58 protein-coding genes and 1 pseudogene (1 of these 59 cut by a window edge) are annotated in these 55,541 nt (G+C 75.4%); 22 read left to right on the forward strand and 37 right to left on the reverse strand.

What is annotated here, in order from left to right:
- Window positions 1–169 precede the first annotated feature (169 nt).
- A complete protein-coding gene (locus GV155_RS15380) occupies window positions 170–1,300 on the forward strand; it encodes a glutamate--cysteine ligase (RefSeq protein ID WP_201300191.1) in 1,131 nt (376 codons plus the stop codon).
- Window positions 1,301–1,316: 16 nt separating this feature from the next.
- Here GV155_RS15380 and GV155_RS15385 read toward each other — a convergent pair whose 3' ends face one another.
- Genes GV155_RS15385 through GV155_RS15395 form a run of 3 tightly spaced genes read right to left on the reverse strand, consistent with a single transcriptional unit; the run spans window position 1,317 to window position 4,017 of the window.
- On the reverse strand, window positions 1,317–2,402 hold the full coding sequence (locus GV155_RS15385) for a DNA polymerase IV (protein ID WP_160009359.1): 1,086 nt from the start codon (window positions 2,400–2,402) through the stop codon (window positions 1,317–1,319).
- 13 nt (window positions 2,403–2,415) lie between these two features.
- A complete protein-coding gene (locus tag GV155_RS15390) occupies window positions 2,416–3,516 on the reverse strand; it encodes an FUSC family protein (protein WP_160009361.1) in 1,101 nt (366 codons plus the stop codon).
- Between the two features lie 54 nt (window positions 3,517–3,570).
- On the reverse strand, window positions 3,571–4,017 hold the full coding sequence (locus GV155_RS15395; protein ID WP_201300192.1) for a hypothetical protein: 447 nt from the start codon (window positions 4,015–4,017) through the stop codon (window positions 3,571–3,573).
- A gap of 236 nt (window positions 4,018–4,253) precedes the next feature.
- Between GV155_RS15395 and GV155_RS15400 the strand changes: the two genes are divergently transcribed.
- Window positions 4,254–4,916, forward strand: a complete 663-nt coding sequence (locus GV155_RS15400) for a hypothetical protein (RefSeq protein ID WP_160009363.1) — start codon at window positions 4,254–4,256, stop codon at window positions 4,914–4,916.
- Here the strand turns inward: GV155_RS15400 and GV155_RS15405 are convergent.
- The 6 genes from GV155_RS15405 to GV155_RS15430 all read right to left on the reverse strand — a co-directional run bounded on the left by GV155_RS15405 (window position 4,843) and on the right by GV155_RS15430 (window position 11,016).
- Window positions 4,843–6,027, reverse strand: coding sequence for a glycerate kinase family protein (locus GV155_RS15405; RefSeq protein ID WP_236554351.1), 1,185 nt, complete (start codon window positions 6,025–6,027; stop codon window positions 4,843–4,845). The two genes, GV155_RS15400 and GV155_RS15405, sit on opposite strands and share 74 nt — an antisense overlap.
- Before the next feature lie 41 nt (window positions 6,028–6,068).
- Window positions 6,069–7,613 (reverse strand): SLC13 family permease, encoded by a 1,545-nt coding sequence (locus GV155_RS15410; protein WP_201300193.1) that lies wholly within the window; start codon window positions 7,611–7,613, stop codon window positions 6,069–6,071.
- Window positions 7,610–9,127 carry a sensor histidine kinase gene (locus GV155_RS15415; protein WP_160009367.1) on the reverse strand — a complete coding sequence of 506 codons (1,518 nt, stop codon included), beginning with the start codon at window positions 9,125–9,127 and terminating at the stop codon, window positions 7,610–7,612. Before GV155_RS15415 ends, GV155_RS15410 begins: the two co-directional genes overlap by 4 nt.
- On the reverse strand, window positions 9,120–9,416 hold the full coding sequence (locus GV155_RS15420; protein ID WP_160009369.1) for a small secreted hydrophilic protein: 297 nt from the start codon (window positions 9,414–9,416) through the stop codon (window positions 9,120–9,122). Before GV155_RS15420 ends, GV155_RS15415 begins: the two co-directional genes overlap by 8 nt.
- Window positions 9,417–9,527: 111 nt before the next feature.
- Complete coding sequence (locus GV155_RS15425) at window positions 9,528–10,226, reverse strand: HNH endonuclease family protein (protein WP_160009371.1); 699 nt, start codon at window positions 10,224–10,226, stop codon at window positions 9,528–9,530.
- 91 nt (window positions 10,227–10,317) lie between these two features.
- Window positions 10,318–11,016 (reverse strand): HNH endonuclease family protein, encoded by a 699-nt coding sequence (locus tag GV155_RS15430; protein ID WP_236554352.1) that lies wholly within the window; start codon window positions 11,014–11,016, stop codon window positions 10,318–10,320.
- A 90-nt stretch (window positions 11,017–11,106) separates the two neighbouring features.
- Here GV155_RS15430 and GV155_RS15435 point away from each other — a divergent pair, with 90 nt between their 5' ends.
- Window positions 11,107–12,573: a WS/DGAT/MGAT family O-acyltransferase gene (locus GV155_RS15435; protein ID WP_160009373.1), complete on the forward strand. Its 1,467-nt coding sequence runs from the start codon at window positions 11,107–11,109 to the stop codon at window positions 12,571–12,573.
- A 2-nt stretch (window positions 12,574–12,575) separates the two neighbouring features.
- On the opposite strand, the gene GV155_RS15440 is transcribed toward GV155_RS15435, so the two are convergent.
- Window positions 12,576–13,784, reverse strand: coding sequence for a site-specific DNA-methyltransferase (locus GV155_RS15440; protein ID WP_160009375.1), 1,209 nt, complete (start codon window positions 13,782–13,784; stop codon window positions 12,576–12,578).
- Between the two features lie 46 nt (window positions 13,785–13,830).
- On the opposite strand from GV155_RS15440, the gene GV155_RS15445 reads away from it, so the two are divergent.
- Window positions 13,831–14,559, forward strand: a complete 729-nt coding sequence (locus GV155_RS15445) for a matrixin family metalloprotease (RefSeq protein WP_160009377.1) — start codon at window positions 13,831–13,833, stop codon at window positions 14,557–14,559.
- Window positions 14,560–14,652: 93 nt separating this feature from the next.
- Here GV155_RS15445 and GV155_RS15450 read toward each other — a convergent pair whose 3' ends face one another.
- Both GV155_RS15450 and GV155_RS15455 read right to left on the reverse strand, forming a co-directional pair.
- Entirely contained in the window at window positions 14,653–15,087 is a 435-nt protein-coding gene (locus GV155_RS15450; RefSeq protein WP_160009379.1) for a PKD domain-containing protein, read from the reverse strand.
- 434 nt (window positions 15,088–15,521) lie between these two features.
- Window positions 15,522–16,058 (reverse strand): hypothetical protein, encoded by a 537-nt coding sequence (locus tag GV155_RS15455; protein WP_160009381.1) that lies wholly within the window; start codon window positions 16,056–16,058, stop codon window positions 15,522–15,524.
- Between the two features lie 450 nt (window positions 16,059–16,508).
- Here GV155_RS15455 and GV155_RS15465 point away from each other — a divergent pair, with 450 nt between their 5' ends.
- A complete protein-coding gene (locus GV155_RS15465) occupies window positions 16,509–17,954 on the forward strand; it encodes an alpha/beta fold hydrolase (RefSeq protein ID WP_201300195.1) in 1,446 nt (481 codons plus the stop codon).
- 18 nt (window positions 17,955–17,972) lie between these two features.
- On the forward strand, window positions 17,973–19,229 hold the full coding sequence (locus tag GV155_RS20815; protein WP_160009385.1) for a phosphodiester glycosidase family protein: 1,257 nt from the start codon (window positions 17,973–17,975) through the stop codon (window positions 19,227–19,229).
- Here GV155_RS20815 and GV155_RS15475 read toward each other — a convergent pair.
- Window positions 19,226–19,741 (reverse strand): hypothetical protein, encoded by a 516-nt coding sequence (locus tag GV155_RS15475; RefSeq protein WP_160009387.1) that lies wholly within the window; start codon window positions 19,739–19,741, stop codon window positions 19,226–19,228. The two genes, GV155_RS20815 and GV155_RS15475, sit on opposite strands and share 4 nt — an antisense overlap.
- A gap of 79 nt (window positions 19,742–19,820) precedes the next feature.
- Between GV155_RS15475 and GV155_RS15480 the strand changes: the two genes are divergently transcribed.
- Together GV155_RS15480 and GV155_RS15485 are read left to right on the forward strand one after the other, a co-directional pair.
- A complete protein-coding gene (locus GV155_RS15480) occupies window positions 19,821–20,402 on the forward strand; it encodes a mismatch-specific DNA-glycosylase (RefSeq protein WP_160009389.1) in 582 nt (193 codons plus the stop codon).
- Between the two features lie 99 nt (window positions 20,403–20,501).
- Window positions 20,502–20,981 (forward strand): hypothetical protein, encoded by a 480-nt coding sequence (locus GV155_RS15485; RefSeq protein WP_160009391.1) that lies wholly within the window; start codon window positions 20,502–20,504, stop codon window positions 20,979–20,981.
- 23 nt (window positions 20,982–21,004) lie between these two features.
- Here the strand turns inward: GV155_RS15485 and GV155_RS15490 are convergent, their stop codons facing one another.
- Window positions 21,005–21,589, reverse strand: coding sequence for a protein-tyrosine phosphatase family protein (locus tag GV155_RS15490; RefSeq protein ID WP_160009393.1), 585 nt, complete (start codon window positions 21,587–21,589; stop codon window positions 21,005–21,007).
- Window positions 21,590–21,682: 93 nt separating this feature from the next.
- Here GV155_RS15490 and GV155_RS15495 point away from each other — a divergent pair, with 93 nt between their 5' ends.
- The gene (locus GV155_RS15495) at window positions 21,683–22,636 is read left to right on the forward strand and encodes an NADP-dependent oxidoreductase (RefSeq protein ID WP_160009395.1); all 954 of its coding nucleotides are present in this window, start codon (window positions 21,683–21,685) and stop codon (window positions 22,634–22,636) included.
- Window positions 22,637–22,707: 71 nt separating this feature from the next.
- Here the strand turns inward: GV155_RS15495 and GV155_RS15500 are convergent, their stop codons facing one another.
- Genes GV155_RS15500 through GV155_RS15510 form a run of 3 tightly spaced genes read right to left on the reverse strand, consistent with a single transcriptional unit; the run spans window position 22,708 to window position 24,715 of the window.
- Window positions 22,708–23,139: a hypothetical protein gene (locus GV155_RS15500; protein ID WP_160009397.1), complete on the reverse strand. Its 432-nt coding sequence runs from the start codon at window positions 23,137–23,139 to the stop codon at window positions 22,708–22,710.
- Window positions 23,140–23,165: 26 nt separating this feature from the next.
- On the reverse strand, window positions 23,166–24,179 hold the full coding sequence (locus GV155_RS15505; protein WP_236554353.1) for an aldo/keto reductase: 1,014 nt from the start codon (window positions 24,177–24,179) through the stop codon (window positions 23,166–23,168).
- 38 nt (window positions 24,180–24,217) lie between these two features.
- Window positions 24,218–24,715 carry a MarR family winged helix-turn-helix transcriptional regulator gene (locus GV155_RS15510; protein WP_160009399.1) on the reverse strand — a complete coding sequence of 166 codons (498 nt, stop codon included), beginning with the start codon at window positions 24,713–24,715 and terminating at the stop codon, window positions 24,218–24,220.
- A gap of 73 nt (window positions 24,716–24,788) precedes the next feature.
- Here GV155_RS15510 and GV155_RS15515 point away from each other — a divergent pair, with 73 nt between their 5' ends.
- Together GV155_RS15515 and GV155_RS15520 are read left to right on the forward strand one after the other, a co-directional pair.
- The gene (locus GV155_RS15515; protein WP_160009401.1) at window positions 24,789–25,955 is read left to right on the forward strand and encodes a hypothetical protein; all 1,167 of its coding nucleotides are present in this window, start codon (window positions 24,789–24,791) and stop codon (window positions 25,953–25,955) included.
- A 26-nt stretch (window positions 25,956–25,981) separates the two neighbouring features.
- The gene (locus GV155_RS15520) at window positions 25,982–26,380 is read left to right on the forward strand and encodes a hypothetical protein (protein WP_160009403.1); all 399 of its coding nucleotides are present in this window, start codon (window positions 25,982–25,984) and stop codon (window positions 26,378–26,380) included.
- A 263-nt stretch (window positions 26,381–26,643) separates the two neighbouring features.
- Here the strand turns inward: GV155_RS15520 and rlmC are convergent, their stop codons facing one another.
- Complete coding sequence (gene rlmC, locus GV155_RS15525) at window positions 26,644–27,771, reverse strand: 23S rRNA (uracil(747)-C(5))-methyltransferase RlmC (protein ID WP_160009405.1); 1,128 nt, start codon at window positions 27,769–27,771, stop codon at window positions 26,644–26,646.
- 47 nt (window positions 27,772–27,818) lie between these two features.
- Here rlmC and GV155_RS15530 point away from each other — a divergent pair, with 47 nt between their 5' ends.
- A complete protein-coding gene (locus tag GV155_RS15530; protein ID WP_201300196.1) occupies window positions 27,819–28,583 on the forward strand; it encodes an MBL fold metallo-hydrolase in 765 nt (254 codons plus the stop codon).
- Between the two features lie 66 nt (window positions 28,584–28,649).
- Window positions 28,650–29,066, forward strand: a complete 417-nt coding sequence (locus tag GV155_RS15535) for a VOC family protein (protein ID WP_160009407.1) — start codon at window positions 28,650–28,652, stop codon at window positions 29,064–29,066.
- A 19-nt stretch (window positions 29,067–29,085) separates the two neighbouring features.
- Here GV155_RS15535 and GV155_RS15540 read toward each other — a convergent pair whose 3' ends face one another.
- Genes GV155_RS15540 through GV155_RS15550 form a run of 3 tightly spaced genes read right to left on the reverse strand, consistent with a single transcriptional unit; the run spans window position 29,086 to window position 31,223 of the window.
- Window positions 29,086–29,436 carry a TraR/DksA family transcriptional regulator gene (locus GV155_RS15540; protein WP_160009409.1) on the reverse strand — a complete coding sequence of 117 codons (351 nt, stop codon included), beginning with the start codon at window positions 29,434–29,436 and terminating at the stop codon, window positions 29,086–29,088.
- 9 nt (window positions 29,437–29,445) lie between these two features.
- A complete protein-coding gene (locus GV155_RS15545) occupies window positions 29,446–30,357 on the reverse strand; it encodes a serine hydrolase (protein WP_160009411.1) in 912 nt (303 codons plus the stop codon).
- Window positions 30,354–31,223, reverse strand: a complete 870-nt coding sequence (locus tag GV155_RS15550; protein WP_160009413.1) for a helix-turn-helix domain-containing protein — start codon at window positions 31,221–31,223, stop codon at window positions 30,354–30,356. Before GV155_RS15550 ends, GV155_RS15545 begins: the two co-directional genes overlap by 4 nt.
- 81 nt (window positions 31,224–31,304) lie before the next feature.
- On the opposite strand from GV155_RS15550, the gene bla reads away from it, so the two are divergent.
- A complete protein-coding gene (gene bla, locus GV155_RS15555) occupies window positions 31,305–32,300 on the forward strand; it encodes a class A beta-lactamase (RefSeq protein WP_160009415.1) in 996 nt (331 codons plus the stop codon).
- 11 nt (window positions 32,301–32,311) lie between these two features.
- Here the strand turns inward: bla and GV155_RS15560 are convergent, their stop codons facing one another.
- Genes GV155_RS15560 through GV155_RS15570 form a run of 3 tightly spaced genes read right to left on the reverse strand, consistent with a single transcriptional unit; the run spans window position 32,312 to window position 34,660 of the window.
- Window positions 32,312–32,842 carry a metallophosphoesterase family protein gene (locus tag GV155_RS15560; RefSeq protein WP_236554354.1) on the reverse strand — a complete coding sequence of 177 codons (531 nt, stop codon included), beginning with the start codon at window positions 32,840–32,842 and terminating at the stop codon, window positions 32,312–32,314.
- Between the two features lie 19 nt (window positions 32,843–32,861).
- Entirely contained in the window at window positions 32,862–33,332 is a 471-nt protein-coding gene (locus GV155_RS15565) for a hypothetical protein (RefSeq protein WP_160009418.1), read from the reverse strand.
- 11 nt (window positions 33,333–33,343) lie between these two features.
- On the reverse strand, window positions 33,344–34,660 hold the full coding sequence (locus GV155_RS15570; protein WP_160009420.1) for a T3SS (YopN, CesT) and YbjN peptide-binding chaperone 1: 1,317 nt from the start codon (window positions 34,658–34,660) through the stop codon (window positions 33,344–33,346).
- Between the two features lie 107 nt (window positions 34,661–34,767).
- Here GV155_RS15570 and GV155_RS15575 point away from each other — a divergent pair, with 107 nt between their 5' ends.
- On the forward strand, window positions 34,768–35,103 hold the full coding sequence (locus GV155_RS15575) for a TfoX/Sxy family protein (RefSeq protein WP_160009422.1): 336 nt from the start codon (window positions 34,768–34,770) through the stop codon (window positions 35,101–35,103).
- Between the two features lie 6 nt (window positions 35,104–35,109).
- On the opposite strand, the gene GV155_RS15580 is transcribed toward GV155_RS15575, so the two are convergent.
- Window positions 35,110–35,928, reverse strand: coding sequence for an alpha/beta fold hydrolase (locus tag GV155_RS15580; RefSeq protein WP_160009424.1), 819 nt, complete (start codon window positions 35,926–35,928; stop codon window positions 35,110–35,112).
- A 90-nt stretch (window positions 35,929–36,018) separates the two neighbouring features.
- Here GV155_RS15580 and GV155_RS15585 point away from each other — a divergent pair, with 90 nt between their 5' ends.
- Window positions 36,019–36,996 carry a hypothetical protein gene (locus GV155_RS15585; protein ID WP_160009426.1) on the forward strand — a complete coding sequence of 326 codons (978 nt, stop codon included), beginning with the start codon at window positions 36,019–36,021 and terminating at the stop codon, window positions 36,994–36,996.
- A 157-nt stretch (window positions 36,997–37,153) separates the two neighbouring features.
- On the opposite strand, the gene GV155_RS15590 is transcribed toward GV155_RS15585, so the two are convergent.
- Both GV155_RS15590 and GV155_RS15595 read right to left on the reverse strand, forming a co-directional pair.
- A complete protein-coding gene (locus tag GV155_RS15590; RefSeq protein ID WP_236554355.1) occupies window positions 37,154–37,921 on the reverse strand; it encodes a sulfite exporter TauE/SafE family protein in 768 nt (255 codons plus the stop codon).
- 13 nt (window positions 37,922–37,934) lie between these two features.
- Window positions 37,935–38,720 (reverse strand): FadR/GntR family transcriptional regulator, encoded by a 786-nt coding sequence (locus GV155_RS15595; RefSeq protein WP_160009428.1) that lies wholly within the window; start codon window positions 38,718–38,720, stop codon window positions 37,935–37,937.
- Between the two features lie 157 nt (window positions 38,721–38,877).
- Between GV155_RS15595 and GV155_RS15600 the strand changes: the two genes are divergently transcribed.
- The 3 genes from GV155_RS15600 to GV155_RS15610 are packed head-to-tail and all read left to right on the forward strand — an operon-like array spanning window position 38,878 to window position 42,949.
- A complete protein-coding gene (locus tag GV155_RS15600; RefSeq protein WP_160009430.1) occupies window positions 38,878–40,266 on the forward strand; it encodes an SLC13 family permease in 1,389 nt (462 codons plus the stop codon).
- Window positions 40,267–40,271: 5 nt separating this feature from the next.
- Window positions 40,272–41,507: a CaiB/BaiF CoA transferase family protein gene (locus tag GV155_RS15605; RefSeq protein WP_160009432.1), complete on the forward strand. Its 1,236-nt coding sequence runs from the start codon at window positions 40,272–40,274 to the stop codon at window positions 41,505–41,507.
- On the forward strand, window positions 41,504–42,949 hold the full coding sequence (locus GV155_RS15610) for a carboxyl transferase domain-containing protein (protein ID WP_160009434.1): 1,446 nt from the start codon (window positions 41,504–41,506) through the stop codon (window positions 42,947–42,949). Before GV155_RS15605 ends, GV155_RS15610 begins: the two co-directional genes overlap by 4 nt.
- Before the next feature lie 77 nt (window positions 42,950–43,026).
- Here the strand turns inward: GV155_RS15610 and GV155_RS15615 are convergent, their stop codons facing one another.
- From GV155_RS15615 to GV155_RS15660, 10 genes are all read right to left on the reverse strand, one after another.
- Window positions 43,027–44,067: an SGNH/GDSL hydrolase family protein gene (locus GV155_RS15615; protein WP_236554356.1), complete on the reverse strand. Its 1,041-nt coding sequence runs from the start codon at window positions 44,065–44,067 to the stop codon at window positions 43,027–43,029.
- Between the two features lie 81 nt (window positions 44,068–44,148).
- Window positions 44,149–45,171: an ADP-ribosylglycohydrolase family protein gene (locus GV155_RS15620; RefSeq protein WP_160009436.1), complete on the reverse strand. Its 1,023-nt coding sequence runs from the start codon at window positions 45,169–45,171 to the stop codon at window positions 44,149–44,151.
- Window positions 45,172–45,262: 91 nt separating this feature from the next.
- Window positions 45,263–46,888, reverse strand: coding sequence for a hypothetical protein (locus GV155_RS15625; RefSeq protein WP_160009438.1), 1,626 nt, complete (start codon window positions 46,886–46,888; stop codon window positions 45,263–45,265).
- Window positions 46,889–47,011: 123 nt separating this feature from the next.
- Entirely contained in the window at window positions 47,012–47,395 is a 384-nt protein-coding gene (locus GV155_RS15630; protein ID WP_160009440.1) for a type II toxin-antitoxin system VapC family toxin, read from the reverse strand.
- Window positions 47,392–47,613, reverse strand: a complete 222-nt coding sequence (locus tag GV155_RS15635) for an antitoxin (protein WP_160009442.1) — start codon at window positions 47,611–47,613, stop codon at window positions 47,392–47,394. The genes GV155_RS15630 and GV155_RS15635 overlap by 4 nt, the downstream gene beginning before the upstream one ends.
- Window positions 47,614–47,632: 19 nt before the next feature.
- Window positions 47,633–48,997: a hypothetical protein gene (locus GV155_RS15640; RefSeq protein ID WP_160009444.1), complete on the reverse strand. Its 1,365-nt coding sequence runs from the start codon at window positions 48,995–48,997 to the stop codon at window positions 47,633–47,635.
- 107 nt (window positions 48,998–49,104) lie between these two features.
- Window positions 49,105–49,284 (reverse strand): hypothetical protein, encoded by a 180-nt coding sequence (locus GV155_RS15645; RefSeq protein WP_160009446.1) that lies wholly within the window; start codon window positions 49,282–49,284, stop codon window positions 49,105–49,107.
- Between the two features lie 267 nt (window positions 49,285–49,551).
- A complete protein-coding gene (locus tag GV155_RS15650) occupies window positions 49,552–51,012 on the reverse strand; it encodes a hypothetical protein (RefSeq protein WP_160009448.1) in 1,461 nt (486 codons plus the stop codon).
- Between the two features lie 55 nt (window positions 51,013–51,067).
- On the reverse strand, window positions 51,068–51,811 hold the full coding sequence (locus GV155_RS20505) for a DUF3824 domain-containing protein (protein WP_201300197.1): 744 nt from the start codon (window positions 51,809–51,811) through the stop codon (window positions 51,068–51,070).
- A gap of 106 nt (window positions 51,812–51,917) precedes the next feature.
- Window positions 51,918–52,886, reverse strand: a complete 969-nt coding sequence (locus GV155_RS15660; protein WP_160009450.1) for a LysR family transcriptional regulator — start codon at window positions 52,884–52,886, stop codon at window positions 51,918–51,920.
- A gap of 119 nt (window positions 52,887–53,005) precedes the next feature.
- On the opposite strand from GV155_RS15660, the pseudogene GV155_RS21150 reads away from it, so the two are divergent.
- The 3 genes and pseudogenes from GV155_RS21150 to GV155_RS15675 form a co-directional block, all read left to right on the forward strand.
- Window positions 53,006–53,935, forward strand: a pseudogene (locus GV155_RS21150) (maleylacetate reductase); the annotation flags it as partial.
- 100 nt (window positions 53,936–54,035) lie between these two features.
- Window positions 54,036–54,917 carry a S26 family signal peptidase gene (locus GV155_RS15670; RefSeq protein WP_160009452.1) on the forward strand — a complete coding sequence of 294 codons (882 nt, stop codon included), beginning with the start codon at window positions 54,036–54,038 and terminating at the stop codon, window positions 54,915–54,917.
- Window positions 54,914–55,541 carry the 5' portion of a LamG domain-containing protein gene (locus GV155_RS15675; RefSeq protein ID WP_236554358.1) on the forward strand. 254 nt of this gene lie beyond the right edge of the window, so 628 of the gene's 882 nt are visible here — the first part of the coding sequence; its start codon is at window positions 54,914–54,916; its stop codon lies off the right edge, out of view. The genes GV155_RS15670 and GV155_RS15675 overlap by 4 nt, the downstream gene beginning before the upstream one ends.

Raw genomic sequence — 55,541 nt, forward strand, 5'->3', positions numbered from 1 at the left:
GGGCAGGGGTGCGGGGGCGTGCGGCCTGGTGGCCGGACGCCCGAGAACGGACGTCTCTCATCTCCTCGATGGTCCCAACCCTGACGGTCGTGACCAAACCGTGACGCGGCGCGGGCCGGTGATGTCCGCCACCTCGCCTCGTCGCGGTGCGTTGTGGTCCGATGACGGGGTGCGCATCGACTTCCACGCCTCGCCCGAGCCGACCCTCGGGGTGGAGTGGGAGCTGGCCCTGGTCGACAAGCACACGCGCGACCTCGACAACCGCGCCGCCGACCTGTTCGCCGCCGCACGCCCCGTGCTCCCGGACCCCGGGCGCGTCCACGAGGAGCTGCTCCGCAACACCGTGGAGGTCGTCACGGGCGTCTGCCGCACCACGGCGGAGGCCGTCGACGACCTCCGCGGGACCCTCGGCGCGCTGCTCCCGGTCGCCGACGAGCTCGGCCTGGACCTGTACGGCGGGGGCACCCATCCGTTCGCCCGCTGGACGGAGCAGCAGCTGACCGAGGGCCACCGCTACGCCGAGCTGATCAACCGCACCCAGTGGTGGGGCCGCCAGATGCTGATCTGGGGCGTCCACGTCCACGTCGGGCTGCCCGCGCAGGAGCGGGTGATGCCCGTGCTCTCGGCCCTGCTGACCTTCTACCCGCACCTGCAGGCGCTCTCGGCGTCCTCCCCGATCTGGGCCGGCACCGACACCGGGTACGCCTCCAACCGCGCCCTGATGTTCCAGCAGCTGCCGACGGCCGGGCTGCCCTTCCAGTTCCAGCGGTGGGAGGAGTTCGAGTCCTTCGTCGACGACCAGCTGACCACCGGCGTCGTCGACGGGCTCGGCGAGATCCGGTGGGACGTGCGGCCGGCCGCCCACCTCGGGACGCTGGAGAACCGGGTCTGCGACGGCGTGTCCCGCGTGGACGACCTGAGCGCCCTGGTCGCGCTGATGCACTGCCTCGTGGTCGACCTCGACCAGCGGGCCGCGGCCGGCGAGCGGCTCACCGTGCTGCCGCCGTGGCACGTGCAGGAGAACAAGTGGCGTGCCGCCCGCTACGGCCTGGACGCGATCATCGTGGTCGACGAGCGCTCGACCGAGCGCCTGGTCACCGACGACCTCGCCGACCTGCTCGACCGGCTGGCGCCGACTGCGGCGCGGCTGGGCTGCGTCGACGAGCTGGCCTCGGTGGAGGACCTGGTCGCGCGAGGGGCCTCCTACCAGCGGCAGCGCCGCGTCGCGGCCGCGCACGACGGGGACCTGGTCGCGGTCGTCGACTCCGTGGTGCGCGAGCTGCGGGACGGGCTCGGCTGAGGCGGGTCAGGTCAGGTCAGGTGTCGTAGCCGCCGGGGGGCGGCACCATCTCCAGGCGCACCCCGAGCAGCCGCACCGGCCGGGCCCGCTCGTCGGCGTCGAGACGGTCCAGCAGCGCGACGGCGGCGTCGGCGACGACGCCCGTGTCGTGGGAGGCCTCCGGCAGCGTCCGGCTCCGGGTCAGGGTGGTGAAGGGGCGCAGCCGGACCTTCAGCACGACCCGGGCCACCGGCCGGCCCTCGGCCCGGACGTCCTCCAGCGCCAGGGCGGCCAGGCGGCGTACGGCGGCCGCCACCTCGGCGGCGTCCTCCAGGTCGACCTGGAACGTCTCCTCGCGGCCGCGGGCGCGTGGCACCCAGGGCGTGTCGTCGACCGGGCTGGTGTCGACGCCGCGGGCCCGGCATCGCACCCAGGGACCGGTCCGCTCCCCCAGCCGCTCGGCGAGCAGGTGGGGGTCGGTGCGGGCGAGGTCGGCGACCGTGCGGACGCCGAGCTCGGCCAGCCGGCGGGCGGTCGTGCTGCCCACCCCGGGCAGCACCCGCACCTCCCGCTCCCCCACGACCGCGAACCACGTGTCGTCGTCGAGGTGGAAGACGCCGTCCGGCTTGGCCAGGTCGGTGGCGACCTTGGCCTGGAGCTTGTTCTCCCCGATCCCGACCGAGCAGCGCAGCCCGGTGCCCGCGTGCACCGCGGCGCGGACCCGTTCGGCGACGGCGTGCGGCTCCTCGGGCTCGGCGAGCACCGGGGCGTGGGGTGAGCGGGCCAGGAAGTCCTCGTCCCAGCCGACCACCTCCACCACGAGCGGGGCACCGTCCCAGGTCTGCGCGCGCAGCACCGCGACCACCTCGGCGGACGCGGCCTCGTAGGCCGGCTTGTCGACCGGCAGGAAGACCGCCTCGGGGCACCGGCGCGCCGCGACCCGCAGCGGCGTGCCGGAGCCCACGCCGAGCGCCCGCGCCTCGTACGACGCGGTCGCGACCACGCCCCGCTCGGTGGGGTCCCCGCGCCCGCCGACCACGACCGGCCGCCCGGCCAGCTCCGGGCGCCGCCGCACCTCGACGGCCGCGATGAACTGGTCGAGGTCGACGTGCAGGACGCTCACCCGCTCGTGCCGCTCAGGAGCCGCGCGGGGGCGGGATGGCGTCGGTGGCCTCGAGCTGCTCGAGCCCGGTGACCATCAGCAGGTCGACCACCAGGGACCGGAGCTGGGCCAGGATCGCGTCGGCCACCAGCAGGTCGCTGCGCTCCAGGGACCCGCTGTCCTCCGCGACCCGGAGCAGCGGCACCCGCGCCGCGACCGCGAGGTGGTTCTCGGTGAGCTCGGCGGCGATCAGCTCGACGGCGTCGGCCAGGTCCGCGGTGAGCCGGGCGTAGCTGTCCGGCACCGGCAGCCGGTGGTAGGCCGCGACCGAGGTCTGCCGCACCAGCACGCGGGTGGTGCGCAGGGACCGGTCGAGCGGCTCGACGAGCTCGGCGACCCGGCGGACGCCCGGCTTGTGCCGTCGTCGGAACGGCGACACCGCCACCATCGACATCCCCTCGTCGGCGGCGTCGCGCAGCTCGCGGATGAGGTGGTCGGTCGAGCGCGCGTCGGCCAGCAGCTCCAGCGCCTCGTCGGACTCGCCGTCCTGCATCACCTCCGAGGCCGCCCGCAGCAGCCGCGCCACCTTGCGGACCACCGCTGCCGCGTTCTCCCGCGGTCGCCGCAGCGCCGCGGCCGGCACCAGGGTCGCCGCGAGCAGGGCCACCCCGCCACCGACCAGGGCGTCGAGCCACCGGGTGAATGCCGTCGCCGGCTCGGCGACGAGCGCCACGATGATGATCGACTGCACCGCGGACTGGGTCACGAACAGCTGGGTGCCGGAGAGCCAGATCCCGGCCGACATCGCCAGGCCGATGACCAGCGACATCTGCCACCAGCCCGAGCCGAGCCCCAGCACCAGCAGGTCGGCCAGGAAGATGCCCACCGCCACGCCGAAGGTGATCTCGGCGACCCGCCGGAGCCGCTGGCCGTAGGAGGTCCCCAGCCCGACGACCGCGGCGATCGGGGCGAAGAACGGGGTGGGGTGCTGGAGCAGCTCGGCGGAGATGAACCAGGCCGCGCCCCCGGCCAGCGCGCACTGCGCGACCAGGAACCGCTTGCTGCGCAGCCGCGCGCGACGCGCCCGCAACGAGGTGCGCCCGCGCTGCCACGCACGGTCGAGCGGGGGCTCCATGCCCCCGATCGTGCCAGAGGCGCGACCGGGGGCGCCCGCGGTGCCGGGCTGCGGCTACTGCTGCCGGGCCCAGCGCAGGGAGAGCTTGAGGTCCCCGAGGTCGCGATACCAGGTGGCGACCTCGACGCGGCAGCGCACCCGGGCCACGCGCCGGTCGTACTCGCCGCACTCGGCGCGCGCCTCGGAGTCGGTCGGCGGGGACAGCGTGCTGCCGTCGTAGCGGGAGATGGTGAACCCGTCGAGGGCGCTGCCGCTGACGCCGACGACCGTGTCGGCCGGCGGAGTCCACTGCTGCCGGGCGGTGCGGGCCGGGACGGTCCGGCCGGTCGCGGTGACCGGGCCGGACGCGCTGGTCGTCGGGACGAGGACGCCGGTGGAGTCGGCCACGGCCGGTCCCCCGGTGGCCGCGGTGGCGCCGGTGCCGACCAGGACGAGCCCGGCCAGGAGCAGCGCCACGGCGCGGGTGCGGGAACGGGCGGTGGTGACGGGGGACGAGAGCACGGGGCCTCCAGGTCTGGGGGTCGACCGGCCCGGGTGGGCGGGTCGTGGCGACCGGTCGGTCCGGTCTGCCCCGGACGCTAGGGAGATCCGGTGGCCCGGCGACGGCCGTCGTACGACGTCGGTGGAGGAGGTGCCCGCAGGCGCCGCTGTGGACGACACCCGGCCGGTCCGCGAAGGGGTGAGGAGGCGCGGAGGAGGGTTCCGCGGGTCCCCCGTCACCGCCCGAAGGAGAACCCGTGCAGCTCTACGCCGCCTCCGGACCCCGTCGCACCCGCCAGGTCGTCCTCGACGGTCTCCTCCTCTGCTGGGTCCTGGTGGCGGTGTGGCTGGGCGCGCAGGTGCAGGACGCCGCCGGGGCCGTGGCCGACCAGGTCTCGCGCGTCGACTCCGCCGGCTCCAGCCTGGCCGGCGGCCTCACGCAGGCCGGCGACGTCCTCGACGGGACCCCCCTGGTCGGGGACGAGGTGGCGGCCCCCTTCGACAGCGCGGCCGGCTCCTCGGCCGACCTCGCGCAGGCGGGCGCCGACACCGCGGCGTCGATCGAGACCGCCGGCCGGTGGGCCGGGGTCGGCACCGCGGTGGTGCTCGTGCTGCTGGTCGCACCCTGGTACGTCCCCGGGCGGCTGCGTTTCGTGCTGACCGCGAGCCTGGTCTCGCGCTACCTGGCCCGCGAGGGCGACCCGGACCTGCTGGCGCTGCGGGCACTGGCCCGCCAGCCCGTGGGCCGTGTCGTGCGCCGGGTGCCGGACGCCGCCGCCCGCTGGCGGGCCGGCGACCCGGAGGCGATCAGCGCGCTCGCGGCGATGGAGCTGCGCGAGCTGGGCGTCAGACCGCCGCCACCGCGCAGCCGACCAGGACCAGGCGCATCATCCGTTCCGCCGCGTCGGCCAGGAGGTTAGCCCCGTCGGCGACGGCGTCCTCGAGCGGCATCGGGACCGTCAGGATCGAGGCCAGGGCGTCGATCCCCACGTCGTGGACGTCGCGCGAGCCGTCCCCGATGCTGCCGGCCAGGGCGACCACCGGCCGGCCGTGCAGCTTGGCCCGGCGGGCCACCTCGGCCGGGATCTTGCCGCGCGGGGTCTGGAAGTCCACCGCGCCCTCCGCGGTGACGACCAGGTCGGCGGCGCGGACCATCGTGTCGAGGTCGACGTGGTCGAGCAGCACCTCGAAGCGCGGCAGCAGCCGGGCGCCCAGCCCGGCGGCGAGGCCCGCACCGAGCCCGCCGGACGCCCCGGTGCCCGCCCCGAGGCGCAGGTCGGTCGTCCCCGCGTCGGCGTGCCCGCCGTGCTCCTCGAGCAGGTCGGCCCACCGGTTCAGGCCGGCCTCGAGCTCCTCGACCTGGGCCGCGGTGGCCCCCTTCTGCGGCCCGAAGACGCGGGCCACGCCGCGGGGGCCGAGCAGCACGTTGTGCGGGTTGCAGGCCACCCGCACCTCGACGCCGGCCAGGCGCGGGTCCAGCCCGTCGAGGTCGAGACGGGTCGCGTGCCGCAGCGCGGAGCCTCCCCGCTCGACCGCGTGGCCCTCGGCGTCGAGGACCCGGGCACCCAGCGCCTGGAGCGCCCCGGCGCCGCCGTCGCAGGTGCCCGAGTCGCCGCACCCGACGAGGATCCGCTCGGCACCGGCGTCCAGGGCGGCGCGGACCAGCTCCCCGACGCCGTAGGTCGTCGTCGCGCCCGGGTCGCGCTGGTCGCGCGGGACCAGCCGCAGCCCGGCGGCCGCGGCCATCTCGACCACCGCCGTCACCGGGCCGGGACCGCCGAGGACCGCGACGTGGCTCTCGACCGGTCGGCCGACCGGGCCCGTCACCTGGACCGGCACCAGGCGGCCGCCGGTCGCGGCCGCCATGGTGGCCGCGGTGCCCTCACCCCCGTCGACGAGCGGGACGACGTCGAGGTGCGCCCCGGGCAGCACCCGGCGGATGCCGCCGGCGATGGCCTCGGCCACCTCCTCGGCGCTCAGCGACTCCTTGAAGCCCGAGGGGGCGATCAGCACGCGGTGGGGGACGGTCATGGACATGGTGGCTCCTGGGTGGTGGGGGCGGGACGGGTGGCTCAGCCGCGCAGCGGCAGCCCGAGCAGCGGCCACACGACGAGGGAGAAGAGCAGGACGAGGGCGACGGAGACGGGGCCGAGCACGGCGGAGAGACGCAGCAGGTCGCGCGGGGAGTAGGTCCCGACCTCCTCGACCTTCGCGAACAGCGCGACCGGCTTGGCCGACGCCGGGAGCGTGTGGCAGAAGCCGGCCGCCGCGGTCGAGGCGAACGCGGCCGCCGCCGGGTCGATGCCGGCGGCCGGCGACAGGGCGACCACGATCGGCACCAGGACCGAGGACCGGGCCGAACGGGACTGCACCACGAGGTGGAGCAGCGTCGACACGACGACGACCACGACCAGGAACGCGATCCCGGCACCGCCGCCGGCGACGCTGCCCAGGGTGCCCTCGGCCAGCCACTGCGCGGCTCCCGAGGACGTCAGCGCGGAGCCGAGGGCCAGGGTCGCGGCCAGGAAGAGCAGCAGCGACCACGGCGCCGACCTCAGCGCCTCGCCGAGCCCGACGGCGCCGAAGCGGGGCGAGGTGGCGACCAGCGCGCCGAGCAGGGCGACGATCGCGGGGTGCACCCCGTGCAGCGGCTCGGTGCACCAGAGCCCGACCGCGGTGGCCACCAGCAGCGCGGCGCGCGACTCGGCGACGCTGAGGGGTCCGGTCACCGGCGGCCCGTCCGGGCGCTGGAAGTCGGTGACGGCGACCGAGACCCGCGTACGCCGGGTGGCGCGGTCGGTGAACAGCACCAGCACGACCTCGGCGGCGACGTGGGAGGAGACGACCGCCAGCGGGAGGCCGAGGACCAGCCAGTCGACGAAGGTGAAGCCCTCGCCGGTCGCGGTGAGCAGCACCTGGCTGGTCACCAGGTGCGCCCCGGCACCGAGCAGGGACCCGACGGCGCTGAGCAGGATCACGGTCGGGAAGAGCAGCGCGAGCGCCCGGACCAGTCGGGGCACGTCGCGCAGGACCCGGGCCAGGGCCAGGAACACCGGCAGCGCCAGCGCGGCGCGCCCCGACGTCGAGGGCACCGCGAAGGTGGTCACGACCAGGGCGGCGGTGGTCAGGTGCACCAGCTGGCGCGGCGTACGGGCGGGGGCGACCATGAAGGCCGCCGCACGGTCGGCGAGCCCGGAGCGGGTCACGCCGGCGGCGATGACGAACGCCCCCAGCAGCAGCCACACCGTCTCGTCGCCCAGCGTGGCGAAGAAGGCATCCGTGCTGAGCACCCCGGTCAGCACCAGCACCACGGCGGCACCGAGCGCGACGTAGGTGTCGTCCAGGGCCGTGAAGACCCACAGCCACACCGCGAGGACGAACACCACCAGGGTGGTGCTCCCGTCCCGGCCCAGTCCCGCGTCGCGGTCGCCGACCGCGGCGACCAGGCCGACCAGCAGGACCAGGCCGGCGACGGCCAGGAGCAGCCGGCGCAGGGTGCGGGAGCGGAGCACGGCGGCGACGGTCACGACCTGGGGCGCGGACGCCCGGGCCTCGGCGGCCGGCGGGCGGGTCGCCAGGCGTACGGGCGTGGGGACGTCGTCCTCGGGGGCGCTCACGAGGCGCCTCCGGTCGCAGGACCGTCGTCGACGGGCCCGTCGGCGGGCAGGCGGAGCCCGAAGGTCGCACCCTGCCCCGGCGCGGTCTCCAGCCACAGCGAGCCGTCGTGGGCGTCGGCGACCGCCCGGACCACGGCCAGGCCGAGGCCGGGTCCGGCGGTGCTGTCGTCGTCCTCGTCGGGGGCGGGCCGCCCGTCGCGGGTGGTCTCGCCGGGGCCGACCGAGGGCCGGTCCAGCGCCCGGCGCGCCTGGGCCGGGGTGAGCCCGGGGCCCTGGTCGCGCAGCGCCAGCTCCAGCTGGTCGGCTGAGGCGTCGGCGGTCCGCACGGCGGCGTCCAGGGTCACGGTCGTGCCGGCCGGCGACTCCTGCGCCGCGTTGCGGGCCAGGCGTACGAGCGCCTGCGTCACTCGCCCGGGGTCGACGACCACGAGCCGGTCGGGGTCGGCGACCGGGGTGGCGACGACCTCGTGGGTCGCACCGACCTCGCGGCGCACGCGCTCGCGGAGGTCGTCGACCAGGGAGCCAAGACGCACCGGGCGCGGGGCGACGAAACCAGCCTGCTCGGCGACGGCGAGCACGCCGAGGTCGTCGAGGATGGTCTCCATCCGCGCCACCGCCTCCAGGGCCTCCGGGTCGCCACCGCTGCGCTCGCGGACCGTCGCCAGCGCGGGTCGCAGGTGCTCCCCTGCGGAGGCGGCGAACCTGCTCTGGGCGGTGAAGGCCTGCTCGAGGCGGTCGAGCATCCCGTTGAAGGTGGAGGCCAGGGCCGAGACGTCGTCCCGGCCGGTGACCGGGATACGCTCACCGAGCTCGGCGCGGGTGACCCGGGACGCGGCCCGCCGCACGTCGCGGACCGGACGCAGGATGGCGCCGGCGGCGACCCAGGCGATCGCGGCGGTGACCAGCAGCCCGCCGAGGCACACCGCGAGGACCACCAGCATCTGACGGTCCACCTCGGCTCGGTCCTCGGTGGTGCTCACCGCGACCAGGAACACGCCGTCGGGGTCCGCGGGGTCGCCGATGCGGACGGTGCCCCAGCGGTAGGGCACCCCGTTCTCCTCGTCGATGCCCGACACCTCCTCGGACGTCGCGTGCTCGAGGGTGTCCTCGGGGTCCTCGACGAGCCCGACCGGGTCGGGGACGTCCTGGACCAGCAGCGCGGCGGACCCCGTACGCCGGGGGTCGATGCCCAGCAGCACCTCGTCGCTGCCGGGGAACTGCCGGCGCAGGTGCAGCTCGAGCAGCCGCTGTGCGTCGTCGACGGGCTGCCCCGTCTCCGGGTCCACCCCCTCGGCGGCGAAGGTCCGGAACTCGTCGGCCTCCTGCAGGACGTCGTCGTTGGCGTCGCGCTCCACCTCGGCGAGGGCGGCGCTGCGCAGGGTGAGGACGACGGCGACCAGGCCGAGCGTGGTCGCCAGCAGGATCCAGGCCACGATCCGGATCCGGCCCGGGACCACGGAGGTGTCGGGACCGGCCGCCGTGGGTCGCTCGGGTCTGCTGCGCCGCTCAGTCATCGCCGTCCCCGGCGGTCTCGTCGTCGTCCGCGTCGTCCGCGTCGTCGTCCGCGTCGTCGTCGAGCGGGACCGACGGCGACGGCGTCACGACCCGGGGGCCGCCGTCGTCAGCCGGGGCGGACAGCTGCTCCGACGGCTGGCCGGTCGGGTCGGTCCCGACGAGCTCGACCGGCTGGTCGGGCATCGCGGGCGCGCCCGGCCGGTCGGCGAGCGCCTGGCTCCCGACGGCCAGGGCGAGCGGCAGCACCAGCAGCGCCACCACGGCACCCACCCGGCTCCAGATCCCCACGGGCGTCCCCCTCGTCGTCGTCCCTCCCGCGCGGTGCGGGAGGGACGATTCGACCGGGACCGGATGAGGGGTCGGTGAGAGGGACGTGAGGGAAGATGAGAAGCAGGTCGGTCAGCGGGCGCGGGTGACGGTCACCGTCACGTCGCTGCAGCCCCCGGCCACGTCGCGCAGGGTCTGCTTCTCGGCCGTGTCGACGCTCAACCGCCAGCGCAGCTTCACCGCCACCCACTCGCGGACGTAGCGGCAGCGGTCGTAGGTCGGCTGCCAGGTGGTGGGGTCCTGGTCTCCCTTGGCCTGGTTGACGTCGTCCGTCACCGCGACCAACGAGCGGCCGTCGCCGAGGTCGTTGGCGAAGGACTGCCGCACCGACGTCGTCCACGAGCGGGCCCCGGAGTCCCAGGCCTCGGCCAGCGGGACGAGGTGGTCGATGTCGAGGTCGGCGGGGTCGGTCCACGACACGCGGTCGTAGTAGGAGAACCAGCGACCGCCGCTCAACGAGCAGCCGGACCCGACGGTCACCGGGTCGTCGGCCTCGGCCACGAGGACCTCGCGGCGGGTGTCGCACCCGTCGCCGTCCGCATCGACCCAGTGCTGGAACAGCCCGCGGTCGTAGCCGGTGCGGACCTCGGTGGCGACCGGGAGGTCGGTGACGGCCTGGCTGAGGGGAGCGGAGTAGTCCTCGGCCTGCGCGGGCGGGCCGAGGAGGACCAGCGACCCGGCGAGCAGCGGTGCCAGCAGCGCTGTCGCCGCGGTGCGGAGCAGGGAGCGTCGGGGAGAGGGCAGGCGTGAGCGGGTGACCCGAGATGTCATGGCAGCACCCTGGGGCGGGGCGCGGGCGACCCGCAAGAGCCGGCACCGGACCGTCACGCGGAGTTCACCGCCCCACGCCCGGGTCGGGGCGTCAGCGGGCGCGGGTCACGCGTACCCGTGGGTCCCCGCAGTCGCCGGCCAGCCCCCGCAGGGCGCGGACCTCCCTCCGGTCGACGCTCAGCCGCCAGCGCAGCTTCACCGCGACCCAGTCGCGGACGTAGCGGCACGGCCTCAGGTCGGGCCGCCACTCGCGGACGTCCTGGTCGCCCTTGCTCGCGTTGACCTCGTCGGTCACCGCGACCAGCGCCCGGCGGTCGCCGAGGTCGTTGGCGAAGCGCTCGCGCCTCGCGTCGCTCCACCGGCGGGCGCCGGAGTCCCACGACTCGGCGAGCGGGACGAGGTGGTCGATGTCGAGGTCGCCGGTCTCGGTCCAGCTCGCCCCGTCGTACGGGGACCGCCACCGGCCGCCGCTCAGCGCGCACCCGTCCCCCACCGTCGGGTCCTCGACGGCCTCGGCGAGGAGCACCTCGTCGCGGGTGTCGCACCCGTCGCCGTCGGCGTCGACCCAGTGCGTGTAGAGGTCCCGGTCGTAGCCCTCGCGACGCTCCCGGCGCACCACGAGGTCGCCGACCGCCTCGCCGAGCCGCGCGTCGTACACCGCGCCCGCTGCGCCCGTCTGACGGCCGGCGGGGGCGGGTGCGCCCGGCGCCGCCGCCGAGGGGACCAGCGGCGCCGCCAGGCCCGCGACGAGGACCAGCACGGACAGCGGGAAGGAAGGGCGTCGACTCACCCGGGTGATGCTGCCAGTCGCCACCGACAGGGGAGGGGTTGTGGCGCCGGTCACGCACAGGCAAGGATCCACACGACGAAAGGTGGTCTCGTGGTGCTCCCCCTCGACCCGACGGCGTCCGCGTTCCTGTTCGCGGAGAACCGCCACATGCCGATGCACGTCGGCGCCCTGCAGCTGTTCGAGCGGCCCGAGGGAGCCGGCGACGACTTCGTACGACGCCTCTACGAGGACGCCCGCGACGTCAGCGAGCTCAACCCGCTGTTCCTGCGCCGCCCCCGCCGCTCGAAGCGGCTGGGCGGGCAGTGGATCTGGGAGCCCGACGACCAGTACGACCCCGAGCACCACGTCCGCCACAGCGCGCTGCCCCAGCCGGGCCGGATCCGTGAGCTGCTCGAGCTGTGCGGCCGGCTGCACAGCACCCGCCTGGCCCGGGAGCGGCCGCTGTGGGAGGCGCACGTGATCGAGGGCCTCGACGACGGCCGCGTGGCGCTCTACACGAAGGTCCACCACAGCCTGATGGACGGCATCTCGGCGGTCCGCCTGATCGGTGGCGTGCTCTCCGAGGACCCGGCCGAGCGCGGGATGGAGGCCGCGTGGGCGGCCTCGTCGCTGGCGAGGATCGAGGCCCGCCGCGCCGCGGCCCGGGACGACGCCGACGACGGGTCCGACGGCGAGGGGTCCGACGGGGACGGCGGCCGTGGGCTGCTCGACCTCCCGGTCTCGGTGGTCCGCTCCGCCCTCGGCATCTCCGCCGAGGCCGCCGGCATGCCGGCGGCGCTGCTGCGGACGCTGACCAAGGGCGTGCTCGACCAGACGTCGTCGATCTCCCTGCACGCCCCCCGCACGATGTTCAACGCCGAGATCACCGGCGCCCGCCGCTTCGCCGCGGAGGACTGGCCGGTCGAGCGGCTCAAGGCCGTCGCGCACGCCTCCGGCACCACGCTCAACGACGTCGTCCTGGCCATGTGCAGCGGCGCGATGCGGACCTACCTGAACGACCTCGGGGAGCTCCCCGACAGCTCCCTGGTGGCGATGGTCCCGGTCGGGCTCAAGGCCAAGCAGTCGCACCTGGCGTCCGGCGACGGCGGCAACGCGGTCGGTGCGGTGATGGTGCGGCTGGCCACCGACCTCGACGACGCCGGCGACCGGCTCTCCACCATCCACGCCTCGATGCAGGACGGCAAGGACGCCCTGGCCTCGATGACGCCCGCGCAGATCGTGGCGATGAGCGCGCTCGGACAGACCCCCGCGATCCTCACGCCGATGCTCAAGCTGCAGGGAGTGGTGCGCCCGCCGTACAACCTGATCATCAGCAACGTGCCCGGTCCGCGGGACACGCTCTACTGGAACGGCGCCCGGCTGACCGGCAGCTACCCGCTGTCGATCCCGATCAACGGCATGGCGCTCAACATCACCTGCACCTCCTACGACGGCAACCTGGCCTTCGGGCTCACCGGCTGCCGGCGCACCGTCCCCCACCTGCAGCGGCTGCTGGTGCACCTCGAGGACGAGGTCGCGGCGCTCGAGAAGGCGGTCGGGGTGCCCGGGGCCGCCTGAGGTCAGCGCGGATCGGGGCGTGATCCACAGATGGTTGAAAAACCTGTGGAAAAGGCCCTCTCGTGGTACCCGCCGCCCACGGCGTCCGCCACCGCCGCCAGGCGCGCCCGCGTCACGTCGGCGACCGTGGCGTACCCCGCGTCGTAGGCCTTGGACCCCGGCCGGGTCGCGACGTCCTGGTCCACGCTGAGGCACGTACGGGTGCCCCCGTCGGCCGCGTTGGCCAGCGCGACGGCGTGGCCGGTGCTGCCGCTGCCGGCGCAGAAGTCCAGCACCCGCGCGTCGGCGGGCATGGTGTCGAGGACCCGTCGCACCAGCCCGGTCGGCTTGGGCGACTCGAAGACCGGCCCGAGGAGCTCCTTGAGCTCGGCGACCGCGGTGTCGGTGGAGCCGACCTCCTCGGCGAGCCAGACCGTACGCAGCTTCTTGCGGCGGCCCTCGTGCAGCCAGTCCCGCTGGAAGACGTCGACGCGGGTCCCGAGGACGCCGCGGATCTCGCGGCAGACCAGGTCGTCGGAGCGCTCGTCCATCCGTGGACGGCTCCACCGCCAGACCGCCGGGGTGCCGTCGCCGAAGACCGGCAGCAGCTCCACCGCCCCGTCGAACGGCGTCGTGGCCACGCGACCCGAGGCGGGGTCGCCCCACACCGGGAAGTGCAGCGTGCGTGCGGTGCGGGGGTTGAACTTCTTGTTCGTGTTGCGCAGCGGCAGGTGCCGGAAGCGGCGCCCGTCGGCGTGGTGCTGCGGGAAGTCGGCGGCCTCGACGGTGTCCGGCGTGCTCGCGTCGAGCACGCACCGCCGGGCGTCGCGGGCGTAGGCCAGCAGGTACTCGTGGCTGGTCGCGAAGCCCCGTCCCAGCTGGCGGCCCTTCGGGTTCAGGTTCACCACGACCTGCGCCAGCAGGTTCGCCTCCCCCAGCACCTCGTCCATCAGCAGCCGCAGGTGGGCGACCTCCCGGTCGTCGATGCTCACGAAGAGCGCCCCGGTCGGGTGCAGCGCCTCCCGCGCCGCCTCCAGGCGGGGACGCATCCACCCCGTCCACGCGGCGTGGTCCCCGAGGTCGTCGGCGTAGCTGAACGCGTGCCCGGTGTTGTAGGGCGGGTCGACGTAGACCAGGTCGAGCGACGCCGGCGGCAGCGCGCGCAGGACCTCCAGGTTGTCGCCGGCGACGAAGGTGTTCGTCACCGGCCCTGCGGCCCCCGCCTGCGTCATGCGCGAAACCCTAGGGGCCGTTGGGTGGCTGGGCGATGATGGAGACGTGCTCCCCCCGCAGCGCCAGCGCACGCTCACGGTGATCTCGGTCGTGGTCACCACCGTCGCCCTGGCGGCCTACCTCGCCCTCGCCCCGGGCACCGCGGCACGCGTGCGCGCCCTGGTCGGCCTGGAGGGCACGGCCCGCCCGGACTCGCCCGGCACGCCCTACACCTTCCTGCAGCAGGACCCCGTCACCCAGGAGCCGGTCGCCTGGGACCGCTGCCGCCCGATCGAGTACGTCGTCAACCCCGCCGGCGCGCCCCCCGACTGGCCGACGGTCCTGGGGGACGCCGTCTCGCGGATGGAGCGCGCCTCCGGGCTGACGATCACCTCCCTCGGCGAGACCGACGACCGCGACTTCGAGGACCGCGACCCGACCGGCTACTCCCCCGACCCGGTCCTCCTCGGGTGGGCCGACGAGGACGAGGTGCCCGACCTCGCCGGCGACGTCGCCGGGATCGGCGGCGCCGTGGCGACCGGTGACACCCGCGGCTTCCGCTACCGCACCGGCGCGATGGTGCTCGACAGCGACCTCTTCGCCGACCTCTCCGACGACGGCCGGCAGGACGTGGCCGTCGCGATCGTCCTCCACGAGCTCGGCCACGTCGTCGGCCTCGACCACGTCGACGACCCCGGCGAGCTGATGAACGCCGAGGGCGTCGCCCCCCGCCCCCGCTTCGGCCCCGGCGATCTGAAGGGGCTCGCCGCCCTCGCCGACGTCCCCTGCGGCTGACCGCCGAGATGACGCTCGCGGACAGCCGAGATGACGCTTGCGGCGCCTCGAGGTGACGCTTGCGGACAGGTGCGGCGGGTCGACCCCGACCGGTCACCCCACCAGGGTGGGCCTGGCCTCCACGACCTGCAGCGGCTCCGGGCCACCGGCGACCGTCACGCTGCCGGGCACCGGCGCGAACGGGCCGCCCTCGACGCTGAACTGCGCCGTGTAGGTGACGTCCACGCGGACCTCCACCTCACCGGCGCCGAGGTAGCGGTGGGTCACGTCGAGCTGCGGGTACGCCGCCCCCGGGCTCGTCGTCTGCAGGCTCTGCCCGTCACCGAAGACCCAGGTGTACGACGCCGCGCTGATCTGCAGGTCGACCTGCTGGCCGAGCAGCGTGATCGTGCGGTCCAGGTCGCCGGCCGCGGTGAAGAAGTTCGTGTCGAAGTTGACCAGCGTGCGGCCGTTCGGAGGCTGCACCTCGATCACGGCCGCCGGCAGCGGCACCCGTCGCAGCGCCTCGGCGACGAGCCCGGACGTCACCTGCGGAGGGGCTGGAGCGGCCGGCGCTCCCGGCACTCCCGGCACTCCCGGCGCCGCTGCCGCTACGGGTACGGGGGCGGCCGGGTCGGGCGGTGCGCAGAGGTCGCTCGGGTTGGCACCGAGGGACGTCGGCACCGACATGCACTCGAACGGCAGGGCCATCGGGAACGCCTCGGTGGGGGCCGTGGCGGCCGGGTACGTGGGGCCGGTCGGGGTCGCGCCTGGTGCGGATGCGGGTACGGCCGCAGGTGCTGGTGCTGCGGGCGCGGCGGAGGCGGAGGAGGTGTTCGGAGCCGGATCGCTGCCGAAACTCTGCTGACTCTGGAAGTGGAACTCGTCGTGTCCATCGACACTCGTGGCGGTTAAGCCATCGTCTGCCGTCGCCGGAGCTACGAAGAGGGCGAATGCCATCACGAAGACCAGAGAAAACGCTCTCATGACGCTAGGAACACGATGTTGGCGATGCGCCTAGGCCCTCCGGCCTCAGTCAGAGTGAACCGAAGATCCCGAGTCGAGGCCGGGTAGCTCACCGGGTCGCTACCGGCTTCGTTGACCGTAGTTCCGGCTGCCGAATCGACTCGTACATCGATCACCTCGGAAGCAACGGGCAGTACTTCACGCACTTCCCAACCGGGGGTGTCATACGAGCCCCCAGCGGAGAAGACGTCCTCAATGCCCAACTCGAAGTTCTCGCACCCCCTGCAATCAGCTGTCGACAGCGCCGACATCGCGCTCGTGTCCCCGTCCTGCAACGCCGCGTTCCGCGCGTCGACCCACGCCCGCACGGTCTCTTCGCGGGTCAGCCGCTCCGGCGCCGCTGACTCGGATGGCGGCGCAGTCGGCGACGCGCTCGGCGACGCCTGATCGGTCGGCGGCGCGAAGCGCGGCTCCGGGTCGCCCCCGCACGCGGCAGCACCGAGCAGCAGGGCGGCGACGGCGCCCGCCGTACCGACGAGCCTGTGTCGTGCCATGCGCATCCTCCGAGATCCCTCGGAACTCCCCGGGCCGGGTCGGACTGCTCGTCACGCTAGACCGCTCACTCGGCCCCGGCCCAGTCCTAGGACAGGATCTGTGGACAAGTGCGTGACCGAGGTCACGGTCGACCGTTGTGCCTTTCATGACCGCTCGCCTTCCCGTGATGCTCGGCTCCGCGCTGCTCGCCGGAGCGCTCGCGTTCCCGGCCACCGCCACCGCCAGCACGGCCACCGCCACCACCGCCANACGCGGACGACGTCCTCGGGGGCCAGGCTCTGGCCGAGGTCGTGCCAGGTGATCTCGGGGGCGAGCGCGTCGAAGACGGGCGTGCCGCGGGTGCGCAGCTCCTCGAAGGCGCCGACGAACTGGTAACCGCCGCCGTAGCTGCCGCCGATCGCACCGAGCCTCGGGTCACCGGGCGCGTCCTGCTGCACCCAGCGCAGGCGATGACCACCGACGGCTGCCTGACCAGCGTGCCGGACCCGGGCACGGACGAGCCGGTCGAGATCTGCTGGACGCTCTTCCGTCCCGCCGGCGCGGACCGCACCGCCCCGGTCCCGATGATCATGCACAGCCACGGCTGGGGCGGGTCGCGGGAGACCGAGGCGTCGGCGTTCAACGACTTCCTGAAGCGCGGGTACGGCGTGCTGTCGTTCGACCAGCGCGGGTTCGGCGAGTCCGGCGGCCAGGCCCAGGTGATGGACCCGGCCCACGAGGGGGTCGACGTCCGCCGGCTGGTCCGCATGGTCGCGGGCCTGCGCTGGGTGCAGCAGGACGCGCCCGGTGACCCGAGGCTCGGTGCGATCGGCGGCAGCTACGGCGGCGGTTACCAGTTCGTCGGCGCCTTCGAGGAGCTGCGCACCCGCGGCACGCCCGTCTTCGACGCGCTCGCCCCCGAGATCACCTGGCACGACCTCGGCCAGAGCCTGGCCCCCGAGGACGTCGTCCGCGTCGAGTGGGCCGCCGCGCTCGGCGCCGCGGCCGTCCCGACCGACGCCCTGCCCGTCGGGGTCTACCAGGCGCTCGTCGAGGGCGCCGTGACCGGCAGCTGGCCCGACGGCGACGGCCCGCTCGGCACCGACATCGAGGCGTTCATGCGGGACAACGGACCGCGCTACCAGGTCGCGCAGGGGCGTCGCCTCGACATCCCGGTCCTGCTCGGCCAGGGCACCACCGACTCCCTCTTCCCGCTCGAGCAGGGCTTCCGCAACTGGCAGCGGGCGATCACCCCGGCCGCCCGCCGCGACAGCATCTTCGTGGGCTACAACGGCGGCCACGTCCTGCCGGCGCTCTTCCCCCGCGGCATCGACGTCACCTCCGACCCCTGCAGCGCCCGCCTCGCCGGCGGCGACTTCCGCGCCCTGTCGCTGCGGTTCTTCGCCGAGCAGCTGCGGGGCCGCGACACCGGCCTGCGGGGCTACGGCCGCTACCACCTCGCCACCCGCGACAGCACCTGCACCACCGTCCGTACGGTGGCCGCCGACCGCGCCGTGGAGATCGGGACCGTCCGTACGCCCACCGTGGCCGGTCCCCAGGTCCTCACCCCGGTCCAGGCCGGACCGGTCCGCGTGGCCGGCACGCCCTACCTCACTGGCGACGTCACCACCCCGACCCCGGGCAGCCGCGCCTTCTACGGCCTGGCCGTCGGCACCAGCCCGGCCGACGCGACCCTCGTGCAGAACAACGTCCTCCCGCTCGACGAGCCGACCGCGCTGACCGATCAGCGGCGCCGCGTGGACCTGCCGTCGGTGGCCGTCGACGTGCCGCGCGGGCAGACCCTCTACCTGCTCTCCAGCCCCGTCAGCGACACCTTCGTCGGCATGGGCGGGCGGGTCCCGGGCCTGGTCACGATCGAGGACGGAGTCGTGCATCTTCCCCTCGTGGGCCGCTGACCCACCTACCCTGACCCGGTGCGCGCCCCCCGCTACGCCGCCGCGCTCGTCGCGGCCGGCCTCGTCACCCTGCTCCCGCTGACCACCCACGGCGCGGTCGCCGACCCGGGCGACCCCGCCCCGAGCCGTACGCCCGCCTCCTCACCCGCAGCGCCCGCCGACCCGGCGCCCGGGGAGTACCGGCACTCCTCCGACGGCGTCGTCGGCGAGATCGCACCCACCGTCCCCCCGGCCGCCCGCGGCCGCGTGACCAGCCGGCAGCTCCGCTCGTGGCAGGTCGCACCCGGCGTCACCGCCCGGTCGTGGGAGCGCACCGACTACCGCGGCAGGGTCCGCTACCACCTGGTCCGGGTCGACCCCGACCAGCCGGGCGTACGCCTGGACTACGCGCGGCGCGGGAAGGTCCGCACCACCGCCCCGCTCTCGCGGATCCTGGCGGTCGACGAGGCCGTCGCCGGCATCAACGGCGACTTCTTCGACATCAGCCGGACCGGCGCCCCGCTCGGCACCGGGCTGGACCTCGACCGCGGCCTGCTCCACGCGCGGGTGCAGTACTGGAACGAGACGTTCTACCTGCGCGGCAACGGGTCCCCCGCGATCGGGACGCTGCCGATGCGGACGACGATCACCCAGCACCCCGACGTCCGGGTCACCAACTACAACGCCCCGTGGGTCATGCCCGGCGGGCTCGGCGTCTACACGCGCACCTTCGGCGCCCAGCCGGGGTACGACGCCGTGCAGGGCCAGCGCGCCGACCTCCGCGTCGTGCAGGTACGCGACGGCCGCGTGACGTCACGCTCCACCAGCATGCCGACCGGCGGACGCGTCCGCGGCACGATGCTCGTCGGCCGGGGACCGGGTGCCGCGGCCCTCGCCCCCCTCACCGTCGGCTCCCGCGTGACCGTGCAGCCGGGGGTCCAGGGCCGCACGACGATGGCCATCACCGGTGACGCCGTCCTGCTGGCCCGGGGCAGGGTGCAGGTCACCGACGACGGCGAGATGCACCCGCGTACGGCGGTGGGCATCGACCAGGACACCGGCGACGTGCTGCTCCTGGCCGTCGACGGCCGCCAGGACTCCAGCCGCGGGCAGACCATGGTCGAGCTGGCCCGGGCGATGAAGCGGCTCGGTGCCGAGAAGGCGCTCAACCTCGACGGCGGGGGCTCGACGACCATGGTCGCGCGCCGCAAGGACGGGTCGACCGGGGTCGTCAACTCCCCCTCCGACGGCGCCGAGCGACCGGTGGCCAACGCGCTCGAGGTCACCTACCGCTAGAACGGCACCGCGGCCAGGGCCACGAACGTCACCGGCACCAGGCACTGCACCGTCGCCTTCGGCGGGACCGCCTGCGCCGACCAGGCGAGGCCCCCGCCGCCGTTCAGCAGCACGTCGGCGGGCTCGTCGCACCCGATCGACACCACCCCGGCCTGGAGCTCGAGCCCCCTGGGCACCGTGACGTCGTCGATCGCGGTGCGCAGGCGGCCACGCTCGGGGTCGTCGAACCGCGCGACGTACGCCGTCGCGTCGGCCGGCAGCACCACCGGCGTCAGCGTGGTCTCGACCGTGCCGCCCGCGGCCGGCAGCGCCACCACGTCGAGCAACCGTGCGCGCGGCGTCCGGTCGGGCGTCGGGGTGGGGTCGGGCGTCGGGATGCTGCTGGGTGCGGGTGCCGGGTACGGCGACCCCGCCGTGTCCGACGGGTCGTCGGCGTCCCCGCCGCCGCAGCCGGCGAGCAGCAGGGTCAGGGCGGCCAGGGCCGGTGCCGTTCCGTGTCGTCGTCCTCGCATGGTGCTGAGACGCTAGCCCGCAGCCGTCGGTTCCCGCCCGCCCCGCGCCGGGTCCGGTCGTGGATGCCAGGCTGGCGTCGTGCCTGCCCGCCGCTCGTTCACCCCCGCCGAGCTCGAGACCTTCCGCGACACCGTCGTGCCCGACCTGGTCGACGACGACGTGCGGCTGCTGTTCGTGGGCATCAACCCCGGTCTCTGGACGGCGGCGACGCAGACGCACTTCGCCCGCCCGGGCAACCGGTTCTACCCCGCCCTGCTCACCGCCGGGATCATCGAGCGGCGGGTCGACCCCGCCGCGGGGATGACGTCCGAGGACCGCTCGCACCTGCTCGGCCGCGGGATCGGCATCACCAACCTCGCGCCGCGGGCGACCGCCAGGGCCGACGAGCTGACCCGTGAGGAGCTGCGCGCCGGCGGCGAGCAGCTGGTCGCGCTGGTGGCCCGGGTCCGTCCCCGCGTCGTCGCGGTCGCCGGGGTGACGGCCTACCGGACCGCCTTCGCCGAGCCGCGGGCGCGGACCGGCCTGCAGGAGCGCCGGCTCGCCGACGCGGCACTGTGGGTGGTGCCGAACCCCAGCGGGTTGAACGCCCACGACACCGTGGCGACGCTCGCGGAGGCGTACGCCGGGCCCGCGCGGGCCGCCGGCGTCCTCCCCGCCTGACCCGTCCGGACGTCCCCGACCCCCGGGCGCGCCTGTGGAGGGTCAGCGGCCTGTGGAGAGCCGGTCGCGCGGATCGCGCGGAGGCGTGATCGTGCTGTCATGGACGACGACCTCCCCGACCTGACCACCCCGACCGACCTGAGCGGCGACCTCGACGACGTCGGCGCCTACCGCCCCACGGTCAACACCCAGGCCGACCTGGAGCGGTTGTGGCGGGTGCTGATGCGACCCCTGGGGTTCGCCGAGACCAGCCTGTGGGCGATGCTCCTCGACGCCGACGGCCGGCCGCTCCCGGTGCTGACCGAGATCACCGACCTGGCCCACCTCCCCGATCCCGGCGAGACCCGGTCGATGGCGGCCTTCCTCGGCGACCTCGTCGACGAGCACGTGCCCGGCGGCCGGGTGGCGCTGCTGCGCACCCGGCCCGGTCGCGGTCGCGCCCGCCCCGACGACCTGGCCTGGGCCGCGGCGCTCCACACCGCCCTCGCCGCGGCCGGCGTGCCCGCGGACGTCGTCCACCTGGCCACCGACGACCAGGTCCTGCCCCTGCCGCTGGACGCGCTGCCGGTCTCGGCCTGAGCGCCGCTCGGCGAGGCGGTGCCTCAGCCCTCGCGGACCTGTCGGATGACGGAGGTCAGGTCGAGCTCGTGCTCCTGGCGCCAGCGCTGCAGCCGCTTGCGCTCGGCGCGTCGGGCGACCATGCCGGTGCCGGAGCGCTCGTGGTGCCAGCGCAGGGCGTCCTCGGCGTAGGCGACGTAGGCCACCGGCCGGGCCGTACGGATCGCGTCCATCGCCTCCAGCGGGTCCCAGCCGAGCCCCAGGAGCACCGCGAAGCCGGCGCTCGGTCCCCGGTTGACGCCCATGTGGCAGTGGGTCAGCACCACGGTGCCCGGCTGCTCGAGCGCGGCGAGCGCCCAGGAGGCCGTCCGGTCGAACCACGCCGCGGGCACGCGCTGGCCGCGGTCGTCGATGCCGTCCCAGCGGTAGTCCACCGCCGGCAGCCGGGCCCAGGTCTCGGCGTCGCGCCACTCGATCCGGGCGTCGAGGACGTGGGTGACGCCGGCCTCGGTCAGCTCCAGCGCCTGGTCCAGCGCGATGTCGGCGTCCGGGTGCAGGTCGCCGCCCACCAGCAGCCGGTCGGTGACGAAATGGGCGTTGGCGAGGCGGAGGTCGGGGTGCGTCGGCATGTCCTGCCCAGACTACGAGGCCGCGGCGACACCCGTACCGGTGTCGCGGCCCCGGTGGCCGGGGGGTGGGTGGGCGGACGGTAGACAGGGGCGATGAGAGCCATCGGAGTCATCGAGTACGGCGGTCCCGAGGCCCTGCGCGAGGTCGAGCTCGAGCAGGAGCCGCTCGGCCCCGACGAGGTGCGCATCGCCGTCACGCACGCCGCGGTCAGCCCGACCGACACCCTGGTCCGCAACGGCGCCCGCGCCGAGGGCGACCGCGCCCCCGACGTCGCCGACGTGCCCGGGATGGACGTCGCGGGACGGGTGGTCGACCTCGGCACCGCCGTCGGCGAGCGCGACGGCGAGTGGCTCTCGATCGGCGACCCCGTGATGGGGATCGTGGTCCCGTCGGGCCAGCACGGCGCGTACCGCACCGACCTCGTCCTGCCCTTCGATTCCGTGGCCCCCGTCCCGGACGGCGCGTCCGGCGCGAGCGCCTCCACGCTCCCGATGAACGGCCTCACCGCCTGGCTGGCCCTCGACCAGCTGGGCCTCGAGCCCGGGCAGACGCTCGCGGTCACCGGCGCGGCCGGCGCCTTCGGCGGGTACGTCGTCCAGCTCGCGAAGGTGCGCGGGCTGCGGGTCGTCGCCGACGCCGCCGAGACCGACCGCGACCTGGTGGCCGGGTTCGGCGCCGACGTGGTCGTCGAGCGCGGGGACGGTTTCGCCGACGCCGTGCTGCGCGAGGTCCCCGACGGTGTCGACGGCCTGGCCGACGGCGCCCTGCTCGGGGAGAAGGCGCTGCCCGCCGTGCGCGACGGCGGCGCCGTGGCCACCGTGCGCGGCTACGAGGGCGACGGGTCCCGCGGCCTGCGCGTCACCCCGGTCTGGGTCCGCGACGCGGCCCGTCGCCGCGACGCGCTCGAGGAGCTGCGCGCCCTGGCCTCCGACGGACGGATCACGCTGCGGGTCGCCGACGTCCTCCCGGCCGGCGAGGCCGCCGAGGCGCACCGCCGGCTCGAGGCCGGCGGGGTGCGCGGGCGCCTGGTGCTCGACTTCAGCTGACCGCTGTCCGGAACCGTCACCTCGACTGTCCGCGAGCGTCATCTCGGCTGTCCGCGAGCGTCATCTCGGCGTCAGGTGAGGCGCCAGACCCCCGGGGACGGGGCGACCAGGAGGCCCTGGTCGGCGAGGTTCTTGCGGGCCGTCCGGCAGGCGGTGCGCCAGCGCAGCTCGCCGGTGGGGCCCTTCTCCTGGTCACCGGGGCGGAAGACGTCGGCCATCCGCTCACCGACCGCGACCATGACGTCCTCGGCGGCAGCCTCCCCGCCGAGGTCCTCCAGGACCGCCAGCACGTGCGGCTCGAGGTCGGCGGCCGGTGTGTGCCGGCGGGCCCGCGCGGGCGGCGGGGGCTTCGCGGACGAGCCGGGCACCCGTGCCGTGGTGCGGGTCGTCCGGACCGGGGAGGCCTTCGGGGCGGGCTCCGGCGGCGGGGCCGGCGGGTTGCCGTGCACGCAGGTGCTCAGCGGCAGGTCACAGTGCTCGCAGTAGTCGTCGATGGTGCTCACGCTCCTTCAGCGGAAACCTACGCCGGTCACCAGCGCCCGTGGACCTCGGCCCGGACCCGCTCGTCGTAGATCCGCCGGACGCCGTCCTGCAGCGACGCGGACAGGGCGGGCAGCTCGCCGGCCGCGGCGTTGGCACGGGCCTGGTCGGCCGACCGGGCACCGGGGATGACGGTGGAGACGCCGTCCAGCTGCGCGACCCACGCGATCGCGGCCTGCGCGGCCGTGGCGCCCTCGGGGCCGTGCTCGCGCACCAGCGCGGTGAACTCCTGCGCCGCGGCCAGACCGGTCTCCCACGGCACCCCGCTGAACGTCTCGCCCACGTCGAAGGCGCTGCCGTCACGGTTGAAGGTGCGGTGGTCGTCGGCGGCGAAGGTCGTCGACGCGTCGTACCGCCCGCTCAGCAGGCCCGAGGCCAGCGGCACGCGGGCGATGATCCCGACACCGGCCTCCCGGGCCGCCGGCAGGACGGCCTCCAGCGGCTTGAGCCGGAAGGCGTTGAGGATGATCTGGATCGAGGCCACGTGGGGACGCGCGATCGCGGCCAGGGCCTGGTCCACGGTCTCGACCGACAGGCCGTACGCCCCGATGGTGCCGTCGGCGACCAGGGCGTCGAGCGCCTCGTAGGTGGTGTCGGCCTCGACGGTCGCGGTCGGCGGGCAGTGCAGCTGGACGAGGTCGAGGGTGTCGACGCCGAGGTTCTCCCGCGACCGGTCGGTCCACGCACGGAAGGCGTCGATCGTGTAGTTCTCCGGCTCCTGCACGGCGCGGCGGCCCATCTTGGTGGCCACCGTGACGCCGTGGTCGGCGGGCAGGTCCTGCAGGAAGGACCCGAGCACCCGCTCGCTGCGGCCGTCGCCGTAGACGTCGGCGGTGTCCAGGAAGCGCACCCCGGCGTCGTAGGAGGCCTGCAGCACCTCACGGGCGTCGGCCTCGCTGACCTCGCCCCAGTCGGCCCCGAGCTGCCAGGTGCCGAGCCCGACGACCGAGACGTCGCGCTGCTCGCGGCCGCGCTGCGAGGAGATGAGGGTGCGGTGCTGCACGAGGTGCCTCCGGGGGTCGTACGGACGGGGTCCCGACGCTAGTGCGCGCCCGACCCACCCGCGGGTGAGGGGTCGCCGCCCTGCTCCGAACCGGCCCCGGAGGCGGCCAGGTCGGCCAGCACCCCCCGCATCACGTCCCAGCGCGCGGCCCCGAGCCGGTCGCGCCAGGCCTGCTCCATCGCGCGCACCGCGCGGTCCCCCGCGGCCGCGGCCGCGGCCCCGGCGTCGGTCAGCACGAGCAGGCGTACCCGCCTGTCGGCCTCGTCGCGCTCGGTCCGCAGCAGGCCCTGCCGCTCGAGCTCCCGGGCGAACTCGCCCATCGACTGCGGGGTCATCCCGGCGACGGTGGCGAGGTCGCCGACCCGGATGCCGCCGGTCGGCACCATGCTCAGCACCCGGTGCTGGGAGCTGCGCAGCCACGCCCAGTCCGCCTCGGCGGTGCGGGCCAGCATGTCGTCGCGCAGGATCCGCAGCGTGCGGTCCAGCAGCTCGAAGACGTGCGCGTCCCCGCCGGTCCCCACCTCGCCCTTGACCACGATGTGAAGGTTACCTTACCGTCGCAGAAGCAAGGAAACCTTCGCATCTCGGCCCGAACCCCGCGGGGCACCCATGAGCAGCACGACGACCACCGGCTGGACGCTGGACGACCTCCTCGCCGGCCACGACCTCGGCGCCATGCTGCGCCGCGACGTCGACCCGGCCGCGACCACGGTCGAGACGCACCCGTACGACTTCGGGTCGCCCGCGACCTCCGCGCTGCTGCGGGTGGGTGGTCGGGACCGCGACGGCACCGCCTGGTCGGTCTTCGTCAAGGTGCTCGCGCACCTGCGGCACTGGCCCGGGCTGCCGTTCATGCCGCCGGAGACGGTGGACGACTTCGTGGCGATGTTCCCCTGGCGGGAGGAGCTCGGGCTGTGGCGTCCCGCCCTGCTGGACCGCCTGCCCGACGGCCTGCGCGTCCCGCACCTGCACGCGCTGGTCGATCTCGGCGACGACCGGGTGGCGGTGTGGGCCGAGGAGGTCGCGGTGCTGCCGGGGACCGAGGGCGGCCGCGGTGGCTGGGACCTCGACCGCTTCGCCCGCGCCGCCGACCTGCTCGGCGGGCTGAACGCCCGGATGTGCGACCGGGAGCTGCTCGACGAGTGCGAGTACGACGAGGACTACGCCCTGCTGATGTGGGTACGCCACGCCCTCGTCCCCACCGGCCTCCAGCCCCTCGAGGACGACGACGCCTGGTCGCACCCGGCGCTGGCCCCGCACCAGGACCTCCGCGCCCGGCTGCGGTCCGCCGCCGCCGGGATCGAGGCGGTCCTGGCCCGCCTCGCCGGCTGGCGCCACGGCATGCCGCACGGCGACGCCAGCCCGCAGAACCTGCTCGTGCCGCCGGCCGACGACCCCGCGGACCTCGTCGCCATCGACCCCGGCTTCCAGACCCCGGCGCCGCTCGGCTCCGACCTCGCCCAGCTCGTCGTCGGGCTGGTCCACGCGGGCCACCTCGACCCGGCGGCCCTCCCCGCGGTCGAGGACGTCGTGCTGGCCGCCTACGCGCGCGGCGCCGCCGTCGCGCTCGCCGAGCCCGACCGCGACCTCGGGCACGACCCGCGTCCCGACGACGTCGCGGGCGCGTACGCCGCGACGCTGCTCCTGCGCAGCGGCTTCACCGCGATCGACTACTCCTGGCTGGCCGACCCCGACCCGGCCCGCGCGGCGGCCCGGCTGGCTCCACGGGTCGGCCTGGCCTCGTTCGCCCTCGACGCCGCCGAACGCCACCTCTGACGCGGCCGAGCAGGCATGCTGTGCCCGTGCCTGATCCGGACGAGGTCGCCCCGCGTCGCCCGCTGCCTGCCTGGACGACCACGCCCGTGCCCCTGGTCGCGGCCGCGCTCGCCGTCGTGGTGGCCGCCGTGGGCGGAGCCGTGGTCGGCACGACCCTGCCGTGGGGCGACGTGCCGCTGACGGTGGAGAGCGGCACGGTGCTCCTGCAGGAGCCCGCGAACGGCCTGGCCAGCTTCGAGGGCGACGACGGCACCGTGCTCGGGCTCGACGCCGACGCGCTGGTGTGGTCCGCGGGCAGCGAGCACGGCGAGGGGACGCCGCCCTGCCTGCGCGAGGGCCGCGAGGTGGCCGTGGAGCTCGGGTACCGCTGGGTCCGGCTGCCCGACGGCGGGTCCAGCCTGACGCCGGTCTGGATGGGCTGCTGACCCGACCCGACGCAGTCGTGTGCCTGGGAACGGCCCAGGGACCGTCCTCGGGCACACGACTCGCACCTCGGCCGGCCCCCGTTCTGTCGCGGCCGACGGGTCGTGTGCCTGAGCACGGCTCAGCGACCGTCCTCGGGCACACGACTCGCGCCGCCGACCGGTCTGGCTGGGCTGCTGACCCGACCCGACGCAGTCGTGTGCCTGAGCACGGCCCAGGGACCGTCCTCGGGCACACGACTCGCGCCTTGGCCGGCCCCCCCGCGCTACCGCCGGCGCAGCAGCACGAGCACCTCGTGGTGCGCGGTCTGCGGGAACATGTCGAAGACCCGCCCGCGCACCGGCTCCCACGACGGCATCGCGTCGAGGTCGCGGGCCAGCGACCCGCTGTGGCAGCTGGAGTAGAGGACGTGCCGTGCGTCGGCACCGTCGAGCCGGGCCGCGAGGTCGGCGCCGATCCCGCGCCGGGGCGGGTTGACCACGACCAGGTCCGGGGCGTGCTCCTGCGCGGCGGCCCACGCCGTCGCGTCACCGGCCTCGAACCGCACCCCGTCCAGCCCGGCCCGGTCCGCGCTCTCCCGGGCGGCGGTCACCGCCTCCGCGCTGAGCTCGACCCCGACCACGTCCGGCACGCCCGCCCCGGCCAGGGTGAGCGCGAACCCGCCGACACCGCAGTAGAGGTCCCAGGCGCTGCGTGCTCCCAGGTCCCGCGTCCACGCCGCCGCCTCGGCGTACAGCGCCGCGGCCACGGCGGTGTTGGTCTGGAAGAAGCCCTGCGGGCGGAGCCGTAGGTCGAGGCCGGCCAGGCGCAGCGGCAGCGTGGACTGCTCGGTCAGCAGGACCTCCTCGGGCCCCTCGAGCACGGCCTTGTGCTCGGGCTGCAGGTTCACCGACGCCACGACCAGGCCGGGCAGCTGCTCGTGCAGCCACGGCAGGTGCTTGCGCAGCCGCGGCAGGGACTCGGTGCTGCGCAGCACGAAGCGGACCATCAGCGCACCGTCGGGGGCGACGGTGGCCAGGACGTGCTTGAGCTCGCCGCGGCGGGTCGGGACGTCGTACGGGACCAGCCCGGCGCGGGTGACCAGCGCAGCCAGCACCGGCAGCGCGTCGTGCAGCGCCGGCTCGTGCAGGCCGCAGTGCCGCAGGTCGACCCCGTGGCCGGCGCGGTCGAGGATGCCCAGCGTGGGCTGCTCGACGGTGCCGCCGACGACCATCTTGGCCTTGTTGCGGAAGCCCTCCTCCGCCCGCGCGACGGGCTCCTCCCACACCAGGCCGGGGTGCCGGCCCAGCGCGGCGACGGCGGCTGCGTGCACGGCGGCGAGCTGGTCGGCGTACGGCCGGCCCATCCACGTGCAGGACCGGCAGGCCCCGGCGTCGAAGTAGTCGCACTGCACCCGTCGCAGGCTACGGGCCGGCGCGCCGCCTGTGGGACGGTGCACCCATGGGCAGGGGGACCGTGCAGCTGACGCGCGTGGCGGACGACGTGCACGTCGTGACCGGCACCAACGTCAACTGGGCCGTGGTCACCGAGGGTCGCGAGGTCACCCTCGTCGACGCGGGGTACCCCCTCGACGCCGGCGCGGTGATCGCCTCGATCGAGGCCGTCGGGCGACGTCCCTCCGACGTGGTCGCCGTCCTGCTGACCCACGCCCACCTGGACCACATGGGGGGCATCCCCCACGTGCAGTCACGCTCGGGCTGCCGGGTCGTCACCGGTGCCGACGAGGTCGCGCACGCCCACCGCGAGCGCCTCGAGCAGGTCTCGGTACGCCGGCTGCTCGCCCAGACCCGCACCCCCGCCGGCGCCCGGTGGGTCGGGCAGACGCTGCGCGCGGTCGGGCCCCACGTCGGGATGCGGCTCGCCGGGGTGGAGGCGGCCCCAGGCGAGAGCCCGGTCGACGCACCCGGGCGCCTGGTCGCCGTGGAGACCCCCGGCCACACCACCGGCCACACCGCCTTCCTGATGCCGTCGTCCGGCGTGCTGTTCAGCGGCGACGCCCTGGTCACCGGCCACCCGCTGTGCCGTCACGACGGGCCGCAGCGGCTGCCCGGGATCTTCCACCACGACGCGGACGGCGTCAGGTCGTCCCTGCGCGACCTGCGCGACGTCCCGGCGGACGTGCTGGTGCCCGGCCACGGCGTGCCGGTGCGTGCGCCCCTGGCCGACCTCGTCGACGGGGCCCTGGAGCGCACCGACCACCGATGAGTCGCGGTGCCGCCCGTGGTCGGTACCCCCGACGACGTCCTGTCCCGACCCGCCCAGGAGGCACCCGTGTCCGTGCAGCTCAACGCCTACCTCAACTTCGACACCGCCACCCGCGAGGCGATGGAGTTCTACCGGTCCGTGCTCGGCGGCACGCTGGACGTGATGACCTTCGGCGACTACGGGGCCGAGGGGGACGCCGCCGGCCTGGTCATGCACGCGCAGCTGGTGACCGACGACGGCTTCGTGCTGATGGCCTCCGACCGCACCCCCGAGATGGGCGCGGTCGTGCGCGGCGAGCAGACGCACCTGTGCCTCAACGGCGACGACGTCGACCGGCTGCACCGCTGGTGGGAGGGCCTCGGTGAGGGCGGGACGGTGCACATGGCGCTGGAGAAGCAGATGTGGGGCGACGAGTACGGCGACCTCACCGACCGGTTCGGTCAGCGCTGGATGTTCAACATCGCCCTGGGCGGCCAGGCGTGACGATCCGGCCCTCGCTGTCCTAGCGACGCGTCGGGCCGGCGGCGCACCGCAGGCAGGTGGGCGCCGCCGGGCGCGCCTCGAGCCGTGCGGGGTCGATCTGCTCGCCGCAGGTGGTGCAGGTGCCGTACGTCCCGGCCTCGACCCGGGTCAGCGCTGCCTCCGTCGCGGCCAGGTGGCGGACGGCCTGCTGGACGAGCGACCCGGTCTGCGAGCGCTCGAAGGCGATCGTGTGCCCCTCGGGGTCGTGCTCGTCGTCGGCGTTGGTGTCGCGGGAGGCGTCGACGACCTCGGCGTAGTCCTCCTGCAGCCCGGCCAGGCGTCGCAGGGTGCGGTCGCGGTCGGCGAGCAGGGCCGGACGGGGGTCGTCCACGCCGCCAACCTACGCGCGGCCGGCGCGCAGGTGGTCGCGCAGCCGCCGGCCGACCTGCCCCATCGCGGCCTCCGCCGCCGGTTGGACGGCCGCGGCCACCCGTGACTCGGTGAGCACCGCGACGGCGTACCGCTCTCCCCCGGCGTGCTCGACCACGCCGGCCTCGTGCCGCAGGTTGAGCAGGGTCCCGGTCTTGGACGACCAGGTGGCCGCGTCCGAGGCGAGGTCGGGCCACAACCGCTGGCGGTGCACGTTCTCGCCCATCAGCCGGCGCACGTGCGCGGCGACCTCGGGCACCACCGGCCCGTCCTGCGACCACAGCAGGGCGAGCAGGTCGACGATCGCCCGCGCGGTGCCGGCGCTGGACCGCGACGTGTCGAGCTGCCGCACCCGGTGCCCGCCGCCCGCGGTGCCACCGGCCGCCGCGAGGGCGTGGGCCAGGTCGGGGTCCTCGGGCAGCGCCTCGGCCGGGGTGCGCGACAGGTCGCCGATCGGGTGCCGCACGTCGAGGTCCCGCACCCCCAGCGCGACGAGCCGGGCGGTGACCTCCTCGGGCGTGACCAGCGCGAAGAGGGCGTCGGTGGCGACGTTGTCGCTCAGCGCGACCGAGAGGTAGACCGCGTCCTCGAGCGCCACGCGAGCGGGGTGGGCGAACCGGCTCGACCCCACCCCGCCCGGCAGGGAGGCGTCGCGGGCGTCGAGGAGCAGCGGCCCGGCGCCGTCCAGGTCGCCGGCGTCGACCCGCTCCAGCACGCAGAGGGCCAGCGGCACCTTGACCAGCGACGCCAGCGGCACCGGCACGTCCGCCCCGGTCCCGACCTCCTCCCCGGTGCCGAGGTCGCGGGCCAGGCACCACCCGGTGAGACCCGCGTCGTCGAGGTCCTGCGCCACCGCCCGCAGCACCCGCTCGGCGCCGGTCACGACGCTCCCGCCGCCCGGGCCAGGGCGGGACCGAGCGCGGCGCGGACGCGGTCGGCGTCGGCGGGCACCCCGGCGGCGACGACGTAGCCGCGCTCGAGTGCGGGCGTGGCGAGCGGGGACCACACCAGGTCGTAGCGGGAAGCCTCCTGCGCCGAGGCGAGCAGCAGGTCCCGTGACGCCAGCACCGCCCCGACCGCAGCACCGGCGGAGGGGGCGAGCGCGACCTGGGTCGGCGCGAGGCCGGCGGCGTCGGCAGCCGCGGACACCCGGTCCCGCACGTGCGGGACGTCGTCCTCCTCGACCAGCCAGAGACGCACGCCGCGGCCGCCCGACCCGCGCCGCGTGCTGCGGAGGTCCTCCAGGTGCCGCACCGTGCGACCGGCCGTGGCCACGGCCAGCCCCAGCGGGACGCGCCAGGTCGCCTCCGCCGACGGTCGGGCCAGCAGCGCGGCGTGCACCGAGCGGGTCGCCAGCAGCTCGGGCCGCTGCCGGGCGGGCGCCTCGACGACGTGTACCGGCAGGTCGTGGTCACGGCCGGCCAGGTCGATGCCGGCGAGGTCGCGGACGTCCCACCCCGGCGGCACCGCGAGCGGCCACGCCACCCGGTGCGCCTCCTCCGCGTCCTGCGCCAGGGTCTCGGCGAGGTCGGCGAGGCGCCGCGCGGTCGGCAGCACCCGGCTGCCGAGCACGGTGGGGGCGGGGCGCCGCCCGTCGCGGTCCAGGACCCGGCCGCCGAGGTGCGCCTCGAGGGCCGCGACGCGGCGGCTGACAACCGACTGCGAGACCCCGAGCCGGGCCGCGCCGTGGGTGAAGCTGCCGCGCTCGGCGACGCTGACGAAGGCCTGGCAGGCCGCGACGAGGTCCACGCCGCCACCCTATGCACGATCTGCATGGACCTGCGCACAACGGTCTTGGACCGCATCGTCGTGCTCGCGCAGGCTGCTCGCATGACCCCCACGCGTACCCCGCACCCCACCCGTGCCCGTCGCCCGTCCGTGGTCGCGGCCGGCCTCGCCGCCGCCGCAGCCGTGGCGCTCCCGGCCGCCGCCTGCGCCACGGACGACGCGCCGCGCCCGCCCTCCACGACTGCCTCTCCGACCACCAGCCCCGACGGGACCCCCTCCGCGAGCAGCCCCGCGGCCGCCGACCCGGCCGCGGCCGTCCGCGGCCGCCTCGCCGCCCTCGAGGAGGAGCGGGACGCCCGCCTCGGCGTCTACGCGGTCGACACCGGCACGGGTCGCAGCGTCGCCTACCGCGGCGGCGAGCGGTTCGCGTACGCCTCGACGATCAAGGCCCTGGCCGCCGGCGCGGTCCTCGACGACCTGAGCCGGCCCGAGCTAAGGGAGCGGGTGCGCTGGACGGAGGAGGACCTGGTCGAGTACTCCCCCGTGACCGAGCTGCACGTCGAGGACGGCCTGACCGTCCGGCAGCTGATCGACGCGGCCATCACCGTCAGCGACAACACCGCCGGCAACCTGCTGTTCGACCTCGTCGGCGGACCTGGGGCGCTGGACGCCGCGCTCGTCGACGACGTCGGCGACCGGACCACCGAGGTCGTCCGGCGCGAGCCCGACCTGAACACCGCGGTGCCGGGCGACCCCCGCGACACGACGACACCGAGGGCGCTGGCGACCTCGCTGGGGCGCTACGTCCTCGGCGACGTGCTCCCGGCGGCCGACCGCCGGCTGCTCGAGGCGACGATGCGTCGCACCGAGACCGGGGACGCGCTGATCCGGGCCGGGGTGCCGCAGGGCTGGCGCGTGGGCGACAAGACGGGGTCCGCGGGCTACGGCACGCGCAACGACGTCGCGGTGGTCCGACCGCCCGGGGGCGACCCGGTCCTGGTCGCGGTGATGACCACGCACGACGAGGCGGACGCGGCGACCGACGACGCCCTCGTCGCCGATGCGACCCGAGTGGTCGTCGACGCACTTGGCTCCTGACGCCGCAGCCGTCAGGCGCGGTCCCGCCCGGGCCGGCGGGGAGGAAGCCGGTGCAGCACGACGTCGGCCAGGTCCCCGTCGGTGACCGTCGCGCTCATCCAGGTGCAGTACGGCTGCTGCCGCCGGTCGGTGGGCGAGCCCGGGTTGAGCAGGCGCATCCCGCGCGCGGTCGTGGTGTCCCAGGGGATGTGGCTGTGCCCGAAGACCAGGACGTCGACGTCGTCGTAGGTCGCGTCCATCCGCTCCTCCCGGCGCAGCTTCTGCCCGGTCTCGTGCACCACGCCGAGGCGCAGGCCGTCGAGGTCGGCGCGGGCCACCTCGGGCAGCCGGGCGCGCAGGCCGGGTCCGTCGTTGTTGCCCCAGCAGGCCACGAGCCGCTGCGAGGACTCCTCGAGCAGGTCCAGGGTGGCCTCGTCGACCCAGTCGCCGGCGTGCACGACGACGTCGGCGGCACGCACCGCCTCCAGCAGTTCGCCGGGCAGGACCTTCGCGCGGCGGGGCAGATGGGTGTCGGCGGTGAGCACCAGCGACAACGTGGTCATCGGGCGACCTCCTCGGGTCTCAGTAGACGACGCCGAGCCAGGAGGACGCGCAGCCGTGGCACACGTCGGGCTCGAACCTGGTCTCGGGCGCCTGCGGGCTCCGGCAGTAGCGGCACCAGCGGAAGGACCGTCGGCGACCGGTGACGATCCCCCGGACCACCTCGGGCCCGCGGTCGGCGAGCTCGTCCGCGGGCACGTAGACCGGCGGGCCCGGCCGGTGCTCGAGCCCGTGGGTGCCACCGGCCCAGACGCCTTCCGGGCTGGCCAGGAACACGCCGTGGTAGAACGCCCGCACCATCAGCTGCGGCGGCTCGCCCGCGACGTGCCACGGGGTGACGTCCATCGGGACCAGGTCGTCGGGGTCGAGACCGCCGGACGGGTCCGCGTCGAAGTCGTGGGACGGTACGGCCTCGCTGAGCCGCCAGCCGGCCCCGATGACGTCGGCGAGGTCGCGCGCCTCCCACCCCAGCGTGGCGGCGAGGTCGTCCACGGCGTCAGTCCTCACGTCGCCCACCCGAGGTCGAGGGTGTCCTCCCCGGGATCGACCTCGGCCACCAGCGGGGACTGGATGCTGCGCCGACGGCGGGCGACGTCGCCGGTGCCCGGACGCGGGCCGTCCGAGACCAGCCGCAGCGCCTGGCGCAGCGCGGTCAGGACCAGCTCCAGGTCGAGCCCGGCGCCCTCGGCGTGCTCCCGCAGGCCGGCCGCCCCGGCCGACCCGCTGCGGAGCAGGACCAGCTGCCGGATGATCTGGTGGCGGTCGTGCCCGAACAGCCCGGCCACCGTGGCGGGGCGGACCGGGCCGAGCACCAGCAGCTCCACGAGGCCGGCGACCTCGAGCCCGCCGAGATCGAGCACCGTCGGACCAGGCGCCGCGGGCGCCGCTGCCGCAACCGGGTCCACCGGGGCCGGCTCGGTCGCCTCAGCCTCCTCGGGCTCCTCGGGGTCGTCGAGGAAGCGGCTTCCCCCGACCCGCTCCACCAGTCGCCGCGCGACGTCGTCCATCACGGAGGTGAACAGCCGCGCGGCCACGACGAGGTGCGACTCGCAGAACGGCAGCGCCAGCACCTCCAGGCGCATCACCACCGCGCTGCCGCGGGCGACGAACTTGAAGGAGTCGTGCTCCTCGTTCAGCAGCGCGACCTCACGGCGTACGGCGTCGGGGTCGGTCGGGTCGTGGACGAGCTCGGCGAACAGCTCGACCACCGGCCGGTCCTCCCGCACGCTGACCCAGCACACGCTGCGCCCGTCGCGGATCGGCACGTCGCCCTCGGCGTCGTGGCGCACCTCGCCGAGCATCCGGCCGAGCGCGTCGTCGACGAGCTCCTGCAGGTGATCCCGGTCGTGGGGCGTGGTGACCCGGTCGGCCGGGTCGGCCGGGCCACCCTCCCCCGCAGCGGGGTCCTCGCCCTGGCCGGTGCGCGGGAGCGGCGCAGCGGGGTCGTGCTCCAGCCCCTCGGCCAGCAGCATGCTGGGGTGCAGCACGACCAGCTCGTCTCGCAGCACCTGCACCGCCCGCGCCGCTGCTCGGTCGACCTGGTCGCGCGGCAGCCGTTCCTCGCGGTGGCCCTCGTGCACGTCGATCCCGAGGGTCAGCACGTCGTCCACGGCGACCAGGATCCCCAGACCCGGACGACGTCCGATCCGTTGCGAGAGCTCGGGGGCGAACAGGCTCACCGCGCCGCCCGTCTCCGTCTCGTCGACCCGGTCGGCCAGTCGTACCCGGAACCGGGACCACGCGGCCTCGATCGCGGCGTCGAAGCCCCCGTCGTCGTCGCCGGTCCGGTCCTGCGCGTCGTGCTCGTCCTCGTGCCCCATGTCGCCTCCAGGGTCGGTGCCCGGTCACCCCGACCGGACCCCGACGACGGTAGGCGCGAGCACCGACAACCCTTCCGCCCCCACGCCGCAGGGAGCAGGGTGGACCCATGGCGTACGACGTGGAGCTGGCCGCCCGGGTGCGGGACCTGCTCGCCGACCGACCCGGCTGGAGCGAGAAGCGGATGTTCGGCGGGCTGGCGTTCCTGCTGGACGGGCGCATGGCGGTCGCGGTCAGCGGCGCCGGCGACGGGGCGATGATGGTGCGCCACGACCCGGCCGACGGCCTGCTCGGCGAGGCCCACACCGCTCCGATGGAGATGCGGGGCAGCACGATGACCGGGTGGCTGCTCGTGGAGGCGGCCGGCCTGGCCGACGACGCCGAGCTGGCCCGGTGGGTCGACGTCGGCGCCACCCGCGTCCGGGCCCTCCATCCGGACGCCTGACCTGGTTCAGCCCTCGCCGGCGACCGCCAGGAGTGCCCGCGCGGCCTCGGCAGGGCGCTCCAGCGCCAGCAGGTGACCGGTACGGGGCAGCACCTCCACGCTCGTGACCAGCGGCGCCGGGCGCAGCGCGACCATCTCGTCGACGGTCCCGGGGGGCACCTCGGTGTCCTCGGCGCCGTAGAGCAGCAGCACCGGCCCGGCGAAGCCCGCGAGGACCGCGCTGGTGTCGGTGCGCGCCGCCAGCGCCCGCGCCACCCACGCCACCCCGCGCGGGTCGGCCGCCTCGATGATCCCGGCGACCAGCCCGACCAGGTCGGGCTGCTCCCCCTGCGCGCTCTCCCCCAGCCCGCCCTTGACCGAGTCCGCCACCGGCTCGGTGTCGCCGCGCCGCTCCAGCTCCCCGGCCACCGCGAGGCGGTCGGCGGGCAGGTCGGGCTGCCCCACCCACGGCGTCGTGCTCGAGAGCAGCAGCGCGGTGACCCGCTCGGGGGCGAGGTCGGCGAGGGCCAGCGCGACGTACCCCCCGGTCGACACCCCGTGCACCGCGGCCCGGTCCACGCCCGCGTCGTCGAGGACCCGCAGCACGGCGCGCGCCATCGCGACCACGGACGGCTCGCCGACCGCCTGGTCGACGCTGCGCCCGAGCCCGGGCAGGTCCACCCGGAGGACCCGCACCGTGTCGACCAGCAGCGGCAGCACCCGGTCGAACGTGGTCGAGTCGAGCGGGAAGGCGTGCAGGAGCACCAGCACGGGCCGCCCACGACCGGGGTCCGCGCCCGGGTCGGAGTCGTCGTACCAGGGCAGGTCTGGGCGCAGGCTGGTCACCTCCCGACGCTAGCCAGCACGACGACCGCCGACCCTCACCCCCGCACCGCTGCTCTTGCCACCCGGCGCCGGAGGAGACACGGTGGGACGATGGACCTGGCCGACCCCGCCCGCCGCGCGGCGCTGCCCGCGCTGGACACCCTCGTGGCCACGGCCGACGAGGGCCTGCACCCGTGGGTGCGCCGGCGGGTCTGCGCCGACGAGCGGCGCACGGCGCTGGCCGAGGAGCTGCGCTTCTGGCTCTGCACCGCGGCGCAGGACCTCGACCACGCCCGCAGCTACGCCGACGCGGCGCCGCAGAGCGGCGAGCCCGCCGCGGCCTACCTCGACCGGTGGCTGCCGCTGACCACCGGCGGCCACGTCCTGGCGGGGCCCCGCTACCTCGGGCGCGACCCCGACCTGCCCTTCGTCGGGGTGACCGCCTCCGACCGCGTGCTGCGGCCCGGGGACGCCGGGGCGCTGCGCGAGATCGCCCGTACCGAGTTCGGCGCCTTCGCCCCCGGGTTCGTCCTGCTCACCACGGCCGACGACCTCGCCGGGGTCGCGGCCTGGCCGGGCGGCCGCCCCGAGATGCGGCAGGTCGCCGGTCGCCTCGGCGACCTCCGCGCGCGGTCGGTGCCGCCGTCGCTGAGCACCACCCGGCGCCGCGACACCGCCTTCTACGACGAGTACGAGCGGATCCACGGCGAGCACGTCGCCCGCGACCCCGCCCACGCACGGCACACCCGCTGCGAGGCCCGCGACGACCTGCGCGAGCTCGCGGAGCTGGGGCTGCTGCACGACGTCCGCGTCGACGGGACCTGGGCCGGGATCGTGGCCGCCGAGCCCGACGCCCGCCGCGGACTGCGGGGGGCAACCGTCGTCGAGCTCCTGCTCGACCACCCGTTCCGGGGCGCCGGCCACGGCCGGCACCTGTCGACCCTCCTGGCCAGGGCGCTGCCGATGCCCGACGACCAGCACCTGCTCGGCACGATCCACGCCGAGAACGTGCCGGCCTACCGGGCGGCGCTGGCCGCCGGACGCGTCGACGTCGGGGGCGAGGTCGTCCTGCCGCTGGACGACGTGTGACGGTGCGGCTGGTCGGGGCCGGGGCGCGGGTTGTCGTACGGGCGCAATTGCGTGGTTCCTGCTGATTGTCGGCGGTGAACGTGTCACAAGTCTGCAAGTGCGCCAGTACGACAGCACCCGCCGCACCCTCCCGCCCAAGCACCGCCCCCGCGGGCGGTCACATCAGCAGCACGGCGGCGGTGACGCCGCCGACGACCACCAGCACCCGGAACACCGTCGGCGGCAGCCGCCGGCCGATCCGCGCCCCGACGTACCCGCCGCCGACCGAGCCCGCCGCCAGCAGCCCGATCGCGGCCCAGTCGAGCTCGGCGAAGACCAGGAACACCACGGTGGCCACGACGTTGCTGGCCAGGATGGCCAGCGTCTTGAGGCCGTTGACCACCCGCAGCTCCAGGTCGGTGCCGAGCCCGAGCACGGCCACCATCATCACGCCGGACCCGGCGCCGAAGTAGCCGCCGTAGACCCCGGTCAGGGTGGCGAAGACGGTGGTCACCGGACCCATCTCCTCGCGCGGCGCCGCGTCCGGCCCCTGCCGCCGGCGGAGCCAGCCCGCCAGCCACGGCTGGACGCCGACGAGCAGGCAGGTGAAGAGGATCAGCCACGGCACGACGACCTCGAAGACACCCGGTGGCAGGAGCAGCAGCAACCACGCCCCACCGGCGGCACCGACCATGCAGACCACCAGGACCCGCAGCGTCGCGGCCGGGTTCTCCCGCAGCTCCTCGCGGTAGCCGAAGGAGCCCGACAGCCCCGCCGGCACCAGCCCGACGGTGTTGGAGGCGTTGGCCACGACCGGCGGCAGGCCGACCGCGACCAGCACCGGGAAGCTGACCAGCGAGGCCACGCCGATCGTCGAGATCATCAGCCCCGCCCCGAGACCGGCGACGAGGACGAGCAGGACGTCGGAGAGGTCGCCCGGGTTCACCGGAGGACCGGGTTCACGTGTCCCCGCGCAGCAGCGCCACGTCGCTGACCGTCCCGACGTGGGCGTGCATCGCCGCGGCGGCGGCCTCGGGGTCGCCGAGCCGGATCGCCTCGGCGACGGCACCGTGCCCGGCGAGGGAGACGCGCGGGCGGCCGGGCTGGGAGAGCGACTCGAGGCGGGTCTCGGCGATGAGCGTGCTGATCGTGCGCATCATCTGCTCCAGCAGCGGCGAGTGCGCCGCGGCCGTCACGGCGGCGTGGAAGAGCTCGTCGCCCTCGACCCCGCGCCCGCCGGCCTCGACGTCGGCGGCCATCGCGGCCAGCGCCTCGTCGATGACGGCGAGGTCCTCGGCCGTACGACGCTGCGCGGCCAGCGCGGCGAGCTTGGTCTCCAGGGCGTCCCGGGCGTCGATCACGTCGGGCAGCCGGTCGGCGTGCGCGCGGATCGCCTCGGTGATCTCGTCGGTGATCCCGTCGGCGATCCCGTCGGCGATCTCGCCGGCGGGCTCGTCCAGCGGTGCCCGGCCGGCGGCCGCCCCACGGACGCCCCGCTCGGTCACCACGGTGCCGTCGCCGTGCCGCACCGCGACCACGCCGACCACCTCGAGGGCGACCAGGGCCTGGCTGAGCGTGGCCCGGCTGACCCCCAGCCGGGTCGCCAGCTCACGCTCGGCCGGGAGCCGGTCGCCCGCGGCGAGGTCCTGCGCGGCGATCCAGTCGGTGATCTGCGCGGCCACCTGCTCGTAGAGCCGGGCCCGGCTCACGCGCTGGGGGAAGGACCGGTCGGGCAGGGATGCCATGGCCGCACCCTATTGACAGATGGATCACTTGCCTATTGGCTAGGCCACTAATCCACCGGGTGACCCCAGTCACAGGCCGACCGCCTCCCGCGGTCCCCCCGGTCAGGACAGCCCGGGCACCACCGTCCCCGGGCTCCTCGCACGGAAGGAACAACCAATGGGTCCCGAGTGGGTCGCCATCCTGGCGCTCGTCGCCCTGTTCGTCGTCGGCACGGTGCTGCCGATCAACATGGGCGCCCTGGCCTACGTCGCCGCCTGGTTCGTGGGCATGTACGCCCTCGGCCTCGACGAGGCCGAGATCCTCGGCGGCATCTCGGCCAGCCTGGTGCTGACGCTGATCGGCGTCACGTACCTGTTCGCCATCGCGCGCCAGAACGGCACCGTCGACCTGATCGTGCGCAAGTCGCTCGGCCTCGTCGGCGGCCGGGTGGCCTTCATCCCCTGGGTGATGTTCGCGGTGACGGCCCTGATCACCTCGATCGGCGCGGCCAGCCCGGCGGCCTGCGCGATCATCGGTCCGATCGCGCTCGGCTTCGCCGGCCGCTACAAGATCAGCCCGCTGATGATGGGCATGTTCGTCGTCCACGGCGCCCAGGCCGGCGGGTTCTCGCCGATCAGCATCTACGGCACGATCACCAACTCGGTGATGATCGAGAACGGCCTCGGCGACGCCTCGATCACGATCTTCCTGTCCAGCCTCGTGGTGAACATCCTGCTCGCCGCCGTCCTCTTCTTCGCCCTCGGCGGCACGAAGCTGATGTCGATGCGGATAACGGCCGGCGACGAGGCCCTGGCCAGCCCGCACCACGACGGGCCGCTGCACCGCGACCGCAGCAGCGCCGTCTCCGGGACCGGCGCGACGCCGACCACCGGCACCGCGCCCTCCGGCGCCACCACTGGCGGCACCCCCTCCGGCACCGTCACCACGGTCGACCCCGCCACCCTGGGCAGCACCCGTGACCACGTCCTGACGATCCTGGCCTTCGTCGCCGTCGCCGGCGTGGCCCTCGGCCTGGACCGCGACATCGGGCTGGCCGCGATCACCGCGGCGGTCGTGCTGTCGATCATCTCGCCGAACAAGTACAAGGACACCGTCAAGCAGATCGCCTGGCCGACGGTCCTGCTGGTGGCCGGCGTGAGCACCTACGCCACGATCCTGACCACCGCCGGCTCCCCCGAGGCCGTCGGCCTGTGGGCCGCCGGGCTCGGCGCGGCCGCCATCGGCGCGCTGATCCTCTGCTACGTCGGCGGGGTCGCCTCGGCGTTCGCCTCGTCCACCGCGCTGCTGCCGGTGATCATCCCGATCGCGATCCCGCTGATCGCCTCGGGCAACATCTCCGCAGGACTGTTCGTCGCCGCGCTGGCCGTGAGCTCGACCATCGTCGACGTCAGCCCCTTCTCCACCAACGGCGCGCTGATGCTGGCCAACCGGCCGGACTCCATCGGCGAGCAGACGTACTACCGCCAGATCCTCACCTACAGCGTGATCGTGACCCTCGCGGGCCCGCTGCTGGTGTGGGCCGCCCTCGTCCTCCCCGGATGGTGATCCGCATGACCGACCAGACCTCCTCCACCCCGACCTCCTCGACCTCGTCGACCGGGGGCCCGCTCGCCGGCACCGTCGTCGTCGACCTGTCCCGCGCGCTCGCCGGGCCGCACGCCACGCAGATGCTCGGCGACCAGGGCGCCCGCGTGATCAAGGTCGAGACGCCGGACGGCGGCGACGACACCCGCAGCTGGGGCCCGCCGTTCGTGGGCGACGAGCACGTGTCGACGTACTTCCTGTCGACCAACCGCAACAAGGAGTCGATCACCCTCGACCTCAAGGCCGAGGCCGACCGCGAGGTCCTGCTGCAGCTCGTCGACCGCGCCGACGTGCTCGTCGAGAACTACCGCACCGGCGTGCTCGAGCGGCTCGGGCTGGGCATCGAGAGCCTGACCGCGCGCAACCCGCGCCTGGTCGTGCTGTCGATCACCGGCTTCGGCCACGACGGCCCCGAGGGCGGGCGCGCCGGCTACGACCAGATCGCCCAGGGCGAGGCCGGCCTGATGTCGCTGACCGGCTCCGGCCCCGAGGACCCGCAGCGCGTCGGCGTCCCGATCGCCGACATGCTCTCGGGCATGTACGGCGCCTACGGCGTCCTCGCCGCGCTGCACGAGCGCGAGCGCACCGGCGTCGGCTCGGTCGTCCGCACCTCGCTGCTCGCCGCGGTCGTCGGCGTCCACGCCTTCCAGGGCACCCGGTGGACCGTCGCCGGCCAGGTCGGCCAGGCGCAGGGCAACCACCACCCCTCCATCGCGCCGTACGGGCTGTTCCGCTGCCGCGACGGGGCGGTCCAGATCTCGGTCGGGTCGGAGGGGCTGTGGCGCAAGTTCTGCGCCGGCTTCGACCTCGACCCCGCGGCCGAGGGCCTGGCCACCAACCCCGAGCGGGTCGGCAACCACGCCCGCGTCGTCGAGCTCGTCGAGACCGCGTTCGCCGGCACCGACGCCGAGCCGCTGCTGGCCCGGCTGGCCGAGGTCGGCATCCCGGCCGGCAAGGTCCGCACGATCGACGAGGTCTACGCCTGGGACCAGGTGCACAGCCAGGGCCTGGTCGTCGAGGTCGAGCACCCCCAGCTCGGGACGATCACCACCCCCGGCCCGCCGCTGCGGTTCTTCGAGGGCGACGGCACCGAGGTCACCCACCGCGACCACACGGCGCCGCCGACCCTGGACCAGCACGGCGCGAGCGTCCGGGCCTGGCTGGAGCAGACCCACCCGCAGTCCGAGGAGGGCCGCGCGTGACCCGCCGCTGGCACGCCCGCGAGCTGATCGACCTGGTCCTCGACGACGGCTCCTGGGAGTCGTGGGACGTCCCCGTCGACCAGGGCGAGGTCTCCGAGGAGTACGCCGCCCAGCTGCGCAAGGCCGCCGAGCGGTCCGGGGTCGACGAGTCGGTCATCACCGGCCGCGGCCGGGTCCGCGGCCGCGAGGTCGCGGTCGTCCTCAACGAGTTCGACTTCCTCGCCGGCTCGATCGGCCAGGCCGCGGCCGGCCGGATCGTGGCCGCGGTCCGGCGGGCGACCGCCGAGGGTCTGCCCCTGCTGGCCTCGACGGCCAGCGGCGGCACCCGGATGCAGGAGGGCACGCCGGCGTTCGTGCGGATGATCGAGATCTCGCGCGCGCTGATGGCCCACCGCGCGGCGCGGCTGCCGTACCTCGTGCACCTGCGCAACCCGACCACCGGCGGCGTCTTCGCCTCGTGGGGGTCGCTGGCCCACCTCACCGTGGCCGAGCCCGGTGCGCTGGTCGGCTTCCTCGGCCCGAAGGTCTACGAGGCGCTCAACGACAAGGCGTTCCCGGCCGGCGTGCAGACCGCGGAGAACCTCTCGGCGCACGGCATCCTCGACGCGGTCGTGCCGGCCGAGGCGCTCACCGGCCTGGTCGACAACGCGCTGGCGACCCTCGTGGACGGCCCCACCGCGCCGCAGCTGGTCGCGGCGGCGCCCCTGGTCACCGAGGTGGCCGGCCTGGACGACCTCGAGCAGCTCGACGCCTGGGAGCACATCAGCCGCTCCCGCAAGCCCGAGCGCCCTGGGGTCCGCGAGCTGCTCCGGGTCGCCGGCAGCAGGACCGTACGCCTGCGCGGCACCGCCGAGGGCGAGCGCGACAGCGCGGTGATCGTCGCGCTGACCCGCCTCGACGGCCAGCCCTGCGTGATCGTCGGCCAGGACCGCTCGCGGCAGAGCGCGGCGCACCCGATGGGCCCGGCCGCGCTGCGCCAGGCCCGCCGCGGGATCCGCTTCGCCGAGGAGCTCGGCCTGCCGCTGGTCACCGTGATCGACACCCCCGGCGCCGAGCTGTCCCCCTCGGCCGAGGAGGGCGCGATCGCCGGCGAGATCGCCCGCTGCATCGCGGCCATGTCGACGCTGACCGTGCCGACGGTGGCGCTGCTGCTCGGCGAGGGCTGCGGCGGCGGCGCGCTGGCGCTGCTGGGCGCCGAGCACGTCGTGGCGACCGAGCACGCCTGGTTGGCACCGCTCCCGCCCGAGGGCGCGAGCGTCATCGTGCACGGCGACTCCTCGCACGCCGCCGAGATGGCCACCCACCAGCGGGTGCCGGCCGGCGAGCTGATGCGTGCCGGCATCGTGCACGCGATCGTGCCGGAGACCGGCGACGCCGAGGCCTTCACCGCGAGCGTGGCCGCCGCGGTCGTCGGGCGGCTGCGGGAGGTCGCGGCGGGCTGAGGCTGCGCCGCGCGGAGTCGTGTGCCTGAGCACGGTCCCCGGACCGTGGAGAGGCACACGACTCCTGCTGCGGGCGGTCAGGCCGCGTGCCGCGCCACCCACCGGTCCAGGTCGATCCCGGCACGCTCGGCCGCGCGGCGTACGGCCGGCGACGTGAGGTCGGGCGCCCGCACGACCTGCGGCTCGATGTCGCGGTCGAGGGCGGCGTACTGCTCCTGCGAGGCCGCGATGTCGCGCGCCGGCACCCGGACGAGCCCGGTGTCGGCGGCCCGGGCCGCGGGCACCTGCCCGGCGACCGTCGGCAGGTAGCCCGACGCGTGGCCGGCCCGGTTGGGGTGGTAGCTCTCGACGATCGGGTTCGACAGCCCGTTGAGCCACTCGGCGTCCGCGCAGACGGCGTGGCCGACGAACCTGCTGGTCGGGTCGGCGAAGGCGAACCCGCGCGCGGCCGCGGCCTCGCGGAGCCGGCGGTTGATCAGGTCGGCGGTGGCGTTGAGTCGGGTCATCTCGGCGCCGGAGAAGAAGGTGGCGGCGTTGCAGTCCTCGCCGCCGAAGATCCGCGGGTAGCCCACGACGACCACCTGCGCGTTCGCCGCACGGGAGCCGATCGCGCCGTAGAGCGTCGAGAGGCGCCCCGGCAGCGTGCCGTTGATGAAGGACTGCGCGCCGTCGACGGCCTTGTCGCAGCTCGCCGCCCACCAGGGAAGCGCGCACGTCGTGAGCACGTCGGCGAACCCGGCGTCGTTGCCGCCGACCGAGACCGTCACGAACGACGTGGTGGACGACAACGCCCCGAGCTGGGCGGTGGTCACGTCGGGGATGGTCGCCCCGGAGCAGGCGCGGAAGTCGAGCGCGTAACCCCGCTGGGCCGCGAGCAGGCTCGGGAACGCCGAGGTCGACCGGAGGCACTCGGTGCCGTCGTCGACGTACAAGCGGGTGCCGGTGCCCGAGGAGTAGGAGTCGCCGAGGGCGACGTACGACGGCGCGGCCGCCGCGGCGGGCGGGGGGTCGCCGGCGGGGGCGAGCAGACCTGCGGCCAGGGCGAGCGCGCCCAGGCCGGCGAGGGCGCCGCGGCGCAGGATGGTGGGACGCAGGACGGCGGTGCGACGACGTGCCACGAGGGCTCCGATCGGAGGGGTCGCCCCGATGCGACCCGGGTGTGAGACGTGTATCACACCCGGGGCCGGCGCACGGGCCCATCAGGCCAGGGCGGCGCCGGACCCGCCCTGGGCGGCCACGCGGGCCAGGCTGACGAGGTCCGCGCCGGTACGCCCGGGCCAGCCGTGCACCCGCTCGGCCCACTCCTCCGGCACCGAGGAGGCGCCCCACTTCGCGCCCAGCAGGGCACCGGCGATCGCGGCGATGGTGTCGGTGTCGTCGCCGATCCGGACGGCGGCGTGCAGCGCGTCCTGCAGGTGGTCGCCCGCGTGGCCGTGGCTGGCCGGCGTCAGCACGATGGCCGAGGTCGCCGCCTGCAGCGCGGCGACGGTGGACCCGTTGGCCGTGAAGTTCGAGGACGGACCGATCAGCGCGTCGTCGATCCAGCGCGCCCAGTCGGCGCGGCGCCCGGGCGGCAGCAGGTCGAGCCCGCCGCGTACGTCGGTCTGGCCACCGACCACCGCCACCCGGATCGCCTCGCACCACAGCACGCAGGACTCGGCGGCGAGCGGGTCGGCGTGGGTCAGCGCGGCCACGGCGCGGGCGGCCGCGGCCAGCTTCACGCGGTCGTCGAGGTGGGCCAGGGCGACCGCACTGGTGCGCATCAGGGCGCCGGTGCCGGCCACGTGCTCGTCCTCGTCCTGGTGCTCGGCGGCGTAGTCGGCGGCGACCTGCGTCATCAGCGCCGCCGGAGCGACGTGGTCGGTCAGCCGGTCCCGGGTCGCCCCGAGCACCGCCGCGGTCTGCTCGCCGATCTGGGCCGGTCCGGAGTCGAGGAACGCCAGGAACCCCGTCGCGATCGCGTCGAGCGCCTCGGGCGTGGTCAGGTCGGCGCCGGTGGCGGCGACGTCGGCGATGGCCACGGCCAGCGCCGTGTCGTCGCTCCACTCCCCCGGCGCGAGATCGCCGATCCCGCCGCCCTTCATCTCCGCCGGCTCGCCGGGCCCGGGGGGCGTCCCGGCCTCGTACGGCACCCCCAGCGCGTCACCGCAGGCCTGCCCGATCAGCACCCCCGCTGCCCGGTCGCTCTGCTGGTCGTCGAGTCCGTCGGTCACCGAAGCCATCGGGCCACTATGGGTGTCATCCGGTGCGCGGTCTACGGGTGCGGGCGCAGGTCACCCGCAGGGGTAGCGGCCCAGGGCCGGGAGACCGCCCTCAGCGGTCGACCTCCACGACGTCGATCTCGAGCGGGCCGACGGCGGCGTCGCGCGGGTCGAGCTCGATCGTCCACGTCCCGCCCTCGGGGCCGGTACGGATCGTGGTCAGCACCCTCCCCCGCTGGTGCGGCTCGTAGAGGAAGTCGGCTGCGACCGGGAGGTTGTAGCCCGCGACGTCGAAGGTGGCCGGTCGACCGGTCGGGTCGACCAGGCCGAGGTCGGTGACGTTCACGGCGTAGCGGGCGCCCGGCTCGGCCGCGAAGGTCAGCGAGCTGACCTCGCCGGGCCGCGTCGTCACGTAGGTCTCGGGCATGAACGCGACGCGGGTCGGCTGGTCGACGATCGAGGTGAACCAGATCTCGGTCCCCGGCCGCTGCTCGGTCTGGAAGTAGTAGTCGCCGTCCTGCGGCGGGTTCCAGTGGTCCTGCGACCCCGGACCGACCGAGGCGTAGTGGCCGGTGTCCTCGCCGGCGATGGCGAAGTCGAGGTAGTCCGTGCACGGACCGGGGGCGCACTCGGTGCTGAAGAGGTCGCCCTCCTGGCGCGAGAGGGTCAGCCACTGCACCTGGCCGGGTCGGCGCTCGGGGACGACCACCGGGTCCCCGTCGACGACCGCGGGCAGGAGCTGCACGCTCGAGGCCCAGACCAGCCCGGAGGTGGGCTCCTCGCCCTCCGGGACCCGGATCGTCGCGGTGTACGTGCCGCTGACGGAGGGGACGAGGGCCTCGCCGCGCTCGTCGAACGCGTCCTCGCCGACCTCGCCGCCCGGGCCCCGGATGTCGAGGTAGGCCTCCGAGTCCGGTGCGAGGTCGGACAGGGCGATCGTGACGGGCTCCCCGGCGCTGAGCTCGAGGGTCGCGACGTCGGCACCGGGGCTCGTCTCGACCCAGGACCCGGGGCCGTCGACGCGCAGCGGGACGACCCGCGGCACCACTGCGGTCATGACCGGTGCGGAGACGGCGCGCTGCGCCGTCTCGTGGACCGGGCGCACCACGCGGTAGGTGGTCTCCGTCGGTCGTCGGGTCCCGGGCGCCGGCGCGGTGAGCTCGAAGAGAGCCTGTGCGTTCGTACGGCCGCGGTCCTCGGTCGCCCAGCGGTCGCCGACCCGCCGCTGCAGCAACAGCGGGACGTCCATGTCCTCCGGCCACACGGGTCCGGCGTCGTCGCGGTCCAGGTACCCCTCGACGACGACCGTGTCCCCGGGCAGCGACGCCCCGGTCGCGACCTCGGCGACGACGCGGCCCGCCGGCTCGAGCACCCGCAGGGCCACCGGTCGCGACACCAGCCGCTCACCGCCCACGGGTGCCACGACCCGCAGGTCGACACGGCCGCCGGGCGGGGTCGTCGGGCGGGCGAACCGCCCACGCTCGTCGACGTGGAGAGGCTCCGCCCGCTCCCAGTCGCCGCCGTCCACGCGGCGCTGGAGGATCGCGCGACGCCCGGGGACCTCGCCGGAGACCCGCACGGCCTCCCCGGCTTCCAGGGTGCTCCGCCCGACGGCCAGCTGCGGCCGCGACGACTGCGGACCGCCCAGCCCCCCGTCAGCGGCGACCGCGCCCGTCGGCGCCGCCAGCAGCACCACCAGGCCCGGCACCAGCCGGCTGCCCGGCAGCCGGCCCTTCATCGATCGACCAGCTGCGCGCAACGACGTCTCCCATGTCCTGGCCCCACCGGGCCGCCCGGGACCTCCGTCCCGGCCGGGGTATCAAAGCACCCGGGGTCGGCGTCCGTGGGCGTTCGGGGCTCTTCACCCGGGAACGACGGTCACCACGCACCGGATCCCCGGGGCCGCACCGAGACGTCGGTCCGCGGTCAGCAGCGCGCACTCCAGCGTCTCGGCGAGCGCGACGTACCCGGCGTCGTAGGCCGAGACGTTCTCCCGGAGCTCCCAGATCCTCCCGAGCAGCCCGTGGACCGGGTACCGCACGAGCCCGAGACGGGCCCACGTCCCGACTGCCCGCCCGCCGTCGTCCGGGGTGATCCGACCCGAGCGGACCAGACGGCGCAGGCCGCTGGCCACCTCCGCGTCGATCAGGTGCGGGCTGTGCAGCTGGTCCTCGGCCATCGCGTCCCTGGCCGGGCCCGCCCCGAGGAGCCCGGCCAGGGCCGCCGAGGCGTCCAGGACGATCACCGCGCGTCGCGCTCCTCGTCCAGGCCCTCGGTGATCTCGTCGGGGGTCACCGCCAGGTCGGCCAACGCACCCAGCAGGTCGGCGTTGTCGGCGCGACGACTGACGTCGGCCAGCTCCCGCACGGCGACCGCGCCGACCGACGTGCCGTCGCGCTCGGCCAGGACCTGCAGGCGGCGTACGACGTCGTCCGGCACGTTCCGCAGGTACAGAGTGCGCATGTTGCACGATGCTAGCAATCTAGTTGCGCTGTGCCGAGAGAGTCCTCGCCATCCACTCGGGCAGGCCGCTCGCGCGACAGAACTCGGCGACGACCCGGCCGGACAGCTCACCGCGGTGCACCACGACCGCGGTGAGGTCGTTGACCCAGCACTGCAGGACCGCCTGCAGCCGGCGCTGCTCCCGCACCAGCTCCAGCGGCCCGAAGACGGTGACGCCGTCCACCTCCAGCCGGATCGTCGGACCGTGGCTGGAGGTGAGCATGGTCCGGCCGCCCAGCACCTGCACGGCCTCGGTGCCGACCTGGTCGTCCCACCGCTTGGCACACGCCAGCATCGCCTCGGTCCCGAGCCGCGCCATCAGGGCCTGGACGCGTTCGAGGACCTCCTGGGGAGCCAGCCACTCGGGTCCCGGGGCCCGCTCGTCGGTGGTCGACGAGCTGCGCACCGCACCTTGCCCGAGCGTCAGGGCCTGGTCCGGAACCTCGTCGGCGACCGCCTCCACGAGCAGGCAGGACTCGATGCTCACGCCCGCCGCGTCGAGCCACGCCTGGCGCACCTCCTCGTCGACGACCGGGCCGAGGATCGCCCGCAGTGCGACACCGACCTCGTCGACTGCCCAGGTCACCCCGAGGCCTGCCCGCAGCTGGTGCACCGCGTCCTCCAGGCGTCGTACGGCGCCGTGACGTCCGGCGCCACGGGCGGCCGCGTAAGCCACCGCGACCGCATGACCCGCCGGCGCCTGCTGACGCTGCAGCATGGCCGCCATCATCAGGCGGTACCAGAAGGACGCATCGCCGCTGAACAGCTGTGCCGCCCTGGCGAGCACCATCGCGTGCCGCGGGCCGTACGGCTGCCGCGGGCCCGCCGAGAACCGGCCGGGCAGCGCCCACCCGGGGGGCGCGGCCGTACCGGGTGGCAGCAGCCTTCGCAGGTCGTCGTACTCCGTGCGCAACGTCGCGCGCTGCGCCGTGGACAAGGCCCGTGGAGCCACGACAGGTGGACGCTCGAGCGACCACCGCACCGGCAGCACGGGGGCGTCGCGTGCCCCGAACGCCTCCACGCTGGCGGCCTCTACGGGCCCACCGAGCTCGAAGCGGACGGTGACCAGCCCGCCGTCGTACGTCTCCTCCCACCGGTCCCCCACCTGCAGCGCACCGTCGACCAGCCGCCACGCGAGCCGGTTGAGCAGGACGCAGGTGTCGCGCTGGCTGAAGTGCCAGTCCTCCCCCGGGTCGAGCCCGTCGGTGGGACGGGCCCAGATGTGGAGCTCCGGGTGACCTCGGGCGGCCAGCCCCTCGGTGTAGGAGAAGTCGGCGCCGCCTCCGTCGGGGTCGAAGATGGCGTTGACCATCCACCAGGGGCTACGGGTCGTCTCGGCGGTCATGCCCGGATCGTCGCCCCGTCAGCACCCGGGCCGCCGTCCGCTCGATCGACGGTGTGGAGGACGCGGCGGCGAGCACGACCTGTGGACGTCTCGTGGTTCGCGGACCATCAGCCGCCGAACCACGCCCGCACCCGGGCCTGCTCCTCGCTCGTGAGGCGCCGGTCCGAGGCCGCAGCGCGGCCGACCAGGTTGTCGACGAACGCCCCCGCGATGAGGTCGTCCAGCAGCCAGGTGACCAGCCGGGGGCGGCTCGCGACCACGCCGAGATCGAGGCCGCGCGGACTCATGCGCCGGCCAGGCGGAGCCCGGCCTCGCGGAAGGTCGCCGTCTCCATCCGCTCCGCCACCGCGGCGATCTGCTGGTTCGCGAACAAGCCGGGAGTGCCTTCGTGCAGCACGAGGTGCCGACCCCTGCCGAGCCCGCGTCGAGCCTCTGACCTGGGCGACTTCCCGGGTCGTGTGCCCCACGACGCGCTACAGCGCGTCCTCAGACCCACGACTCCGTATGACGCTCGCCCCGGCTCGCCCCGCTCGCCCCACACCTCGCCCAGCCGCTCAGCCCCGCGCGCCGCCCACACCCAGCAGCGCCGCCAGCCCGAGCGCGCTGCGCGGGGCATAGGCCGTGCGCCACAGCCCGCCGTGGGCGGCGGCGTACGCCTCGTCCTCCCAGGGGTGCTCGTGGCGCGGCCCGCCGCCGGTGTGCAGGTCGTGGACCAGCAGCGCGGCCATCAGCACGTTCGAGGTGGAGGGGTCGAAGACCTCGACGCCGAAGCGGTGCGCCCCCGCGTACGCCGCCGCGAGCCCGCGGTTCTTCAGCACCGACCGGGTCCGGGTCGGCGGGGCGACGTTCATCGACACGGTCACGCCGTCGTGGCGGGCCACGGTCGCGCGCCAGCGCTGCAGCCGCTTGGCCAGCGCGTAGTTCGGGCCCTGCTGCGGGACCAGCGAGTCGTTGAGGCCGGGGTCCGAGCCGGGGGCGTACGGGCGGCGCAGCAGCCGGCCGCCGGAGGCGGTGCGCAGCGGGCGGCCGAGGGCGCGGGCCACCCGCGAGCGGTCCTCGTAGGCCTGGGTCGCGGCGTCGACGGCCTCGGCGGGCACCGCGAAGACGTCGGTGGGCGTGGCCAGGAACGCCAGCTCGACCGCGTCCGTTCCTCGGTCGGCGGCCAGCAGCCGGCGGCTCAGCTCGTCGACCGCGGTGCTCACGCGGACGTTGGTCGCGCCGTCGGCGTAGACGTAGCTGCCCACCACCAGGGTGCCCGGCTGGGCGCCCAGCCAGTCCGCGAGCGCCGGGACGTCGGCGAGCAGGTCGGCGCCACGGTGGCCGTCGCGCGCCGGGTTGACCACGGTCGCCGCGCCTCCGCGCACCGTCTCGTCGACCCGGCTCCACAGGTCCTCGCGGGCGAGGTCGACCGCCGCGACCCGGGCGCCCCACCGCACCAGGGACGGCAGCGGGCCCATCTCGGAACCGGCGCCGACGACGGCGACGGTCCGGCCCTCGAGGCGCAGCCAGTCCGGGTTGGCCAGGACCGCGCCCACGGCCTCGGCCAGGCTCGGCTCCACCACGCCGGCCTCGACCCAGGCGTCGACCCGACGGCGTACGGCGTCCCCGCGCAGCCGCTCCCCGCGGTACGGCAGCACCAGCTCGGTGACCGGCTCCGCCGCCCCCTGCTGCTCGACGGTGTCGAACGGGGCCGAGGGCGGCCAGTCCGCGAGGCGGTCGTCGTCCTCGCCGGTCCGGTCGGTGGCCACGCGCATCCGGTCGTGCAGCGAGTCCAGCCCGGCCCGCGCCACGGCCACGGCGGCCTCGGGGGAGGCGAGGCCGGCCTCGACCAGGCGGCGGAAGTGCACCAGGTAGTCCGAGCGCCACCCGGTCTCCGCCGCTGCGGCCCGCGCCCCGACCTCGTCGACGGCGCGCAGCGCGTCGGCCACCACCGCCCGCCCGAGTGCGGTCGTGCTGCGGCGGGTCGGGTCGTGGGGGTCGGCGGGGAAGACGAGGCCGTGCTGCTGGTCGGGCATGAGGGGCATCCTGCCGCCTCCCGACCACGCCGCGCGCCGCCCGCCCGGGCAGGGGCTAGAAGTAGCCGCCCACCCGGATCTCGTCGTAGCCGCGCGGCACGGCGTCGGCCGAGAAGCAGTCCATCCGCGAGCTCTCCCCGACCCCGACCTGGTTGCCCGAGCAGGTGATCTCGGCGATGTTCTCCGAGCCGGCGTAGAAGCGGAAGATCAGCACCGAGCTGATGCCGCTGCCGAGCGGGCCCTCCTCGGTGGCGGTGACGCGCAGGCCCTTGATGGTCGAGCCGCCGACGTTCTCCCGGCCCATGCTCCACCCCTGGTCCGCGTCGAGGCCGTCGAAGCTGAACGCCTCGCCCTCCTCGACCACCACCGGGTCGCCGCCGGTGATGCCCTCCTCGACGGCGTTGTCGACCCCGGCCACCAGGCCGATCACCAGCGCGGCGCAGCCGGCGAAGAACAGGATGACCACGCCGAGCACGATCAGCAGCACGTTGCGGGTCGTGTTGCTCTTCTTCACCGGCCCGCCGTATGCGTACCCGCCGGGGGCGCCGTAGGGCGGCTGGCCGTAGGGCGGCTGCTGGGGGTAGCCGGTGGGCTGGCCGCCGTACGGGTTCTGCTGGGGGTGGGGCTGCTGGCCGTACGGATGCGGCTGGCCCTGCGGGGGCGCGCCGTACGCCGGGGGCTGCTGGCCGTACGGCGGCTGCTGGGGCACCTGCTCCGGCCCGCGGTACGACGTGTCCGGCGGCGGGTCGCCCTGGTACGGGCGGTCCCACGGGCTCTCGGGCGGCTTCTCGTCGCTCATCGGGCGTCCTCTCGGGCCGGCGGTCCCGGTGCCGGTCGGGCCCGAGGCCCCGGACGCTACCGAGGATCGGACCCGACCGCGGTCGGACGCGGTCGGACGGGTCCGATCAGTCCTCTCCCGGCACGTGGTGCCGCGCCACCGACGGCCCGAGCCGGTCCGGCTCCTCGGTGGCCAGCGCCGCGCGGAGGAAGCGCCCCAGCACCGGTGACGGCCGCTCGTTGCGCCGCCAGACCACGGCGGCCTCGACGGGGGCCAGCGGGGTGGCCAGCCGTACCGTCCGCAGGCCGGTCCCCAGCCCCGGGCCGAGCGCGCGCACCGACGCCGGCACGAGGGCGATCCCGAGACCGGCGGCGACCAGGCGGACGACCGTGCTGGCGCTGTCCACCGTGCGTCGGGCGTCGGGGGAGATGCCGGCCAGCTGCCAGGCCTGCCGGGTGTGGGCGGCGAGCCCGGGGAAGCCGTCGTGCGCGGTCGGCACGATCCACCGCTCGTCGCCGAGCGAGGCGAGGTCGACCGTCGGTTCCGCGGCGAGGGGCGAGTCGCCGGGCACCACGACGACGACCGGCTCCCGGTGGATCAGCGCCACCTCGAGCTCGCGCCCGCGCAGCCGCTCGAGGTGCTGGGTACGGGTGCAGTAGACGACACCGACGTCCGCCCGCCGGTCGCGCACGCGGTCGACGACCTCGGGGTCGCCGGCCTCGACGACCTCGGAGTCGACGTCGCGCGAGCGGCGCTCGAAGGCGACCAGCAGGTTGGGCAGGATCTCCCAGGTGACCGCGGAGGCCGTGGCCACGGCCAGCCGGCCCGTACGCCCCGAGCCGATCCCCCGCACCGCGGCGGTGACCTCGTCCACGTCGTCCAGCAGCCGTACGGCCTCGCGTGCCAGCAGCTCGCCCGCGACCGTGGCGTCGACCCCGCGCGAGTGCCGCTCGAGGAGCCGGACGCCCAGCTCCCGCTCGAGCTGCGCGATCGCGGCGCTCAGCGGCGGCTGGGTCATGTCGAGGGTGGCGGCCGCCCGCGAGACCGATCCCTCCCGCACGACCGCGGCGAAGTAGCGCAGCTGCCGGAGATCCATACGCAGATGCTATCGCTGGGCATGCCGATAGATATTGGACGTATGACACCGCCGGTCCGAGACTGGTCGGACGCCGCAGGTGTGAGCGCAGTCACAGCGCGGCGCGACCAGGAGGACCGATGACGCCGCTGGAGTTCCGGCACCAGACGTACGCGCAGCGACTCGTCTTCGGCGCGGGCACCGCCCGCAGCGCGCTGCCCGAGGAGGTCCGTGCCCTCGGCGCCACCCGGGTGCTGCTGGCCTGCACCGAGGCCGAGGCCGGTCTCGCCGACTCGCTCGCCGCCGACCTCCCCGTCGCCGCACGCTTCACCGGCGTCCGCCCCCACGTCCCGGTCGAGGTGGCGCAGGCCGCCCGCCGGCTGGCCGCCGACGTGGACGCCGACCTCGTCCTCAGCGTCGGCGGCGGCTCGACCACCGGGCTGGCCAAGGCGGTCGCGCTGACCACCGGCCTCCCGGTCGTCGCGGTCCCCACCACCTACGCCGGCTCGGAGGCCACGCCCGTCTGGGGCCTCACCGAGGGCCGCACCAAGACCACCGGCACCGACCCCGTCGTCCTGCCCCGGGTGGTCGTCTACGACCCCGAGCTCTCGGTCAGCCTCCCCGTCGACCTCGCCGTCGCCAGCGGCCTCAACGCGCTGGCCCACTGCGTCGACTCGCTCTGGGCGCCCCGCCGCAACCCCGTCCTCGACGCCACCGCCACCGAGGGCGTCCGGGCCCTCGCCCCGGCGCTCCGCGGCGTCGTGGCCGACGGCGGCGACCTCGCCGCCCGCGCCGGCTGCCTGTACGGCGCCTACCTCGCCGCCGCGACCTTCGCCGGCGCCGGCTCCGGGCTGCACCACAAGATCTGCCACGTCCTCGGCGGCACGTGGGACCTCCCCCACGCCCAGACGCACGCGGTGGTGCTCCCGCACGTGCTCGCCTTCAACGCCGACGCCGCGCCCGACGCCGCCGCCCGGATCGCCGCCGCGCTCGACGCGCCGGACGCCTTGACCGGCCTGCTCGGCCTCTACGCCGACCTCGACGCCCCCACGTCCCTGCGCGACCTCGGCCTGCCCGAGGACGCCCTCGACGAGGCCACCGCCCGCGTCGTCGAGGGCGTCCTCGGGCAGGCCGAGGTCGCGCAGGGACGTGGGGGCCCCCGGAGCCCCCATGAGCAGCACCACGACGAGGACCGTGCGCCGCGCCGCGCTCGGCCTCGGCGCGCTCCTGGTGCTCTCGGCCGTCGTGGCCGCCGTGCTGTTCCGCCTCGACGGGGGCCGCTGGTTCATCGTGAAGACGCCCTCGATGGGGCAGAGCCTGCCGGTCGGCTCGCTGGTCCTGACGACGCCGACCGAGCTCGGCGCCGTCGCCGACGGCGACGTGATCACCTTCCGCAACCCGGAGTCCGGGGTCGTCTACACCCACCGCGTCGCACGGGTCACCGACGCCGGCCTGCGGACCCGCGGCGACATCAACGCCGCGGTGGACCCGTGGGTGGTCGGCGCCGACGACCTGGTCGGCGGGGTCTCCTTCTCCGCTCCCGGTCTCGGCTGGGCGGTCCAGGGCCTGCCCCTGTTCTTCGTCGGGCTGGCCGTGGTCTGGCTGCTGACCATCCGCGTCGCGACCCCCCGCCGCTACTCCTGGCGCGTCGTCGGGGTGTCGATGTCCCTGGCGGTGACCACGTTCGTGCTCAAGCCCTGGGTCGGCCTGGAGCGGATGACGCAGGCCGCCCCGGCCGACGGCTCGCCCGGCGTGCTGCTCGACGTCGTCTCGACCGGGCTGCTCCCGATCGAGGCGTTCGAGCCCGACGGCCCGGCCTCGGTCTCCCTGGTCGACGGCCAGGTCGGCACGCTGCACCTGACCACGGGCGCCGACACCGGGGCGTACGACGTCCTCACCCGGCTCGACCTCTCCCTCGGCTGGTGGGTGGCGCTGGTCCTCTTCTGCCTGCTCCCCCTGCTGTGGACCCTCGCGGTCGGCCTCGTGCCGCACGACGAGCCCGAGACCGACCTCGCGCCCACCGAGCCCGAGCCCGAGCTGGTGGCCGCGTGAGCGCCCGCACCGCGGGTGGCCAGCGCCGTACGGTGCTGCTCGCCGTCGCCGCGCTCGCCCTTGCCCTCGTGGCCGCCGTGGCCGCGCCCAGCACCTTCGGCGGCTTCGTCACCTCGGTGACCAACCAGACCAACACCGCCTCCAGCGCTGTCTTCGGCCGGCCCTCGACCTGCCAGGTCGCGACGAACGTCGGCAGCCCGTTCTTCATCTACCCGATGAACGAGGCCAGCGGGACCGCGGTCGCCGACACCTCGAACCCCTCGCGGCCCGGCACCTACCGCGGCAGCCCGATCGCGTACCGCCAGGACGGGCCCTGCGGCGGCGACGCCGGCACCGGGGTCACCATCAACGCCCCGGTGACCACGAACACCGGCCGGGCGTTCCTCAGCGGCCCCACCCAGACCCAGATCAACCCCGGCACGTTCAGCGCGGGCATCTGGTTCAAGACCAACAGCCAGCGCGGCGGGAGGCTGATCGGCTTCGGCAACGGCACCGGGACCACCGAGTCGGGCAGCTACGACCGCCACCTCTACCTGACCAACGCGGGCAAGGTCGTCTTCGGCGTCTACCCGAACGCGGTCAGGACCGTGGAGTCGAGCACCGGGCTGAACAACAACACCTGGC

The organism is Nocardioides sp. AX2bis (assembly GCF_902506435.1).
Classification (GTDB): Bacteria; Actinomycetota; Actinomycetes; order Propionibacteriales; family Nocardioidaceae; genus Nocardioides.

Coding starts and splice junctions, on each gene's coding strand:
- GV155_RS15390 (WP_160009361.1), bottom strand. CDS start 3,516: ATGGAGCCCCCGCTCGACCGTGCGTGGCAGCGCGGGCGCACCTCGTTG.
- GV155_RS15405 (WP_236554351.1), bottom strand. CDS start 6,027: ATGACCGTCCCCCACCGCGTGCTGATCGCCCCCTCGGGCTTCAAGGAG.
- GV155_RS15415 (WP_160009367.1), bottom strand. CDS start 9,127: ATGACTGAGCGGCGCAGCAGACCCGAGCGACCCACGGCGGCCGGTCCC.
- GV155_RS15425 (WP_160009371.1), bottom strand. CDS start 10,226: ATGACATCTCGGGTCACCCGCTCACGCCTGCCCTCTCCCCGACGCTCC.
- GV155_RS15440 (WP_160009375.1), bottom strand. CDS start 13,784: ATGACGCAGGCGGGGGCCGCAGGGCCGGTGACGAACACCTTCGTCGCC.
- GV155_RS15455 (WP_160009381.1), bottom strand. CDS start 16,058: ATGGCACGACACAGGCTCGTCGGTACGGCGGGCGCCGTCGCCGCCCTG.
- GV155_RS15465 (WP_201300195.1), top strand. CDS start 16,509: ATGACCACCGACGGCTGCCTGACCAGCGTGCCGGACCCGGGCACGGAC.
- GV155_RS15475 (WP_160009387.1), bottom strand. CDS start 19,741: ATGCGAGGACGACGACACGGAACGGCACCGGCCCTGGCCGCCCTGACC.
- GV155_RS15485 (WP_160009391.1), top strand. CDS start 20,502: ATGGACGACGACCTCCCCGACCTGACCACCCCGACCGACCTGAGCGGC.
- GV155_RS15490 (WP_160009393.1), bottom strand. CDS start 21,589: ATGCCGACGCACCCCGACCTCCGCCTCGCCAACGCCCATTTCGTCACC.
- GV155_RS15495 (WP_160009395.1), top strand. CDS start 21,683: ATGAGAGCCATCGGAGTCATCGAGTACGGCGGTCCCGAGGCCCTGCGC.
- GV155_RS15515 (WP_160009401.1), top strand. CDS start 24,789: ATGAGCAGCACGACGACCACCGGCTGGACGCTGGACGACCTCCTCGCC.
- GV155_RS15530 (WP_201300196.1), top strand. CDS start 27,819: ATGGGCAGGGGGACCGTGCAGCTGACGCGCGTGGCGGACGACGTGCAC.
- bla (WP_160009415.1), top strand. CDS start 31,305: ATGACCCCCACGCGTACCCCGCACCCCACCCGTGCCCGTCGCCCGTCC.
- GV155_RS15560 (WP_236554354.1), bottom strand. CDS start 32,842: ATGACCACGTTGTCGCTGGTGCTCACCGCCGACACCCATCTGCCCCGC.
- GV155_RS15570 (WP_160009420.1), bottom strand. CDS start 34,660: ATGGGGCACGAGGACGAGCACGACGCGCAGGACCGGACCGGCGACGAC.
- GV155_RS15575 (WP_160009422.1), top strand. CDS start 34,768: ATGGCGTACGACGTGGAGCTGGCCGCCCGGGTGCGGGACCTGCTCGCC.
- GV155_RS15585 (WP_160009426.1), top strand. CDS start 36,019: ATGGACCTGGCCGACCCCGCCCGCCGCGCGGCGCTGCCCGCGCTGGAC.
- GV155_RS15595 (WP_160009428.1), bottom strand. CDS start 38,720: ATGGCATCCCTGCCCGACCGGTCCTTCCCCCAGCGCGTGAGCCGGGCC.
- GV155_RS15600 (WP_160009430.1), top strand. CDS start 38,878: ATGGGTCCCGAGTGGGTCGCCATCCTGGCGCTCGTCGCCCTGTTCGTC.
- GV155_RS15605 (WP_160009432.1), top strand. CDS start 40,272: ATGACCGACCAGACCTCCTCCACCCCGACCTCCTCGACCTCGTCGACC.
- GV155_RS15620 (WP_160009436.1), bottom strand. CDS start 45,171: ATGGCTTCGGTGACCGACGGACTCGACGACCAGCAGAGCGACCGGGCA.
- GV155_RS15625 (WP_160009438.1), bottom strand. CDS start 46,888: ATGAAGGGCCGGCTGCCGGGCAGCCGGCTGGTGCCGGGCCTGGTGGTG.
- GV155_RS15635 (WP_160009442.1), bottom strand. CDS start 47,613: ATGCGCACTCTGTACCTGCGGAACGTGCCGGACGACGTCGTACGCCGC.
- GV155_RS15640 (WP_160009444.1), bottom strand. CDS start 48,997: ATGACCGCCGAGACGACCCGTAGCCCCTGGTGGATGGTCAACGCCATC.
- GV155_RS15645 (WP_160009446.1), bottom strand. CDS start 49,284: ATGAGTCCGCGCGGCCTCGATCTCGGCGTGGTCGCGAGCCGCCCCCGG.
- GV155_RS15650 (WP_160009448.1), bottom strand. CDS start 51,012: ATGCCCGACCAGCAGCACGGCCTCGTCTTCCCCGCCGACCCCCACGAC.
- GV155_RS20505 (WP_201300197.1), bottom strand. CDS start 51,811: ATGAGCGACGAGAAGCCGCCCGAGAGCCCGTGGGACCGCCCGTACCAG.
- GV155_RS15660 (WP_160009450.1), bottom strand. CDS start 52,886: ATGGATCTCCGGCAGCTGCGCTACTTCGCCGCGGTCGTGCGGGAGGGA.
- GV155_RS15670 (WP_160009452.1), top strand. CDS start 54,036: ATGAGCAGCACCACGACGAGGACCGTGCGCCGCGCCGCGCTCGGCCTC.